The organism is Streptomyces sp. BK79, assembly GCF_044142145.1.
Taxonomy (GTDB): Bacteria; Actinomycetota; Actinomycetes; order Streptomycetales; family Streptomycetaceae; genus Streptomyces.
Genome location: NZ_JBHVOC010000001.1, coordinates 280,664 through 337,491 on the forward strand (window position 1 = coordinate 280,664; position 56,828 = coordinate 337,491).

General features: G+C 73.8%; 49 protein-coding genes (2 of these 49 running past the window's edge). 23 read left to right on the forward strand and 26 right to left on the reverse strand.

The window, feature by feature from the left end; all coding sequences use genetic code 11:
* Positions 1-683: the 5' portion of a GntR family transcriptional regulator gene (locus ACFIF2_RS01280; RefSeq protein ID WP_395570699.1), read on the reverse strand. Its footprint begins 163 nt before the window's first position; only the first 683 of its 846 coding nucleotides appear in the window; it begins with the start codon at positions 681-683; its stop codon lies off the left edge, out of view.
* A gap of 242 nt (positions 684-925) precedes the next feature.
* Here ACFIF2_RS01280 and ACFIF2_RS01285 point away from each other — a divergent pair, with 242 nt between their 5' ends.
* From ACFIF2_RS01285 to ACFIF2_RS01305, 5 genes are all read left to right on the forward strand, one after another.
* Complete coding sequence (locus ACFIF2_RS01285) at positions 926-2,194, forward strand: extracellular solute-binding protein (RefSeq protein ID WP_395570543.1); 1,269 nt, start codon at positions 926-928, stop codon at positions 2,192-2,194.
* 43 nt (positions 2,195-2,237) lie between these two features.
* Positions 2,238-3,170, forward strand: coding sequence for a carbohydrate ABC transporter permease (locus ACFIF2_RS01290; RefSeq protein ID WP_395570544.1), 933 nt, complete (start codon positions 2,238-2,240; stop codon positions 3,168-3,170).
* Positions 3,167-4,018, forward strand: coding sequence for a carbohydrate ABC transporter permease (locus ACFIF2_RS01295; protein ID WP_395570545.1), 852 nt, complete (start codon positions 3,167-3,169; stop codon positions 4,016-4,018). Before ACFIF2_RS01290 ends, ACFIF2_RS01295 begins: the two co-directional genes overlap by 4 nt.
* 61 nt (positions 4,019-4,079) lie before the next feature.
* Positions 4,080-5,657 (forward strand): beta-N-acetylhexosaminidase, encoded by a 1,578-nt coding sequence (locus ACFIF2_RS01300; RefSeq protein WP_395570546.1) that lies wholly within the window; start codon positions 4,080-4,082, stop codon positions 5,655-5,657.
* A 63-nt stretch (positions 5,658-5,720) separates the two neighbouring features.
* On the forward strand, positions 5,721-7,142 hold the full coding sequence (locus ACFIF2_RS01305; RefSeq protein ID WP_395570547.1) for a cellulose binding domain-containing protein: 1,422 nt from the start codon (positions 5,721-5,723) through the stop codon (positions 7,140-7,142).
* A gap of 30 nt (positions 7,143-7,172) precedes the next feature.
* On the opposite strand, the gene ACFIF2_RS01310 is transcribed toward ACFIF2_RS01305, so the two are convergent.
* The 5 genes from ACFIF2_RS01310 to ACFIF2_RS01330 form a co-directional block, all read right to left on the reverse strand.
* Complete coding sequence (locus ACFIF2_RS01310; protein WP_395570548.1) at positions 7,173-7,397, reverse strand: hypothetical protein; 225 nt, start codon at positions 7,395-7,397, stop codon at positions 7,173-7,175.
* 308 nt (positions 7,398-7,705) lie between these two features.
* Positions 7,706-8,542, reverse strand: a complete 837-nt coding sequence (locus ACFIF2_RS01315; RefSeq protein WP_395570549.1) for a nucleotidyltransferase domain-containing protein — start codon at positions 8,540-8,542, stop codon at positions 7,706-7,708.
* Positions 8,543-8,654: 112 nt separating this feature from the next.
* Positions 8,655-10,562 (reverse strand): alkyl/aryl-sulfatase, encoded by a 1,908-nt coding sequence (locus ACFIF2_RS01320; RefSeq protein WP_395570550.1) that lies wholly within the window; start codon positions 10,560-10,562, stop codon positions 8,655-8,657.
* Positions 10,563-10,609: 47 nt separating this feature from the next.
* Entirely contained in the window at positions 10,610-11,785 is a 1,176-nt protein-coding gene (locus tag ACFIF2_RS01325; protein WP_395570551.1) for an acyl-CoA dehydrogenase family protein, read from the reverse strand.
* Positions 11,786-11,812: 27 nt separating this feature from the next.
* Positions 11,813-13,387, reverse strand: a complete 1,575-nt coding sequence (locus ACFIF2_RS01330) for a class I adenylate-forming enzyme family protein (protein WP_395570552.1) — start codon at positions 13,385-13,387, stop codon at positions 11,813-11,815.
* Between the two features lie 183 nt (positions 13,388-13,570).
* On the opposite strand from ACFIF2_RS01330, the gene ACFIF2_RS01335 reads away from it, so the two are divergent.
* Complete coding sequence (locus ACFIF2_RS01335) at positions 13,571-14,167, forward strand: TetR/AcrR family transcriptional regulator (protein WP_395570553.1); 597 nt, start codon at positions 13,571-13,573, stop codon at positions 14,165-14,167.
* A 35-nt stretch (positions 14,168-14,202) separates the two neighbouring features.
* Here the strand turns inward: ACFIF2_RS01335 and ACFIF2_RS01340 are convergent, their stop codons facing one another.
* The gene (locus ACFIF2_RS01340; protein ID WP_395570554.1) at positions 14,203-15,666 is read right to left on the reverse strand and encodes an MFS transporter; all 1,464 of its coding nucleotides are present in this window, start codon (positions 15,664-15,666) and stop codon (positions 14,203-14,205) included.
* 348 nt (positions 15,667-16,014) lie between these two features.
* On the opposite strand from ACFIF2_RS01340, the gene ACFIF2_RS01345 reads away from it, so the two are divergent.
* Together ACFIF2_RS01345 and ACFIF2_RS01350 are read left to right on the forward strand one after the other, a co-directional pair.
* Positions 16,015-17,133, forward strand: coding sequence for a M23 family metallopeptidase (locus tag ACFIF2_RS01345; protein ID WP_395570555.1), 1,119 nt, complete (start codon positions 16,015-16,017; stop codon positions 17,131-17,133).
* Positions 17,134-17,309: 176 nt separating this feature from the next.
* Positions 17,310-18,842: a CHAD domain-containing protein gene (locus tag ACFIF2_RS01350; RefSeq protein ID WP_395570556.1), complete on the forward strand. Its 1,533-nt coding sequence runs from the start codon at positions 17,310-17,312 to the stop codon at positions 18,840-18,842.
* 57 nt (positions 18,843-18,899) lie between these two features.
* On the opposite strand, the gene ppk2 is transcribed toward ACFIF2_RS01350, so the two are convergent.
* From ppk2 to ACFIF2_RS01365, 3 genes are all read right to left on the reverse strand, one after another.
* Positions 18,900-19,880, reverse strand: a complete 981-nt coding sequence (gene ppk2 / locus ACFIF2_RS01355; protein ID WP_395570557.1) for a polyphosphate kinase 2 — start codon at positions 19,878-19,880, stop codon at positions 18,900-18,902.
* Positions 19,881-19,924: 44 nt separating this feature from the next.
* Positions 19,925-20,326, reverse strand: coding sequence for a hypothetical protein (locus ACFIF2_RS01360; protein ID WP_395570558.1), 402 nt, complete (start codon positions 20,324-20,326; stop codon positions 19,925-19,927).
* A gap of 123 nt (positions 20,327-20,449) precedes the next feature.
* Positions 20,450-21,505, reverse strand: coding sequence for an aldo/keto reductase (locus ACFIF2_RS01365; protein WP_395570559.1), 1,056 nt, complete (start codon positions 21,503-21,505; stop codon positions 20,450-20,452).
* Positions 21,506-21,640: 135 nt separating this feature from the next.
* On the opposite strand from ACFIF2_RS01365, the gene ACFIF2_RS01370 reads away from it, so the two are divergent.
* From ACFIF2_RS01370 to ACFIF2_RS01420, 11 genes are all read left to right on the forward strand, one after another.
* Entirely contained in the window at positions 21,641-22,261 is a 621-nt protein-coding gene (locus tag ACFIF2_RS01370) for a TetR/AcrR family transcriptional regulator C-terminal ligand-binding domain-containing protein (RefSeq protein ID WP_395570560.1), read from the forward strand.
* A 398-nt stretch (positions 22,262-22,659) separates the two neighbouring features.
* A complete protein-coding gene (locus tag ACFIF2_RS01375) occupies positions 22,660-23,187 on the forward strand; it encodes a hypothetical protein (protein WP_395570561.1) in 528 nt (175 codons plus the stop codon).
* 452 nt (positions 23,188-23,639) lie between these two features.
* Entirely contained in the window at positions 23,640-25,775 is a 2,136-nt protein-coding gene (locus tag ACFIF2_RS01380; RefSeq protein WP_395570562.1) for a hypothetical protein, read from the forward strand.
* Between the two features lie 70 nt (positions 25,776-25,845).
* The gene (gene pelF / locus ACFIF2_RS01385; protein WP_395570563.1) at positions 25,846-27,378 is read left to right on the forward strand and encodes a GT4 family glycosyltransferase PelF; all 1,533 of its coding nucleotides are present in this window, start codon (positions 25,846-25,848) and stop codon (positions 27,376-27,378) included.
* On the forward strand, positions 27,375-28,787 hold the full coding sequence (locus tag ACFIF2_RS01390; RefSeq protein ID WP_395570564.1) for a hypothetical protein: 1,413 nt from the start codon (positions 27,375-27,377) through the stop codon (positions 28,785-28,787). Before pelF ends, ACFIF2_RS01390 begins: the two co-directional genes overlap by 4 nt.
* A gap of 122 nt (positions 28,788-28,909) precedes the next feature.
* On the forward strand, positions 28,910-29,911 hold the full coding sequence (locus ACFIF2_RS01395) for an SDR family NAD(P)-dependent oxidoreductase (RefSeq protein ID WP_395570565.1): 1,002 nt from the start codon (positions 28,910-28,912) through the stop codon (positions 29,909-29,911).
* A 34-nt stretch (positions 29,912-29,945) separates the two neighbouring features.
* Positions 29,946-30,659: an NDP-sugar synthase gene (locus ACFIF2_RS01400; RefSeq protein ID WP_395570566.1), complete on the forward strand. Its 714-nt coding sequence runs from the start codon at positions 29,946-29,948 to the stop codon at positions 30,657-30,659.
* A 7-nt stretch (positions 30,660-30,666) separates the two neighbouring features.
* A complete protein-coding gene (locus tag ACFIF2_RS01405; RefSeq protein ID WP_395570567.1) occupies positions 30,667-31,593 on the forward strand; it encodes an NAD-dependent epimerase/dehydratase family protein in 927 nt (308 codons plus the stop codon).
* A complete protein-coding gene (locus ACFIF2_RS01410) occupies positions 31,590-32,252 on the forward strand; it encodes a spherulation-specific family 4 protein (protein WP_395570568.1) in 663 nt (220 codons plus the stop codon). Before ACFIF2_RS01405 ends, ACFIF2_RS01410 begins: the two co-directional genes overlap by 4 nt.
* Complete coding sequence (locus tag ACFIF2_RS01415; RefSeq protein ID WP_395570569.1) at positions 32,249-33,079, forward strand: endo alpha-1,4 polygalactosaminidase; 831 nt, start codon at positions 32,249-32,251, stop codon at positions 33,077-33,079. The genes ACFIF2_RS01410 and ACFIF2_RS01415 overlap by 4 nt, the downstream gene beginning before the upstream one ends.
* A 25-nt stretch (positions 33,080-33,104) precedes the next feature.
* The gene (locus ACFIF2_RS01420; protein WP_395570570.1) at positions 33,105-33,434 is read left to right on the forward strand and encodes an antibiotic biosynthesis monooxygenase family protein; all 330 of its coding nucleotides are present in this window, start codon (positions 33,105-33,107) and stop codon (positions 33,432-33,434) included.
* A gap of 39 nt (positions 33,435-33,473) precedes the next feature.
* Here the strand turns inward: ACFIF2_RS01420 and ACFIF2_RS01425 are convergent, their stop codons facing one another.
* The 5 genes from ACFIF2_RS01425 to ACFIF2_RS01445 form a co-directional block, all read right to left on the reverse strand.
* Positions 33,474-36,848, reverse strand: coding sequence for a pyruvate carboxylase (locus ACFIF2_RS01425; RefSeq protein WP_395570571.1), 3,375 nt, complete (start codon positions 36,846-36,848; stop codon positions 33,474-33,476).
* A 136-nt stretch (positions 36,849-36,984) separates the two neighbouring features.
* Entirely contained in the window at positions 36,985-37,302 is a 318-nt protein-coding gene (locus ACFIF2_RS01430; RefSeq protein WP_395570572.1) for a hypothetical protein, read from the reverse strand.
* Between the two features lie 28 nt (positions 37,303-37,330).
* Positions 37,331-38,374: an ACP S-malonyltransferase gene (locus ACFIF2_RS01435; protein WP_395570573.1), complete on the reverse strand. Its 1,044-nt coding sequence runs from the start codon at positions 38,372-38,374 to the stop codon at positions 37,331-37,333.
* Complete coding sequence (locus tag ACFIF2_RS01440; RefSeq protein WP_395570574.1) at positions 38,374-39,681, reverse strand: beta-ketoacyl-[acyl-carrier-protein] synthase family protein; 1,308 nt, start codon at positions 39,679-39,681, stop codon at positions 38,374-38,376. The genes ACFIF2_RS01435 and ACFIF2_RS01440 overlap by 1 nt, the downstream gene beginning before the upstream one ends.
* Positions 39,678-39,986 carry an acyl carrier protein gene (locus ACFIF2_RS01445; protein WP_395570575.1) on the reverse strand — a complete coding sequence of 103 codons (309 nt, stop codon included), beginning with the start codon at positions 39,984-39,986 and terminating at the stop codon, positions 39,678-39,680. Before ACFIF2_RS01445 ends, ACFIF2_RS01440 begins: the two co-directional genes overlap by 4 nt.
* A 521-nt stretch (positions 39,987-40,507) precedes the next feature.
* On the opposite strand from ACFIF2_RS01445, the gene ACFIF2_RS01450 reads away from it, so the two are divergent.
* Complete coding sequence (locus ACFIF2_RS01450) at positions 40,508-41,398, forward strand: CAP domain-containing protein (protein ID WP_395570576.1); 891 nt, start codon at positions 40,508-40,510, stop codon at positions 41,396-41,398.
* Positions 41,399-41,464: 66 nt separating this feature from the next.
* On the opposite strand, the gene ACFIF2_RS01455 is transcribed toward ACFIF2_RS01450, so the two are convergent.
* The 5 genes from ACFIF2_RS01455 to ACFIF2_RS01475 all read right to left on the reverse strand — a co-directional run bounded on the left by ACFIF2_RS01455 (position 41,465) and on the right by ACFIF2_RS01475 (position 47,820).
* Positions 41,465-42,823, reverse strand: coding sequence for an ATP-binding protein (locus ACFIF2_RS01455; RefSeq protein WP_395570577.1), 1,359 nt, complete (start codon positions 42,821-42,823; stop codon positions 41,465-41,467).
* The gene (locus ACFIF2_RS01460; protein WP_395570578.1) at positions 42,820-43,509 is read right to left on the reverse strand and encodes a response regulator transcription factor; all 690 of its coding nucleotides are present in this window, start codon (positions 43,507-43,509) and stop codon (positions 42,820-42,822) included. The genes ACFIF2_RS01455 and ACFIF2_RS01460 overlap by 4 nt, the downstream gene beginning before the upstream one ends.
* 53 nt (positions 43,510-43,562) lie before the next feature.
* On the reverse strand, positions 43,563-44,072 hold the full coding sequence (locus ACFIF2_RS01465; protein ID WP_395570579.1) for a hypothetical protein: 510 nt from the start codon (positions 44,070-44,072) through the stop codon (positions 43,563-43,565).
* Positions 44,073-44,193: 121 nt separating this feature from the next.
* The gene (locus ACFIF2_RS01470) at positions 44,194-45,813 is read right to left on the reverse strand and encodes a cellulase family glycosylhydrolase (RefSeq protein ID WP_395570700.1); all 1,620 of its coding nucleotides are present in this window, start codon (positions 45,811-45,813) and stop codon (positions 44,194-44,196) included.
* A gap of 477 nt (positions 45,814-46,290) precedes the next feature.
* Entirely contained in the window at positions 46,291-47,820 is a 1,530-nt protein-coding gene (locus ACFIF2_RS01475; RefSeq protein WP_395570580.1) for an alpha/beta fold hydrolase, read from the reverse strand.
* 85 nt (positions 47,821-47,905) lie between these two features.
* Between ACFIF2_RS01475 and ACFIF2_RS01480 the strand changes: the two genes are divergently transcribed.
* A complete protein-coding gene (locus ACFIF2_RS01480) occupies positions 47,906-49,063 on the forward strand; it encodes a MerR family transcriptional regulator (protein WP_395570581.1) in 1,158 nt (385 codons plus the stop codon).
* Here the strand turns inward: ACFIF2_RS01480 and ACFIF2_RS01485 are convergent.
* From ACFIF2_RS01485 to ACFIF2_RS01500, 4 genes are all read right to left on the reverse strand, one after another.
* Positions 48,982-49,248, reverse strand: a complete 267-nt coding sequence (locus ACFIF2_RS01485) for a hypothetical protein (RefSeq protein ID WP_395570582.1) — start codon at positions 49,246-49,248, stop codon at positions 48,982-48,984. The two genes, ACFIF2_RS01480 and ACFIF2_RS01485, sit on opposite strands and share 82 nt — an antisense overlap.
* Positions 49,249-49,297: 49 nt before the next feature.
* Positions 49,298-50,302, reverse strand: a complete 1,005-nt coding sequence (locus ACFIF2_RS01490; protein ID WP_395570583.1) for a phosphotransferase — start codon at positions 50,300-50,302, stop codon at positions 49,298-49,300.
* Between the two features lie 114 nt (positions 50,303-50,416).
* Positions 50,417-52,639 (reverse strand): catalase/peroxidase HPI, encoded by a 2,223-nt coding sequence (gene katG, locus ACFIF2_RS01495; protein ID WP_395570584.1) that lies wholly within the window; start codon positions 52,637-52,639, stop codon positions 50,417-50,419.
* A gap of 24 nt (positions 52,640-52,663) precedes the next feature.
* The gene (locus ACFIF2_RS01500) at positions 52,664-53,110 is read right to left on the reverse strand and encodes a Fur family transcriptional regulator (protein WP_395570585.1); all 447 of its coding nucleotides are present in this window, start codon (positions 53,108-53,110) and stop codon (positions 52,664-52,666) included.
* A 199-nt stretch (positions 53,111-53,309) separates the two neighbouring features.
* Between ACFIF2_RS01500 and ACFIF2_RS01505 the strand changes: the two genes are divergently transcribed.
* Entirely contained in the window at positions 53,310-54,410 is a 1,101-nt protein-coding gene (locus ACFIF2_RS01505) for a DUF475 domain-containing protein (RefSeq protein WP_395570586.1), read from the forward strand.
* A 128-nt stretch (positions 54,411-54,538) separates the two neighbouring features.
* A complete protein-coding gene (locus tag ACFIF2_RS01510) occupies positions 54,539-54,961 on the forward strand; it encodes a DUF350 domain-containing protein (RefSeq protein ID WP_395570587.1) in 423 nt (140 codons plus the stop codon).
* A 38-nt stretch (positions 54,962-54,999) separates the two neighbouring features.
* Here the strand turns inward: ACFIF2_RS01510 and ACFIF2_RS01515 are convergent, their stop codons facing one another.
* On the reverse strand, positions 55,000-56,160 hold the full coding sequence (locus ACFIF2_RS01515; RefSeq protein ID WP_395570588.1) for an oxygenase MpaB family protein: 1,161 nt from the start codon (positions 56,158-56,160) through the stop codon (positions 55,000-55,002).
* A gap of 13 nt (positions 56,161-56,173) precedes the next feature.
* Positions 56,174-56,828, reverse strand: partial view of a polyprenyl synthetase family protein gene (locus ACFIF2_RS01520; RefSeq protein ID WP_395570589.1) — the 3' portion only. The gene runs 404 nt beyond the window's last position; the window shows 655 of its 1,059 coding nt (coding positions 405-1,059); its start codon lies beyond the right edge, outside the window; its stop codon occupies positions 56,174-56,176.

Below are 56,828 nucleotides of genomic sequence, written 5' to 3' on the forward strand. Positions count from 1 at the left end.
TAGAGGGAGTGCACGTACTCGACGGGGCGCCCGCGTGTGTCGGTGGTCAGACGCTCGAAGAGCAGCGCCGGGGAGAGTTCCGGCACGTCGAGCAGGTCGGCCTCGGCGCGGGTCACCACCGTGGGCTCGATCGACTGCACCGCCTCGCTGACCCGGACCGCGTGCCGCTCGCTCAGGTGCTCGTACAGGTCGCCCTGCTCCAGTTCCTCACTGGTCAGGTCCGACACCAGATCGGCCGGCACGTGCAGGTACTCGATGGCCATCGGCGAGCCGTCGACCAGCCGCAACCGGGCCACATAGTGGATCCGCGCCGCCGGGGACATGCGCAGCCTGCGGCCCACCCGGGCGCCCGCGGGCAGCGTACGGACCTCCAGGAGCCTGCTGGTCCAGGCCCCCGCGGCCTGGGGAAGGCTGAAGGCCCGCCGGTCCGAGACCAGTTCCTGGGTGATCTTCTCGTCGGCGACGAACATGCCCCGTCCGTGCTCGCGCACCAGCAGTCCCGCGACCACCAGTTCGTCGACCGCGGCACGCAGTGTGGGGCGGGACACCCCCAGTCGGGCGCAGAGCGTGCGTTCGGACGGGATCGCGTCGCCCGGGCGCCGTTCCTCGATGAGTCCCCTGATCGCTTCGCGGACACGCTCGCGCTTGAGCACCGCACCGGAGGCGGCGGCGTCGATCTCCATGCGGTACTCCCGTGACTGGTCCACTGGTCAACCGAGCTTACCTGTCGAGACCGGCGGCGAACCAGCCATCCGTCCCACCGCGCGGCCGAAATCCCTTGCTTACGCGAGGGGTTGACGGCCTCATTGGTCCATGCCACCTTCGATCCACACCAACTGGTAAGCCCTTGGCGCCTCTACTGGACAAGTGCGGGTACGTCGCTCTCTCCCAGCTCTCCCGGATCCAGCCCTCCCCGAGGTGAACCGTGAAACATCGCTCGCTCGCCCTGGTCTCCGCGCTGGTGCTCAGCGCCGGGCTCGCCGCCTGCTCCTCGTCCGGCGACTCCTCGGACGGTGCCGACGGCGGCAGGACCGCCCTCGACGTGTGGCTCATGCGCGACAGCGTGTCGGCCGACTTCCAGAAGGAGTTCGAGACGGGCTTCGAGAAGTCCCATCCCCGGATCGACCTGAAGATCCAGATCCAGGAGTGGGAGGGCATCGGCGAGAAGGTCACCGCCGCGCTGGCGAGCAATGACGCCCCCGACGTCATCGAGGTCGGCAACACCCAGGTCGCGCAGTACGCCCAGAGCGGCGGCCTCACGGACTTCTCGGACCGGGTGGACGAACTGGGCGGGGACCACTGGCTCAAGGGCCTGGCCGAGCCGGGGTCGTACGACGGCAAGCAGTACGGCATCCCGTACTACGCCGCCAACCGCGTCGTGATCCACCGCACCGACCTGTTCGCGAAGGCGGGCGTGGACGCCGCCGGCATCAGGACGCGGGAGCAGTGGATCGCGGCCACCGAGAAGCTGAACAAGGCCGGCGTCCAGGGGATCTACCTCCCCGGCCAGAACTGGTACGTCCTCGCCGGCTTCGTCTGGGACGAGGGCGGCGACCTCGCCGTGGAGTCGGGCGGCGAGTGGAAGGGCGGCCTCGACAGCCCCGAGGCTCTGCGGGCCATGGACTTCTACCGGCGACTCCAGGCCCTGGGCAAGGGGCCCAAGGACTCGGACGAGGCCCAGCCCCCGCAGGCGGAGGTCATGGCCAAGGGGCAGGTCGCCCAGATCATCGCCGTCCCCGGCGGGGCCAAGGTCATCGAGGAGAAGAACCCGGAACTCAAGGGCAAGCTGGGGTTCTTCCCGATCCCCGGCAAGACCGCCGACCGGCCGGGCGCCGTCTTCACCGGGGGTTCCGACCTGGTCGTCCCGGCCGTCGCCGCCCACCAGGAGGAGGCGTTCACCTTCCTCCGGGAGCTGACCGGGGACACCTGGCAGAAGAAGCTCGCGGTCGCCATGAGTTACGTTCCGAACAAGACCACCCTCGCGGGCGCCGTCTCCGCCGACCCCGGGACCGCCGCCATGGCGGCCGGAGCGGCGAACGGACGCGCCACCCCCAACACCCCCCAGTGGGCCGCGGTCGAGGCGAAGAACCCGGTCAAGGAATACATGACGGCCGTCCTCACCGGCCGGGACCCCGAGTCGGAGGCCGCCGAGGCGTCCCGGACGATCACCGACACCCTCAACGGCGGCTCCTGACCGCGGCCGGCACCCCCGACGACTCCGAGGAGCAGGAGGCACCGTGTCGACCGTCCGTGAGCGGAGCGTGCCGCGCAGGACCGGCCGGGGAACCGCCCTGTGGCCGTACCTGCTGATCGCGCCCGCCGTGCTGGGCATGCTCTACCTGCTGGTCTATCCACTGGCCCGCGCCGTGCTCATCTCCTTCCAGGACTTCCGGCTGCGGCAACTGATCCTCGGCGACGCCGACTTCGTCGGTCTGCGCAACTACCGGACACTGCTGAACGACCCCCAGTTCTGGGAGGTCGTGCGCCGCACCTTCGTGTTCATGGCCGTCAACGTGGTCGCGATCATGGTGCTGGCCACGCTGGTCGCGCTGATGACGGAACGGCTCGGCAAGGTGGGCCGGGCGGTGGTCCTCGGTTCGCTGGTCATGGTCTGGGCGGTGCCCGTGGTGGCCGCGACCACCGTCTTCCAGTGGCTGTTCCACTCCGAGTTCGGCATCGTCAACGAGACCCTCACCGGCCTCGGCCTCGACTCGTACGAGGGCTACCCCTGGTTCGCCCACGGCGGCGCCGCCTTCGCCATCGTCGTGGTCCTGATCGTCTGGCAGTCCGTGCCGTTCGCCGCGATCACGCTCTACTCGGCCCTGGTCACGGTTCCGGCCGAGCTGTACGAGTCGGCGCGGATGGACGGCGCGGGCGGCGTGCGCCTGTTCCGGTCCGTGACGTTCCCGCTGATCCGGCCCCTGTTCATGCTGGTGCTGTGCCTCGAAGTGATCTGGACGTTCAAGGCGTTCGTGCAGATCTGGGTGATGACCCGCGGCGGGCCGGGCGAGGCCACCACCATCCTGCCGGTGTACGCCGTGCAGAAGGCGCTGGCCGGCCAGCGCTACGACCTGGGGTCCGCCGCCTCGATGCTGACCGTCCTGCTGATGAGCGGGGTGCTCGTCCTCTACTTCCGCCAGTTGTTCCGTCAGGAGGGTGAGCGACTGTGAGCACCCCGCGCCCCTCGGCCCGCCGCGCGCTGCGCCGCCTCCCGTTGCACGCCGCCGCCACGCTCACCGTGGCCGTCTGCCTGTTCCCCGTGTACTGGATGGTGACCACGGCCCTCAAACCGTCACCGGACATCCAGTCGTACGACCCCCGGCTGATCCCCGGGTCCTGGACCCTCGACCACTTCCGCGACGCGGTCGGTGCCGACGGTTTCGCGTTGTTCTGGCGCAACAGCGTCCTGGTCACCCTGAGCGCGGTGGCGCTCTCCCTGCTGGTCGCCCTGGGTGCCGCCTACGCCGTGGCCCGCATGCGCTGGCGCGGACGCCGGCAGTTCGTGCTGGCGGTCTTCATCGCGCAGATGGCGCCCTGGGAATCGCTGGTCATCCCGGTGTACATCATCTCCCGCGACACCGGCATGCTCGACCGGCTCCCGACGCTCACCCTGATCTACTTCATGATCACGCTGCCCTTCACGGTGATCGTGCTGCGCGGCTTCATCGCCGCCGTCCCGCCCGAACTGGAGGAGGCGGCGCAGGTCGACGGCTGCACCCGGGCCGGTGCCTTCCGCAAGGTGGCGTTCCCGCTGCTGGCACCCGGCCTCATGGCCACCTCGCTGTTCGGCTTCATCACGGCCTGGAACGAGTTCACGTACGCCAACTTCCTCATCATCAAGCAGCAGGACAGCCGCACGCTGCCGGTGTGGCTCTCCTCGTTCCAGTCGACGTTCGGGACGGACTGGGGGGCCACCATGGCCGCCTCCACCCTCTTCGCCCTGCCCGCACTGGTCGTCTTCCTCGCCCTGCAACGCCACGTGACCGCTGGGCTGGCCTCGGGAGGCGTCAAGGGCTGACCGCGTACGCCACCGCCCCGCCCGTCGCCCGCCGTGCACCGCCGACCACCGGAGCCGCCCCGTGGACCTGCCACGCCCCGAGCTGGCCCTCGTGCCCCGCCCCCGCCGCCTGTCCACCCGTTCCGGACATCTCCGCCTCGACGACACCACCCGACTGCGGGTCACCCCCGGCGCCGAGCCGGCCGCGGCCCTGCTGCGCACGCTCCTGGCCCCGGCCACCGGGCTGCCGCTGGAGACCGCCGCCGACGGCACCTTCGTCCTCGCGCTCGACCCCGCCCTGACCGGCCTCGGCGACGAGGGGTACGGCCTGACCGTGAGCCCCAAGGGGGCCCTCCTGCGCGCCGCCCGCCCGGCCGGGCTGCTGCGCGGCGTCCAGACGGTGCGGCAACTCCTGCCCCACGAGGCCCTGTCGGGCCGGCCGGTGCGCGGCGTGCCGTGGGACCTGCCCGCCGTGGAGATCACCGACGTGCCCCGCCACTCCTGGCGCGGCTCCATGCTCGACGTGGCCCGGCACTTCCAGCCGGTGTCGTACCTGCGGCGCCACGTCGACCTGATGGCGCTGCACAAGCTGAACGTCTTCCACCTCCACCTCACGGACGACCAGGGCTGGCGGATGCCGGTGGCCGCGTACCCCCGGCTCACCGAAGTCGGCGGCCGGCGGGCGGAGTCGATGGCGGGCCCGGCCGGCGGCGACCGGTTCGACGGCGTGCCGCACGCGGGGTCGTACACCCGCGCCGAGCTGCGGGGGCTGGTCGCCTACGCGGCCGAGCGCGGGGTGACCGTGCTCCCGGAGACCGGCGTGCCCGGTCATGTGCGCGCCGCCCTGGCCGCCCACCCCGAGCTGGGCACCGAACCGGGGCGCCGCCTGGGCGTGTGGACGCGCTGGGGGGTGTGCGAGAACGTCCTCGGCACCGACGACCACGTCCTGGACTTCTTCCGCACCGTCCTGGACGAGGTGATGGACGTCTTCCCCTCGCCGTACGTCCACATCGGCGGCGACGAGTGTCCCACCGTCGAGTGGGAGCGCAGCCCGGCGGCCCGGGCGCGGGCGGCGCGGGAGGGGCTGCCGGGGCCGCGTGCGCTGCATCCGTGGTTCCTCACCCGCATGGCGGGGCATCTGGTGCGCGCGGGGCGGCGGCCCGTCGTCTGGGCCGAGACCGGCGTCGCCCTCCCCCGGGAGTGCACGGTGATGAGCTGGCGCGAACCGGGACACGCCCGTGCCGCGGCACGGCGCGGGCACCAGGTCGTCCAGGCCGACCACCACGCCACCTACTTCGACTACGCGCGCGGCCCCGGCCCGCAGGAACCGCCCGCCCAGCCCGGAGCCGTCGTCGACCTGCGCGCGGTGTACGACGTGGACCTCGCGCCGCCGGCGGCGGACCCGGGGGCGGCGTCCCGTGTGCTCGGCGCACAGGGCCAGTTGTGGACGGAGTTCGTCACGACGCCCGAGCACATCGAGTACCTGACCTACCCGCGGCTGTGCGCCCTCGCCGAGCGGGTCTGGGACGGCACGGCGGGCTGGGAGGACTTCACCACCCGGCTGGCCGGGCACCTGGCCCGCCTCGACGCGCTGGGCGTCCCGCACGCCGTACCGCCCGCCCGCCCGCCCGTACCGCCACGCGTGGGCGGCGTGCGCTGAACACCGGCTCCGCACCACCACCGACGCTTCCGCATCGCCGGGAGCCCGACGAAAGGAACCCGGATGAGAAACCGACCCCCCGTCAGCCGCGCGCGCCTGGCGCTCGCCCTGGCCGCTCTCCTCGGCGGCGGCGCGCTGACCGCCCTGCCCGCGCAGGCCGCCCCCGAGGCCACCGGCCTCACCGTCCAGTACCGCACCAGTGCGAGCGGGGCCACCGCCGACCAGACGGAGCCCTGGCTCAAGGTGCGCAACACCGGCACGTCCCCGGTGCAGCTCAGCCAGGTGAAGGTCCGCTACTACTTCAAGGCGGACTCACCGAGCGCCACCTACCGCTTCGCCTGCTCCTGGGCGGTGAAGGGCTGCTCGGTCGTCACCGGCACGTTCGGGACCCTGAGCAGTCCCACCGCGACCGCCGACCGCTACCTGGAGATCGGCTTCACCTCCGCGGCCGGGACGCTGGCGCCCGGCGCGGACACCGGTGACCTGCAACTGCGCTTCCACCAGACCAACTGGCAGACGCTCCGGCAGAGCGACGACTACTCGTTCAACGGCACGCAGACCTCGTACGCGAACTGGGACAAGGTCACGGCGCAGCTCGCCGGGGCCACGGTGTGGGGGACGGCGCCCGAGGGCACGGGCCCGACCGACCCGCCCGACCCGACGGACCCGCCCGGCGGCGGGCAGGCCCTGTTCGACGACTTCGACTACGGCTCCCACACCGACCCCGCCATCTCCGCGCACGGCTGGAGCGTCCGCTCCAACTCCGGCGGGCCGGGCGTCCCCGGCGCCACCTGGGACCCGTCCAAGGTGACCTTCGTGTCCTCGGGCGGCAACTCGGTAATGAACCTGGAGACGTCCACGGCGGGCACCGGCGCGTCCACGACGCACACCGAGGTCCTCACCAAGGCCATGAAGTTCAGGAACGGCACCTACGCGGCCCGAGTGAGGTTCTCCGACGCGCCCAGGTCGGGCCCCGACGGGGACCACCTGGTGCAGACGTTCTTCACCATCAACGACCTCAAGGCCCCGATGGCCGACGACTACGCCGAGTACGACTTCGAGTACCTGCCGAACGGAGGGTGGGGCGAGCCGGCGAACATCCTGTACACGACCTCCTGGGAGACGTACAACCCCGATCCCTGGCAGGCGGTCAACCAGCACTCGGAGCAGCGCGTGAGCTACGCGGGCTGGCACGACCTCGTCGTCACCATCGACGACAGCGCCATCACGTACTACGTGGACGGGCAGCACTTCGGCACCCATGACGCGCGGTACCTGCCCGAGCGGCCGATGTCGATCAACTTCAACCAGTGGCTGATCGATCTGAACGGCCAGACGTCGACGACCCCGCGCGCCTACGACCAGCAGGTCGACTACGTCCTGCACGTCAAGGACCAGGTCCTGACCCCCGCGCAGGTCGCCGCGAAGGTCTCCGGGTACCGGGCGGCGGGTACGGAGTTCGTCGACGAGGTGCCCTCGTCCTGATTCCGCCGGTTGCCTCCCGGGCGGGGGCGGTCAGAAGAGGCGCTCCTGGGCGGGCGCGGGCCGTCCCCGCCGACCGCGGCGCGCGCCGCCGCGTGCGGGCGCGGTGTCCTCCCCGAACAGGGGTGCGGTGCCGTACTCGTCCGGCTCGGCCGGGACGGTGGCGGGTCCGGTGCCCACGTTGAGGACCAGCGGGGCCTCCCGGTCGAAGTCGCCCGGCGTCATCGCCACCCACTCACGGTCCTGCCGCTCACCCACGCACCGACACCTCTCTCGCCGCCCACCGCGACCACGCGACGCTACCAGCCCGGCGGCGGCCCGCCGATCACGGCTCCCGCCCGGTTCGCTTCCCTGGTTCCCTGGTTCCCGGGTGCCCGCCGGTCGACGCATGTCGCGGGAGGATCGCGGGTGCCGGCCGGGCTCGTGCCGCCCGGCCGGACGGAACGGCCCCGGCGTCGCAGACCGGTGCGGCCCCGCGTACGGGGGAGAACGCGGGGCCGCGCGAGCAAGCTGTCGGAGGAATCCCCCGCCTGCCAGGCCCGTCCCGGTCAGCCCGGTCAGTCCGGTCAGTTCGGCCGGTTCGCCGCGAGGAGTTCCGCGATCTGGTCGTGCAGTCGTCGCGGCACCCGGATCCCCCACCGGTCGGCCGCCTCGGCACTCAGCTCCCGGCTCCACCGCCAGCTGTTGAGCGCCGCAGTGCGCACCTCGCCCGCCCGGGCGGCGGACGTGGTGGTGGTGTAGCGGTCGACGTCGGCGGCGGGCAGGTCCCGTTCAAGGGCCCGGCTCGGGGTGAGCCAGTGCGCGGTGCTCTCGCGCAGGAGACGGCAGAGCTGGAGCTGCTGCGGCGCGACGACGGCGTGCAACAGGTTGTGGCCACGGGCGACTTCGCCGCGGGCCAGGACATGGGCCAGCATCAGCGTCCAGTTGGCCAGTTCGTCGGTGAGCTGCTGGGCGGTGGCGGCCGGCTCGGGCGGGCGGAACGCGGCCAGGCGCCGGGCGGCGCGGGTGAGGCGTCCGGTGCGGTCCAGCAGGACGGCGTCCTCGGGGCGGGGCAGGTGGACCATGCCCTCCCAGGCCGGGACCTCCTCGATGCCGGGACCGGCCGGCGTGAGGTGGAACTCGCCGCGCATCAGGTCGTCGAAGACGACGGCGAGGATGCCGTACATGTTGGTGTACGCCAGCTGGAGCGGGGCGAGCCGTCCGAGGAAGGCCCGGGCGTCGAAGGCGTCGAGGTGCTCGTCCCGGACGTAGAGGTATGCCTCGATGTCGGAGTGGGCGTCGGCCTCGCCGACCGTCCAGGAGCCGTAGAGGAGGACGCCCTCCAGGAGAGGTTCGTCGTGGGCGAGCCGGCGGAGCCGGGCGATGCGAGCGTCCAGGGCGGGGCTGTGGGAGGGAACGGGCATGGGTGCTGTCTCCTGAGGGGGTGCGCGGGCGCGCGTGACCGGCGCCCGGCGGCTGCCGGGCGGATGGCTGGGGACCGTGCGGTCGATTCAGGAGACGCCCATGCCGGGGAGTCTAGACGACACCGGTGGACCGGGGCGTGACGATCGGGAAGCGGGGGTCGGGGCGTTCCATGAGGGCGCCGAGGGTGGTCAGGGCCATGAGGTCGCCGGCCGTGGTGACGGCTCCGGCGGCGATGGCGTCGGCGAACGTGGTCGCCCGGCCGACGACCGCGTGCAGCGTGGTGCGGGCAAGGCGCAGCGTGAGGTGCGGCCGCTCGCCGCGCGGGGCGTCGCCAGGCATCGGGGTAAGCGCTCCGTTGGACAGCAGCAGCGTCCAGATGTCGGCGGAGGTGTCGCGCGGACCGTCTGTGATCTCCCAGCGGAGGAGGAGACGCCCGGCCTCGGCGGCACGGAGGCCGTCGATCCGTACGGCCATGGACTGGAAGACCTGCTCGGCGGTGAGCGCGCCGACGATGCCCGACGCTCCGCGGCCCGGGGCGGCCAGGACGCCGCCGCGCAGCTCGGCCGCGCCGGTGAGGTAGAAGTTGCGCCACGGGCCGCACTCGGAGCCGTGTCCGAGGCGTTCGAAGGTCTCGGCCTGCAGCGCCCTGGCCCCGGTGTGGCCGGGGTCGGTGAACAGGACGTGGTGCAGTACCTCGGCGACCCAGCGCAGGTCGCCCCGTTCGAAGGAGGCGCGGGCCTTGTCGACCACGGCGTCGGCGCCGCCCATGAACTCGGTGTAGCGCGCGGCGGCCTCACGCGGCGGGTGCTGCCACAGGTGGGCGGGGTTGCCGTCGAACCAGCCCATGTAACGCTGGTACACGGCCTTGGCGTTGTGGCTGAGGGAGCCGTAGTGGCCGCCGATGTGCGGGCGTTGCTCCAGCGCGGGCGGGAAGCGCAGTTCTTCCGCGATCTCGGCGCCGGTGTACCCGGCGTTGATGAGGCGCACGCACTGGTCGTGGAGGTAGGCGTAGGCGTCGCGCTGCTCCTCCAGGAAGCGCACGGCGCGGTCCTGGCCCCAGGTGGGCCAGTGGTGGGAGGCGAAGACCACGTCGGTGGCGTCGGCGAACAGGCCGAGGGTCTCGGTGAGGTAGCGGGCCCAGGCGCTGGGGTCGCGGACCAGGGCGCCGCGCAGGGTGAGGACGTTGTGGAGGGTGTGGCAGGCGTTCTCGGCGACGCACAGCAGGCGCAGTTCGGGGAAGTGGACGTTCATCTCGGCGGGGGCCTCGGTGCCCGGGGTGAGCTGGAAGACCATGCGGACGCCGTCGACGGTCTCGGTCTGGCCGGTGGCGCGGACGTCGAGGTTGGGCGCGATGAGGCCGACGCCGCCGAGGGACGTGGTCTGGCCGAGGCCGCAGCCGATCTGTCCGTCGGGCGCCTTGGGCAGGGCCGCGCCGTACATGTAGACGGAGCGGCGGGCCATCGCGGGGCCGGTGATGACGTTCTCGCCGGCCGCGTGTGCGAGGAAGCCGGCGGGCGCGATCACGGGGAGCCGTCCGGCGGCGGCGTCCTCGGGGTCGGCGACGCCGTGGACGCCCCCGAAGTGGTCGACGTGCGAGTGGGTGTAGAGGACGGCGGTCACCGGGCGGTGGCCGCGGTGCTCCCGGTACAGGGCCAGGGCGGCGGCGGCCACCTCGGCGCTGATCAGCGGGTCGATGACGAGGACGCCCCGGTCGCCCTCGACGAAGGTGACGTTGGACAGGTCGAGCCCGCGGACCTGGTAGACGCCCGGCACCACCTCGTACAGGCCCTGCCGGGCGGTGAGGCGGCTCTGCCGCCACAGGGACGGGTGGGCCGTCGGCGGGCAGTCCTCGTCCAGGAAGGCGTAGGCGTCGGAGTCCCAGACGGTGCGTCCCGACGCGTCGCGCACCACGCCCGGCGTGAGCCGGGCGACGAATCCGCGGTCGGCGTCGGCGACGTCCTGGTCGTGCTGGTCGTCCCGCGGGGCGTACGTGTCAGCGGTGGGGTTGGTGCCGGGCATGGCGGGTCGTCCTCGGGTCGGCGTGGGCGCGGTGGTCGGGCCGGTGGTCAGGTCAGGGTGGCGAGGCCCTTGGCGATGCCGTTGCGCTGGATCTCCGACGTGCCGGTCAGCACCCGGAACATGCGCATCTTCCGGAACAGGTACTCGATCTCGTGGCCCTGGGTCAGACCTTCCTTGCCGTGGATCTGCACGGCCTCGTCGAGGAGCCGGAAGGCGGACTCGGCGACGAAGAGCTTGCACATGAACGCCTCGGTGCGCACGTCCTCGCCCCGGTCGAGGGCGGCCAGCGCCGCGTACGTCATGGAGCGCGCGGCGTAGAGGTCGGCGGCCATGTCGGCGAGTTTGTGCTGGATGGCCTGGAGGGCGAGGAGGGGCTTTCCGTTCACGGTGCGGGTGAGGGCGCGGTCGCGGCTGAGCCGGAGGGCACGGCGGGCGGCGCCGAGGGCCGAGGGGCAGTGCAGGAGGCGGTTGACGGTCACGCGGCCCAGGGCGATGCGCAGGCCCTTGCCCTCCTCGCCCAGCAGGTTGGCGGCCGGGACCCGGCAGTCGTCGAGGACGATGTCGCTCTCGATGTGCTCGCCGGACATGGGGGTGGCGCCGTCGGTGACGCGGCAGCCGGGGCTGTCGAGGTCGACGAGGAAGGCGGAGTAGGACTCCTCGGCGTCCGCCATCCGGGCCACGACGATGGCGAAGTCGGCGAACGGCCCGGCGGAGCTGAACACCTTGTGCCCGGTGAGCCGGTAGCCGTCGCCGTCCCGTTCGGCGGTGGTGCGCATCGCCCGTACGTCGGAGCCCGCGTCCGTCTCGGTGAGCGAGAAGCAGCAGGCGCGCTCGCCGCGGACCAGCGGCAGCAGGTAGGTGTCGAGTTGGTGGGGGGTGGCGTGGCGGAGGATGTCGCCGGCGCGCAGCGGGCCGCCCATGTCGCCGAGGACGCTGTGGCCGAGCACCCGGCCGCTGGCCGCGACCTCCTCCTTGAGGACGGCCAGTTCGGTGTACGTCAGGGCCTGGCCGCCGTACTCCTCGGGGAGGTGGATGCCGTAGAAGCCGAGTTCGCGGCAGCGTTTCCAGACCGGTTCGAGGTCGGCGCGGGTGAGGCGGGAGGTGTGGGTGATGCCGTTGTCGAGTTCGTACCGGGCGAGTTCGCCGTCCAGGTAGGCGCGGAGGCGGTCGACGAGGCCGGCGAGGCGGGGTTCGTCCGGCACGGGGTGGAAGGTGAAGGTCATGTGCGGTGCTCCGGGTGTTCGGTCGGTTCAGTGCACGCGGCGGGTGGCGCCGGCCCAGTACGGCTCGCGGACGGCCTTGCGGTCGAGCTTGCCGTTGCGGTTATGGGGCAGTTCGCCGACGAACTCGACCGAGCGCGGTTTCTTGAAGCGGTCCAGGCGCAGGGCGCAGAAGTCGGCCAGTTCGTCGGCGGTGACCGGGGTGCCCGGCCGGGTGACGACGACGGCCTTGACCGCCTCGCCCCACTTCTCGTCCGGGACGCCGATCACGCAGGCCTCCTGCACGGCGGGGTGCTCGTACAGGACGGTCTCGACCTCGGTGCTGTAGATGTTGAAGCCACCGGAGATGATCATGTCCTTCTTGCGGTCGACGAGGAACAGGTAGCCGTCCTCGCGCATCCACGCGAGGTCGCCGGTGTGCACCCAGCCGTCGCGGAAGGTCTGGGCGGTCAGTTCCGGGGCCCGCCAGTAGCGGTCGACGCAGTCGGGTCCGCGCACGATGATCTCGCCGACCTCGCGGGGCGGGAGCGGGTCGCCCCGCTCGTCGACGATCCTGACCTCCGTGTCGTAGGCGGCCCGGCCGCAGGACTGGAGGAGTTCGGGGTCGTCGGTGACGGCGCGGGCGATGTCGGCGCCGGACAGGCCGGCCACCACGCTGGTGGTCTCCGCGAGTCCGTAGCCCTGGGCGACCACGGGGCCGAACAGGGCGACGGCGTCGCGCAGTCGCTGGGGCGAGACGGGCGCCCCGCCGACGCGGACGCTGGTGAGGGAGGACAGGTCGCGGTCGGCGGCGCCCGGGTGGGCGAGCACCGCGTTGAGCATCGCCGGGACCAGGAAGGTCGCGGTGATGCGCTCGCGCTCCACGGTGTCCAGGAACGCCTGGGGGTTCCACGTCGGCAGCACGTGCGTGGTGGAACCGCCGAAGACGCCGGCCAGCAGGACCATGCCGGTGGCGTGCGTGATGGGGCCGCAGGCGAGGTAGCGGGTGTCGGGGCGGGGGCGCGACTCGTCGTTCATCAGGGTCTTGCGCATGTTGGCCAGCCGGTTGCCGAAGGTCTGCACCGCCGCCTTCAGCGAACCCGTGGAACCCGAGGTGAAGTTGAGCACCGCCGGCGCGTCCTCGGCGGTCTCCACGGCCACCGGTTCCGCGTCGCCCTCGGCGAGCAGGGCGTCGTACGGCAGGGGTCCGCCCTCGGTGGGGCCGGTGGAGGCCGGGGCGTCCAGCACGACGGGGAGGCAGTCGGTGCCCGCCGCCGCGAGGGCGGCCAGGGCGTCGTCGCGGTGCGCCTCGTCGAAGACGAGGACACGGACGGGGGCGTCGCGCAGGATGTGCTCGATCTCGCCGCGGCCCAGCCTGGCGTTGACCGGCACCCGGATCAGTCCGGCCTTGTAGAGGGCGAACTCCACCTCGACCAGCTCGCCGCGGTTCCAGCCGAGACAGGCCACCGCGTCGTCGGGTCCCAGTCCCCGCCGGACGAGCGCGGAGGCCAGCCGGTTGGCGCGCTCCTCCAGGCGGGCGTACGTCCACGTCCGGTCGGCGCAGACCAGGGCGGGATGCCCGGGCCAGTGACGGGCGCTGCGCGTGAGGTAGATGCCGAGGTTCAACGTCGGACTCCAGTGCGGGAGGGGCGGTTGGCGGTGCGTCGAAGACGCTCTGAACTTGTTGAATGTTTCCAGACAGATTGTTCGGTAACGCATCGCCTGTCAAGACTCCGTACACTGACTGCCGCTCGGGCGGACGCGTATCGCCGGGCCGTGAGGGACCGGACAGGGAGACGGAAGACGGGGATGGCCGAAGACCGACGCATCCGCAAGACGCGCACGGCGCTGCGCGGCGCACTCGTGGGACTCGTGCTGGAAAGGGGCTTCACGGCGCTGAGCGTCGAGGACATCACCCAGCGCGCCGACGTCGCGCGGGCCACGTTCTACAGCCACTTCCGCGACAAGGACGAGCTGTTCGCCCGGGTCACCCGGGACCTGCTCGACGAGCTCGACGAACGGCTGCGCCCGGTGATGGCGGAGACCGCGGTCGGCTTCACCGGCAGGCCGGTGCTGGAGATGCTGCGTCATGCCCGCGAGGAGCGCGACCTGTACCGGATCGTGCTGCGGGGCGAGGGAGACGGCAAGCCGCTGCGGATGTTCACCGAGGCGTGCGCCCGGGTCGCCGCCGAGGAGTTCCGGGGCCGCTCGGAGCGCAACGACGTCGAACCGCGCATCGACGCCGACCTGCTGGCCCGGGTGTGGGTGGGCGAGCAGGTGTCGGTGCTCCAGTGGTGGGTCGAGCACGAGACGCCGCCGATGCCGGCCGAGGAGGTGGTCCGCATGCTGCTCGACCTCGCCGTGCGCGGCCGTTACTGGGCCACGGGGTTCGACCGGCCGGCCTGACCGGGCCCGGGCCGCCACCCGAGCGGCGCGCGCCGTCAGCCCTCGCCGCCGAGCGCCCGTGCGTCGCGCTGCGGCCGGATCGCCAGCATGGCCACCGCGCCGCACACGGCCATCACCGCCGCGGACAGCAGGAACGCGATCGAGTAGCCCGTGGCCTCGGAGGCCGCGCCGTCCACCAGCCGGCCGGTGAGGTACGGCACGAACATGCCCGGCAGGGTGCCGGTCGCCGCGACCACACCGAAGACCGCGCCGCGCCGGGCGGCGGGCACCACGGCCGCCGTGGTGACGTAGTGCAGGGGCAGGGCGACGGCGTGGCAGGCGAAGGCCAGGGCGACCAGGACCAGTTGGAGCGGGCGCTGCTCGACGAAGGGCAGCAGGGCGAGCGCCGCGCCCGACACCAGGACCGCGAGTCCCTGGACGTGACCGTCGGCGTTCCCGCCCGGCCCGGTGCGGCGCTTGCGCCGGTCGACGAGGGCCGGGACGGTCAGCAGGAGGACCAGACTGAGCCCGGAGACGGCGCTGATGGCGGCCGACGCGCCGGTCGCGCCCAGGTCGAGCTGGGTCTGGAGGTAGACGGGCAGCCAGGCGCTGGACATCGCCAGCGCCCAGTGCGACCCGAAGGCGCTGAGGACTCCGCCGACCACCGTGCCGCTGAGCAGCAGACGGGGCAGTGACGGCGGCGGTGCCGCGCCGGCGGTCCGGGTCGCTTCGAGCGTCCCGCCCTCGCTCCCGCCCTCGCGGCCCGGCGACCGGGCCGCTCCCGCGCCGCCCGCCGAACCCTCGGCGATCCCCGCGCCGCGCGGTACCGCCCCGGCCGGTGCGCCCTCGGCGCCCACCGCCCCATGCGCGCTCCGGACGCCCGTCGCGGCCACGGCTCCGGTCGGACCGGCCACGCCCTTCGCGTCCGCAGCGACCGGCGAACGCTCCGCGTCGCGCGGGCCCGCCGCTCCGTGCGCGCCGGCCGAGCCGCCGTACGGGCCGTCCTTGCCGACGGCGTACCACACGACGCACCACGCCGCGCTGGTGATCGCCAGGGCGATGAAGGCCGAGCGCCAGCCGAGGTGCACGATGAGCCAGGTCAGCAGCGGGGCCGAGACGGCGGTCCCGAGGGCCGCGCCGCCGATCTGCAGGGCCGAGGGCATTCCGCGCCGGCCCGGCGGGAACCAGGCGTAGAGGGCGTGCATGGACATGGACGCGGCGGGCCCCTCGGCGGCCCCCAGCAGCAGGCGGCCCGCGATGAGGGCGGGCACGGACGCCACCAGCGCGGGCAGTTGGGCGACGGCCCACAGCGCGGCCATCACCAGCAGCAGGGTGCGCGTCGACCAGCGGGCCGACAGCAGCCCGACGACCAGGCCGGTGACGCTGAACAGCGCGTAGAACGCGCTGGAGACGAGTCCGTAGGTGCTCTTGCCGATGCCGAGCTCGTCCATGAGCGGCACCGCGGCGAGGCCCAGCACGGACTTGTCCGCGTAGTTGATCATCATGAAGGCGACGATCATCGCGAGGATCAGCCAGGCCCGCCTCCGGTCGTACGGGGGCTGGCCCGGCGCCGGCGGGGCCGGGGGGCGTCGGGACGGGAGGAGGCGAACGACCACAGCGGCTCCAGGCTCATTGCTCGTTGTTACTGAACTAGCTGTCCATTAACTTTCGTTCCGTTCGGCAAAGTAGCCCTCTGTCTCCTCCGGGGTCAACGGTCCGGACACGACCTTCGTGCGGGCCCTCGGGGGCCGCGGGTCTCCGCCGGCCCTGCCCCTTCGGGCATCCCCTTGTGCCTCGCGGGCCCCTGACGCCGACGTGGCACGGCGTTACGTTCCCTTCGTGAGCAACAGGTCCCGGCGAGCGTCCCGGTGAACGACGAACGGCCGGCCCTCGCCGAGGCGGAAGCGGAGACGCGGGCACCCGCAGAGGCGGGCGAGCGGCCCGGGAAGCGGAGGCGCCGCGGTCCCGGGCCCTTCACACTGCTGCTGTCGCCGGCGCTGGTGACCGTCACGGGCGTGGCGGCCTACCTCGTGCTCACGGGCGGTCTGCCGTCCCCGTGGCCCGAGGAGGCCGACGCCGACGGGACCGCGGCCGTCGACATCGACCCCTCGTACGTCCCGTGGCTGCGTGAGGCGTCCTCGCGGTGCACGGTGCTCGCGCCGTCCGTGCTCGCCGCCCAGATCGACCAGCTCTCCGGCTGGAGCGACGACACGGACGCGTTCTCGGGCCAGAAGGGCATCGCCGCCTTCACCGACACCGACTGGCGTGCCTGGGGCAGGGACGACGACGGCAACGGACGCTCCTCACCGCACGATCCGGCCGACGCGATCATGGCGCTCGGCCGCCAGGACTGCGCGCTGGCCGAGCAGGTGACCCAGCTGCGCACCGAGGGGCGGGTCAACGGCGACCTCGTCGACCTGACCCTCGCCGCGTACGCCTCGGGTCTGGAGGCCGTACGGAAGGCCGGGCGCGTCCCCCCTGCCGCGAAGACCTACCTCTCCGAGGTCGAGGCCCTGCTCTCCCGCTACGAGGCGCTCGACCGGGCGGACCCCGTCGGCGGCGCGAGCGGGGCGGCCGGCGCGCTCCTCGCCGCCCCGGTGCGTACGCTGACCGTCACCTCGCCCTACGGGTCGCGGGAGCATCCGCTGACCGGAGTGACCAAGCTGCACACCGGCGTGGACTTCGCCGCGCCCCAGGGGACGCCGGTGGCCGCCGCCCGGCGGGGCCGCGTCGTGTTCGCCGCGCCGACCACCGCGTACGGCAACCGCGTCGTGATCGATCACGGGACCATCGAGGGCAAGCGCCTGGAGACGACCTACAGCCACCTGTCGTCGCTGGAGGCCGCCGTGGGCCAGGCGGTGCAGGCCGGCACCCCGGTCGGACGGGTCGGCTCCACGGGCCTGTCCACCGGGCCCCACCTCCATTTCGAGGTCGTCCTGGACGGGTACTACGCCGATCCGGGGCCCTGGCTCGGCGCGGGCGGATAGCGCCTGCCGGCACGGGCCCGGACCTGTGGGTGGGTCATACGGCCGGACGGCCATGGCACGGTCGTCCGGCGCCGCGCAGACTGGAGTCGGCCGCCGGAGCCGCCGGCGGAGCCCGCGAGCGGCATCGTTCCCGGCGAACGGGGTTTGATCCCGCCCTCAGCGACCAGGGACACATCATGACCCAGTCGAAGCGTGAGACAGAGCGGAAGTACGAGCCGTCCTCCCCCGGTGCCGTCGGCGTGCCGGACCTCACCGGTACGGGCCCCGTCGCCTCGGTCACCCGGGCCGGCCCCGAGGAACTGGACGCGGTGTACCACGACACCGCCGACCTGCGACTGGCCGGCGCGTCGGTCACGCTGCGCCGCCGCACGGGCGGGCCGGACGCCGGCTGGCACCTGAAGCTGCCGCTGAGCACCGACAGCCGGGAGGAGGTGCGGGCCGAGCTGTCGGACGAGGTGCCCCGGGAGCTGCGCGAGCTGGTCCTGTCCCGCACCCGGGGCGCGGAACTGCGTCCGGTCGTACGGATACGGTCCACCCGTGCCGTGCGGCACCTCCGTGACGCCGATGGCAGGGTGCTCGCCGAGCTGAGCGTCGACGAGGTCCGCGCGAAGGCGCTGCCGGCGGGCGGCGGGCGCGCCGAGTGGACCGAGCTGGAGGTCGAACTCGCCGACGGGGCGCCCGCCGGGCTGCTGGACGCCGTCGAGAAGAAGCTCCGCAAGAAGGGGTTCACCCGGTCCGGCAGCCCGTCCAAGCTCGCCCGGGCCCTGCGGGAGACCGGGGGCCGGGCCGAGGAGGCACGGCGGTCGCCTCCCGAGGTGGTCCCCGGCTCCGCGGGCGCGTACCTGCACACGTACCTCCGTGAGCAGGTGGACGCCCTGGTGGCGTGGGACCCGGCGGTGCGCCGCGACGTGCCGGACGCGGTGCACCGGATGCGGGTCACCTGCCGACGGCTGCGCGGTTGCCTGCGCTCGTACCGGTCGGTTCTCGACCGGCGGGTCACCGATCCCGTGCGCGCGGAACTGCGGTGGCTGGCGGGCGAGCTGGGGGTCGAACGGGACCAGGAGGTGCTGCGCGAACGCATCGGCGCCGCGCTGGAGGACCTGCCCGGCGACCTGGTACTGGGGCCGGTCGCCGCCCGCCTGCGGGTGTGGGACGTCTCCCGGGCCGACGAGACGCGGACGCGGACGCGTCAGGCTCTGGCCTCGTCGCGTTACCTGCGGCTCCTGGACGCGCTGGACGGCCTGGCCGCCCGGCCGCCGCTGCGCGCCAAGGCCGCGAAGAAGCCGGCCCGGGTCATGGCCAAGGCGGTGCTCAAGGAGTACGACCGCCTCGCCGGGCGCATGGACCACGCGCTGGAGCAGCCGCCCGGCCAGTCCCGGGACGCGGCCCTGCACCAGGCGCGCAAGGCCGCCAAGAAGGTCCGCTACGCGACGGAGGCCGCGCGTCCCGCGCTCGGCAAGCCCGTCGCCCGCCTCGGCAAGCGCGCCAAGGGCGTGCAGAAGGTGCTCGGCGACCACCAGGACGCCGTCGTCGCCCAGGACGCGCTGCGGGGGCTGGGGGTCGCGGCGCACGGGGCCGGGGAGTCGGCGTTCACCTGGGGCCTGCTGCACGGCCGGGAACGGGCGAGGGCCGACGAACGGCAGCGGGAGCTGCCGGAGGCGTGGCGGGCCGCGTCGGATCCCGCGCTCCGGGCGCCGCTGGAGCACTGATCCCCGCCGCGGACCCCGGACGCGCGCCACCGTCGGCGGGCGTCCGGGGGGCCGGGGTCAGTCCGTCTGATCCGGGTGCGTTCCCGGGCTGCCGCCCTGCCCGGCCAGGGGTGTCGGCGAGAGGTCGGCGGACTCCTCGCCGGGTTCGAGCAGGGTGTCGGCGGCGCCCACGATCAGCGGGTCGGGCCGGCCCACGGCCTCGTGGTCCTTGGACGGATAGTCGCAGCGGTCCAGCAGGCTGCGCATGGCCTCCAGGCGGCCTCGGCGCTTGTCGTTGTTCTTGACCACCGTCCACGGCGCGTGGGAGGTGTCGGTGGCACGGAACATGTCGACCTTGGCCGCGGTGTAGTCGTCCCAGCGGTCCAGCGAGGAGAGGTCCGTCGGCGACAGCTTCCAGCGGCGCACGGGGTCGACCTGGCGGATCGCGAAGCGCGTACGCTGCTCGGCCCGGGAGACGGAGAACCAGAACTTCACCAGCAGGATGCCGTCGTCGGTGAGCATGCGCTCGAAGAGCGGCGCCTGCTGGAGGAACTGCTGGTACTCGGCCTCCGTGCAGAAGCCCATCACGCGCTCGACACCGGCGCGGTTGTACCAGGAGCGGTCGAAGAAGACGATCTCCCCGCGGGCGGGCAGGTGGGCCACGTACCGCTGGAAGTACCACTGCCCCGCCTCCCGCTCGGTCGGCTTGTCCAGCGCGACCACGCGGGCACCGCGGGGGTTGAGGCGTTCGATGAAGCGCTGGATGGTGCCGCCCTTGCCGGCCGCGTCGCGGCCCTCGCAGACGACGACGATCCGCTGCCCGGTGTCCTTGGCCCAGCGCTGCATCTTGAGCAGCTCGATCTGCAGGACCCGCTTCTGCCTCTCGTACTCGGACCTGCGCACCTTGCGGTCGTACGGATGGTTCTCCCGCCAGGTGTCGATGGGGCTGCCCTCCGCGTCGAGCAGGATGGGCTTCTCCGGCCTGCGTTCGTCGACCCGCAGCCCTTTCAGGAGGTCGTCCTCCGTGCGCTCGGCGCCGGCGTCCTGTTCCTCGGTCATCCCCGTCTCCTCACCCTTTTCCATCGGACTCTCCCGCTCCCGGCTCACGCCGCGTACGCCCGGTCCCGCAGGGGGCGCACGGGGCGCACGGCACGCGCCGGGGCGGCCGGGGGCGTACGGACGGCCGTGACCCGGTAGGTGGTCCTGGCCGGGTCGGTCACCGGTTCGCCGAGGGTGATCCGGCCGGCGGCGTGCAGCGCGTCGCACTCGGCGGTGGGCAGCGCCGCGTAGCAGCCGCCCCTGCCGGTGGTGGAGTCCAGGGGCCGCCAGTAGCTGTACCTGCGCCCGCCGCCCTCGCGCACGGTGACGAACACGGGCGTGCGCGCGTCGGCGACGATCCGCAGGACGGCGGCCTCGGCCGGGCTGAGCGGGCGACCGGGGCGGTGCCCGCGTCGGCCGGTCGCACGGGCTTCGGCGGTCGGTGCAGGGACGGCGGCAAGCGGCATCTGCTGGAGCCTTTCCGGGACAGGGGACTCGAGACCGCCTACCCGCTCCGGCCGGTGTTGATCTCGCTTTTCCCACATTCTTGTCCATGGCACTGACAGTGCCGCTCCGCCGGACCCGCCGGATCAGCCTCGCGGCGCCCCCGCGCGCAGGGGGTGGGGGTTGAGACGGGCGAAGCCCTCCTGGCGCTCGTAGGGGAAGTACGGGTAGGGGGCCGTGGTGGCGCTCGCGGCGTCGAGCCTCGCCACCTGGTCCTCGGTCAGGGTCCATCCGACGGCGCCGAGGTTCTGCCGCAACTGTTCCTCGTTGCGGGCCCCGATGAGGACCGAGGAGACGGTGGGACGCCGCAGCAGCCAGTTGATGGCGATCTGCGGGACGCTCCGGCCCGTCTCCTCGGCGACGGCGTCGAGGGCGTCGACCACGCGGAACAGCAGCTCGTCCGCCACGGGCGGGCCGTAGTCGGCCGTGGCGTGCAGCCGGCTGCCGGCCGGGAGGGGCTGGCCGCGGCGGATCCGGCCGGTGAGCCGTCCCCACCCGAGCGGGCTCCACACGACGGCTCCGACGCCCTGGTCGAGGGCGAGTGGCATCAGCTCCCACTCGTAGTCCCGGCCGACGAGGGAGTAGTGGACCTGGTGGGCCGCGTAGCGCCGGTGTCCGTGCGCGTCCGCGTCGGCCAGGGACTTCATCAGCTGCCATCCGCTGAAGTTCGAGACCCCGGTGTAGCGGATCTTGCCCGCCCGGACGAGGTCGTCGAGCGTGGAGAGCACCTCCTCGACCGGGGTCCCGGCGTCGAAGGCGTGCAGCTGGAAGAGGTCGATGTAGTCCGTGCCCAGCCGGCGCAGGGCCTGTTCCACGGCCTTGATCAGACGCGCCCGCGAGGTTCCCGCCTCCATCGGCCCGTCGCCCGTCGGCAGGCCGGCCTTGGTGGAGATGATCACCTCGTCGCGCCGGCCCTTCACGGCGGCGCCCAGCACCTCCTCCGAGGCTCCGCCGGAGTAGACGTCGGCGGTGTCGAACATGGTCACCCCCGCCTCCAGGCAGATGTCGACCAGGCGGCGCGCCTCGGACTCGTCCGTGGTGCCCCAGGCGCCGAAGAGCTCTCCGCGCCCGCCGAACGTGCCCGCGCCGAAGCTGAGTGCCGGGACCATGAGCCCGGACGCTCCCAGTCTCCTGTATTCCATGACCGCTTCCCCTCCTCCGGCCGTCCGCCCCGGTGGTGTGCGGCGCGCGACGGCAACGATTAACGGGACTTCCGTTCCGTTAAGATGGCTCCAGAGTAACAGCAACCCCCTCCTTAATGGAACCGGAGTACCGTTATGACGTCCGAAGACATCGGGCCGGGCACCGTCCGTCCGGGCGGGAGGACCGCGCGCGTGCGATCCGCCGTCCTGCGGGCGGCCGGAGACGCCCTGGCCGAACACGGCCTGGCCGGCCTCGACCTCGCCGACGTGGCCCGGCGCGCCGAGGTCGGGAGGACCACGGTGTACCGGCGCTGGGGAACCCCGGCCACCCTGGTCGCGGACCTGCTCGCGGACATGGCCGAGCAGTCACTGCCCCGCACGGAGTCCGGCACCCTCCTCGACGACCTGCGCGCGAACGCCCGGCTGGTCGCGCGCACCCTGGCCGACCCGCGCCAAGGAGCGCTCTTCAAGGCGGTGATCGCCGCCGCGACCTGTGACGCGCAGACGGCCGCCGCGCTCCACCGCTTCTACGACGTCCGCGTCACGGAGTGGGAGCCCTGCGCCCGTCAGGCCGTCGAGCGCGGCGAACTGCCCGCCGGCACCGACACGCGCGAGGTGATCCGCGCGGTCTCCGCCCCTCTGTACTACCGCCTGCTCACCACCGGCGAGCCCCTGGACGAGGCGGCCGCGGACCGGGCCGCCGACGCCGCGGCGGCGGCGGCGCGAGCAGGAGCCTTCCGCTCCACCCGTGCCTGATGTGACTCCCGAGCACCCGAGGGCGGCGGCACGACCCGCCGGACGCGTTGCCGTCGGCGGCGGACGCGGCGCCGCCCGAGGGGACCCGGCCCGTGACCTGCGGCCGGTCGTGGGGCGGCGCGGGCCGCGCGGGTGTCACGCCGGCCCGCGCACCCTCTCGACGGGCGCCCGGAATCCGCCATTGCCGTCGGGACGCGCGGGCCCCGGACAGCACCCCGGGCGATCGGGCAACGCCCCGGGCACACCCGGGCGTTGTCGTGCGCGAACGCCGGCCGGGCACCGTATGTGACGGCACCCTCACGCATCCTTCACGGTACGCACACTTCCGGCCGAGCCGTGTTCACGCCGTTCCGCACGGTACAGACGGTGCGCCGGAGCCGTGCCTAGTCTCCCGGGCCATGCGATCCACACGAACGAGACGCTTCGGCCTCGCCACGATCATCGCCCTCGCCCTCGCCCTGTTCGGCCTGGCGCCCTCCGCGAGCGCCGCCGACCCCGCCCCGGCGGAGCTGACGTTCGCCACCGACACGGCGACCACCACGCCCGGCGGCACGGTGAACCTGTCGATGACGATCAAGAACAACCGGACGTACGACATCTGGTTCGTCTACCAGACGATCGACCCGACCTGGCTGACCACCCAGCGGCCCGACCTCAAGTACAGCTTCACCGGGTGCAGCCTGGCGTCGGAGGCCGGCGCCGTCCCGTGCGACGGCACCGGGCCCGCCAACCTCGGCACCAACTACGGCGCCACCATCCCGCCCGGCCAGAGCCGCACCGTCACCCTCACCCTGCAGGTCGGCGCCGACTCGGGCTGCAACGGCAACATCGGGTTCTACTCGTACTACTACGCCGAGTTCAGCGACAGCACGAGCGTGAACGGCGGCCCGGTCTACACGCCCCAGACCCGCGTCCTGTGCGCCTGACCACCCCCACTCCCGCGCCCTGAGCACCGACGCCGTCCGGCCCCCACGGGCCGGACGGCGTCCGCGCGACGGAAGCCTGGGGTGACCTGATCTCGCTCCGGCCCCGGCCGGCGCCCTGGTCGAGACCATTGACGGCGATGCGCCGCGGAGGCCGTGGTTCCACGTTCGCCTCCGCCCGTTCCCGCAGTACACGGGCACGCCGGCGCGGCACGCCCGGCCACGTCCGGCACGCGCCGACGGCTCACGGCGACGCCCGTTCCGGGTGAACGGACACATGCGCTTTTCCGTCAAGTTCCGCAGCAGGCACACAAAAGCTCCACACGCGCCTCACTATGTGACGCGACGGAAACGTCGACGACCGGCGTCTCAGGGGGGCGACGGCGTGGTCACGGGGAGGGGCCGGCTCCGGCAGGAGCCCGACCACCCCTGCCCGGGGGAGGAAATCTCACCGCATGAAGCGGACCATTCGCACTACGGCGCTCGCAGTGGGCGCGCTGACGGCGTCACTCTGCCTGTCGGCCGGTCCGGCCGAGGCCGACGCCCCGGCCCCGCGCATCGACCTGCGCGTGCTGGTCGTGAGCGACGGGGGGCCGGCCACCGACGCCATCGCCGCCGAACTGGAGACCGCGGGCACGCCGTACACGGAGGTCGACCTCCAGGACGCCGGCCGCCCCGTGATCGACGCCGGGTTCCTGGCCGACACGGTGGACGGACGGCCGCGCGCCAGGTTCCAGGCCGTCGTCCTGCCCAACGACAACCCCTTCCCGGCGAACTCCGCCGAGATGACCGCCCTCACCGCCTACGAGCGGACCTACGCGATACCCCAGGTGGACGCCTACACCTACGCGCGCCCCGAGGTCGGACTCCAGTACGCGGTCGGGGCGGGGTACGCGGGGAGCGTCGACGGCGTGCGTGCGGAGGTGACGCGGGCCGGGCTGGCCGGGCCCTTCGGGTACCTGGACGGGGCAGTCCCGTTCGAGGACAACTCCCCCACCGTCGGTGAGTCCTACGCCTACCTGTCGGCGCCCGCGCCGGGGGCCGACTTCGTGCCGTACGTCCAGGCGGCGATACCCGGGCGCGCGACCAAGGGCTCCCTGGTGGGCGAGTACCGGCACGACGGACGGCGGGAACTCGTCGTCACCTTCGTCTACAACCAGCACCAGCAGCAGTTCCGCCTGCTCGCCCGGGGCATCGTGGAGTGGATGACCAGCGGGGTCCACCTCGGCGCCGACCGCAACTACTTCGCCGTGCACGTCGACGACGTGTTCGCGGCCGACGACCGCTGGGACACCGAGCTGAACTGCACCCCCGGCGACGTGGACTGCCCGCCGGGCGAGGGCACACCCGACCCGATCCGCATGGTCCCGGCCGACGTCGACCACGCCACCGCCTGGCAGGACCGCCGGAACTTCACCCTCGACATGGCCTACAACGGCTCCGGCAGCGTCGACCACCGCCAGGACAACGACGGCGCCGACCCGCTCGCCGACAAGCTGATCGCCGCCCGGAACGACTTCCGCTGGGTCAACCACACCTACACGCACGCCTTCCTGGGCTGCGTCCAGGACGTCAGCGTGGTCCCGTGGAAGTGCGCGACCGGTCCCGACGGCAGCACCCGGTGGGTGAGCCGGAACGAGATCGCCGACGAGATCGCCACCAACCGCGTCTGGGGCGAGACGGCCGGACTGCCGCTGGAGCAGGACGAGTTGGTGACCGGTGAGCACTCCGGCCTGAAGGTCACCCCGCAACAGCCCGTGGACAATCCGAATCTGGGCCCCGCCCTCGCGGACAACGGCATCGCCTGGCTCGCCTCGGACAACTCCCGGGACCCCGTGCAGCGGCAGGTCGGCAGCGCCACCACCGTCTCCCGCTACCCGATGAACGTCTTCTACAACGCCGGCCGGGCGGCCGAGCAGGTCGACGAGTACAACTGGATCTACACCAGCCGCGCCCAGGGCGGCAGCGGCATCTGCGAGGACAACCCGGCCACCTCCACCTGCCTGCCCGCACCGCTGGACACCGCGACGGGCTACGCCGGGCACATCGTGCCGCTGGAGACGCGCATCGCACTCGGGCACGTGCTCTCCAACGACCCCAAGCCGCACTTCATCCACCAGTCCAACCTCGCCGAGGACCGCATCGCCTACCCGGTCCTCGACGGCGTCCTGGGCGGCTACGAGGACCTGTTCGCCGACAGCACGCCGGTGGTGAACCTCCGCATGGAGGACATCGGCGTCGAGATGCGGCGCCGCGCCGCCTGGCGGAGCGCGGTCGACGCCGGCCAGGTCACCGCGTACCGCGTCGGCGACGCCGTGACCGTCCAGGCCCCGGCGGGCGTGGCCGTGACGGCGACGATGCCCGCGGGCACCCTGCGCGGCGACGCGGCCTTCGGCGACGCCTACGCCGGCGCGCTCTCCGGTTGGACCGCCACCGCCGGCGGCACGCTCGGCCTCACCCTGCCGTCCACGGCCGAAGCGCCCTCCCCGGCGGCCGAGCCCGGCGCCCCGGCCGCCGCGCCCTCCACCGCGCCCCGCACCCGGGTACCGGCCGGGGTGAGCGATCCGGTGCCGTACGGCGCCGAGCGCTGAGCGCCACCTCACCACCGCAGGTCCGCTCACCCCGCACGATCAGCCCACACCTCGGCCGTGGAGCACATCCATGCACGTTTCCCACGGCGCGCGACGCTCCGGCGCGTCGCGCGTCACCCTGCTCACCGAAGGCACCTACCCGCACAGTCACGGCGGCGTGAGCGTCTGGTGCGACCAACTCGTCACCGGCATGCCCGACCTCGACTTCCACGTCACGGCCGTCACCGGCACGGGGCGCGAACCGCTCGTCTGGGACATCCCCGCACACGTCTCCCGGGTCGTCTCCGTCCCCATGTGGGGCCCGGCCCCCGAGGGACGCCCGCCTCACGGACGTGAGCGCAACCGGCTCGCCTCCGCCTACGAGCGCTTCGTGACCGCGCTGCTCGACCCGCGCGCCGAGGACGGCTTCGGCCCCGCCCTGTACCGGCTGGCACGGGCCGCGGCCGACGGCCGGCTCAGCCCGTTCCTGCGCGGGGACCGGGCGATCGCCATCCTGACCGCGGTCTGGAACCGGCCGGGCCTGGCCGTGCGCGAGGCCCGGCCCACCCTGCACGACGCGGTGACCGCGACCGCGCTGCTCGAGCACGCCCTGCGGCCGCTGGCCGCGCCGTACCCGGAGCAGGGCGTGGCGCACGCGGTCAGCGGCGGCGTGGCGGTGCTGCCCGGACTGGCGGGGCTGGAGCGCGACGGCGTGCCGCTGCTGCTCACCGAGCACGGCGTCTACCTGCGCGAGCGCTACCTCGGCTACCGCACCGCCCCCTACCGCTGGCCGGTGAAGGCGCTGCTGCTGGGCTTCTTCCGGCTGCTGGCCGAGGAGACCTACCGCCGGGCCGCCCTGATCACCCCGGGCAACCGCTACAACCGGCTGTGGGAGGAGCAGGGCGGCGCCGCCCCGGAGTCCATACGGACGGTGTACAACGGCGTCGACCCGGCCGCGTTCCCGCCCGCCGGGCCCGAACCGGCCGAGCCCGTGCTCAGCTGGGCCGGACGCGTCGACCCGATCAAGGACCTGGAGACCCTGATCCGCGCCTTCGCCCTGGTGCGGGCCGAACTGCCCGCCGCCCGGCTGCGGTTGTTCGGCGGCACCCCGCGCGGCGGCGAGGCCTACCGGGAGCGCTGCGAGGCGCTGGCGGCGCGGCTCGGCCATGGTGACGCGGTGACCTTCGAGGGGCGGGTCGAGGACATCAAGGACGCGTACGCCGCCGGCAACGTCGTGATGCTCTCCAGCATCAGCGAAGGCTTCCCCTTCACCCTGATCGAGGCCATGTCGTGCGGCCGGGCGACCGTGTCCACGGACGTCGGCGGGGTCCGGGAGGCCGTCGGCGACACCGGCCTGGTCGTGCCGCCGCGCGATCCGGCCGCCATGGCCGCCGCGGCGCTGGAACTGCTGCGCGACGCGCGGCGGCGCCGGGCCATGGGCGAGGCCGCCCGGCTCCGCGTGATCGAGCAGTTCACCCTCCGCCAGACCATCGACACCTTCCGCTCCGTCTACCTGGAGCTGTCCGCGTTCGGCGGTACGGCGGCACCCGCGAGCGCCGTCGCGCGGGACCCCCTCGCGTCGGCGGGCGCGGCACCGACGCCGGTGAGGAGTGCGACCGGATGAGCGGGCCCATGGCGCTGGAACCGGGCGGCGCGGAGCAGGACACACTGGCGCTGCGCCTCGCCGGCCCACGCTCCGCCGTTTCCGGGTTCCCTGCCGACCAGCACACGCTCGCCCTGGTCCGCCCCGGTCACGGCGCCCGGGGCGACGCGGTCGACCGGCTGGCCGCCGAACTGGCCGACCGGATCGCGCCCGCCGTCCATCCCTATGAGGTGGCCGCACTGCTGGAGTCCGAGGGGCTGACCGGCGAGGTGATCCGGGAACGGTACGGGCACTCCGATCTCTTCTCCCTGGCCACAGCCCTCTACGAACGCGTACCGCGCACCTTCCCGGACCCGCCGCGCCCGGCCGACCCCTGGCGGCCCGACCACGTGCGGTGCGCGCTGCGCGGGGCGTTGTTCGCGCTGCCGGGGCTCGCCTACGCGCTGGCGGGCCGGCTGCTGGACCAGCACGGCGTGGTGCGGGCGCTGGTGGTGGCGGGGCTCCTGTCCTGGGCCTGGAACCAGGCGCTGGGACACCGCGCGTACCTGCGCCTGGCCACCGGCCGTCGGGAGGCGGGCCGCACCCTCCTCAAGGGAGCGACCGCGGGCGCGCTCGCGGCGACCGCGGCCGGGGTGCCGCTCGCCGGGTCCGGGCCGGCCGCGGTGGCCGTGACCGCCCAGTCGGGATACCTCGCGGCGGCCGGTGTGCTCCTCGTGCTGGGCCGGGAGCGGCTGCTGCTGGCCGCCCTCGGGCCGGTGATCGCCGGTGCGGCGACGCTGCCGTGGTGGGAGCCCGGCACCGTGCTGCGGGCGGGCCTGCCGCTGCTGTCGTTGCTGGGCACGCTCGCCGCGGCGGGCTGGGCACTGCGCGCCACCCGCACGGTCCCGCCCGTGGCGGACGCCGCCCGACCGCCGCTGGTCCGCTCGCTGCCGTACGGCCTGTTCGGGCTGGCCGCCGGATCGCTGGTGTTCCTGGCGGGCCGTCAGCATCCGTGGGCGGTGATCGTGCTCACCCTGAGCATGGGCCCGGCGGAGTGGCTGCTGTACCGCTACCGGGGGCTGTCGGTGGCGGCGTTGCGGGCCACCGCCACCCCGGCCGGCTTCCGTCGGCGCTCGGCCGCCGTCCTCGCCGGCTGCCTGCTGGCGTACCTCGGTCCGCTGGTGCCCGCGGCGCTGCTGGTGGACGCCGAACCCGTCACGCTGCTGCCGCTCGCGGCGGCCCTGTGGACCTCCCTGCTCCTCCAGGCGTTCGGCGTGGCCTGGCCACCGGCCGCCCTGTGCCTCGCCGCGGCCGCGGGCGCCGGCGCGGTCGCCCTGGCCGGGCTGCCACCGGGCGCCGCGACCGCCCTGCCGCTGTGCTGCGGCGCGGCGGCCCTCTGCCTCACCGTGTGCGCGCTGCGAATGCTGGGCCGGCCGGCGGCCCATGCCTGACGCCGCGGCGGAACCGGCCCGCCACCGGCCCGGCCGGCCGCCTCCCGCTCCCGGCCGTCGTCCACCGCCCCACCGAACACCACCTCACCGACCCCACCACCCACCGACCGGAAGGACCCCGCGTGACCGCCTCACCGCTTGCCGCCGTCACCGGAGCCGAGGGATTCATCGGCTCCCACCTCACCGAGGCGCTCGTCGCCTCCGGACACCGGGTGAGGGCCATGGCGCAGTACAACTCCTTCTCGTCGTACGGCTGGCTGGAGACCCTCGCCCCGGAGGTCCTCGACCAGGTCGAGATCGTCCTCGGCGACGTCCGTGACCCGGGCTCGGTGCGCGGCCTCGTCGAGGGCGCCGACTGCGTCTACCACCTGGCCGCGCTCATCGCCATCCCGTACTCCTACCAGGCGCCGCACAGCTACGTGGACACCAATGTCACCGGCACGCTGAACGTCCTGGAGGCGGTCCGCGCCCAGGGCACGCCCCGGCTCGTGCACACCTCCACCAGCGAGACCTACGGCACCGCGCGCACCGTGCCGATCACGGAGGACCACCCGATCCAGACCCAGTCGCCGTACGCCGCGTCCAAGGCGGGCGGGGACCGGCTGGCGGACAGCTACCACGCCAGTTTCGACACGCCGGTGGTGACCCTGCGGCCCTTCAACACCTACGGTCCCCGGCAGTCCATGCGCGCGGTGATCCCCACCGTCATCGGCCAGGTCGCGGCCGGCGAACGCACGATCACCCTCGGCGACCTGCGCCCCACCCGGGACTTCACCTTCGTCGAGGACACCGCGCGGGCGTTCCTCGCGGTGGGCACGGCGCCCGCCGAGCGGGTGGTGGGCCGCACGTTCAACGCCGGTACCGGCGGCGAGATCTCCGTCGGCGACCTGGTGGCGCTCATCGGCAAGGTGATGGACACCGCCCTGGACGTACGGGAGGACGAGCGGCGGCTGCGGCCCGCGAACTCCGAGGTGATGCGGCTGGTCGCGGACGCGACCCGGCTGCGGGAGGCCACCGGCTGGAGCCCGGGGCACGACCTGGAGCGGGGCCTGGCGCGCACGGTGGAGTTCTTCCGCGACCCGGCCAACCTGGCCCGCTACAAGACCGGCATCTACAACATCTGACCACGACCGGCACGTGAACCGAGGGGGGAACCTCATGCACGCAGTGATCCTGGCCGGAGGCAAGGGCGTCCGGCTGCGGCCCTACACCACGGCCCTGCCCAAACCGCTCGTGCCCATCGGCGACCAGCACGCCATCCTCGAGATCGTGCTGCGCCAGCTCGCCGCGGCCGGGTTCACCGGCTGCACCATCGCCATAGGACACCTCGGCGAGATCATCCGCGCCTACGTCGGCGACGGCTCCCAGTGGGGCCTGACCGTCGACTACTCCACCGAGGAGAGCCCGCTGGGCACCATGGGGCCGCTGCTCACGATGCGCGAGCGGCTGCCGGAGCACTTCCTGGTCATGAACGGCGACATCCTCACCGACCTCGACTACGCCGACGTACTGCGCCGGCACGGCGACTCCGGTGCCGCCCTGACCATCGCCACCTACGCCAGGAAGGTGCACATCGACTTCGGCGTCCTGACCACCGACGCGAGCAGGGTCGTCGCCTTCACCGAGAAGCCCAGCATCGACTACCGCGTCTCCATGGGCGTGTACGGCCTGTCCCGGTCGACGCTGGAGGGTTATACGGCCGGACTGCCCCTGGGCTTCGACGAGTTGGTGCTCGACCTGCTCAAGTCCGGCAACGCCCCGCACGCCTACGAGTTCGACGGTTACTGGCTCGACATCGGCCGTCCGGACGACTACGACCGGGCCAACGCGGAGTTCACCAGCCGCAAGTCCCTGCTGCTCAAGGGAGCCTGAGCACCGCATGCGCATCCTCGTTGTGGGTTTCACCGGCTACCTGGGCGGCCATGTCGCCGAGCGGCTGCGCGCCCTGCCCGGCGCGCACGTCCTCGGCGGCGGACGCTCCCCGGGCGCCGACGTGCCCGTCGACCTGGCCACCGACCCGGCCGACCGGCTCGCGGGGGCACTGGTGTCGGCGGCCGTCGACACCGTCGTCAACTGCGCGGGTGCCACCGGCGGCGACCCGGTCACCCTCGCCGAAGCCAACGCCCGCGGCCCGGCCGTGCTGTGCGCGGCGCTGCGCCTGGCACACCCCGGGGCCCGTCTGGTCCATCTCGGTTCGGCCGCCGAGTACGGGCCGGGCGCCCAGCGGGTCCGCGTGGCGGAGTCGGCGGCCACCCGGCCCCAGACGGCCTACGGTGCCACCAAGCTGGCCGGCACCGTCACCGTGGCCGCGTCCGGACTGGACGCGGTGGTCCTGCGGGTCGGCAACCCGGTGGGGCCCGGCGCGCCCGCCTCCGGGCTGCCCGGCCGGGTCGGCGCCCTGCTGCGCGAGGCGGGCACGGACCCCGACGCCGTGCTCCGGCTGGGCGACCTCTCGGCCCACCGGGACTTCGTGGACGTACGCGACGTCGCGCGGGCGGTCGAGCGCGCGGTCACCGCGCCCGGCCCGCTGCCGAGGCTGCTGAACGTCGGCGGCGGTGACGCGGTCCCGGTGCGGCGCGTGGTGCGGACGCTGGCGGACACCGCCGGTTTCCGCGGCCGGATCGAGGAGGAGGGCGCCGGGTCCGCCCGTTCGGGGCGGGTCTCCTGGCAGTGCTCCGACATCTCCGCCGCCCGGTCGGCCCTCGGCTGGCGGCCGTCGTACTCGCTGGACGAGTCGCTGGCCGCGCTGTGGTCGGCCGGTGCCCGTCCACCGTCCCCCGTCCGGGAAGGCGGCCGCCCGACGTGAGCCTGCTGATCCCGCTGTACGTCCACCCCGCCGAGGACCCGGGCTCCTGGCACCGGCTCATCACGGCGGCCGACCGCACCTACGGGGTCGTCATCAACCCGGCGAACGGGCCGGGCGGTTCACCCGACCCCGCCTTCGTCTCGGCGGCGGGCGCGCTGCGGGCGGCCGGTGCCCGTCTGCTCGGCTACGTCGACACGGACTACGGCACCCGTCCGGCGGACGAGGTCGCCGAGGACGCCCTGCGGCACCGGGAGTGGTACGGGGCCGACGGGTGTTTCCTGGACCGGGTGAGTTCGGCGGCGACGGAACTGCCCGCCTACCGGGCGCTGGTGCGCGGGCTGCGCCGGCGCGGCGCGGCCCCCGTCGTGCTGAACCCGGGGGTGCATCCGGCGCCGGGGTACGCGCGCCTCGCCGACCTCGTCGTCACCTTCGAGGGCTCCTGGTCCGTCTACGTGGCGGCGTTCAGCAGGCCCGACTGGACCCTGCGGCTGCCGCCCGAGCGGTTCTGCCACCTGGTGTACGGGGTGCCCGAGGCGCTCGCCCCGCTCGCCGTGCGCACCGCGCGCGAGCGCGGCGCCGCGGTCTCCGGTCCGGTCACGGGCGGGCCGCCCAACCCGTGGGCCGGCCTGACGCCCGTACTGACCGGAGCGGAGCCGTGAGCGCCGGGGTCCGGGCGTGCGCCGCGTCGCTGACCGCGCTGGCCGTCGTGGTGCTGGCCGGGTGTTCCGGGACGGGCGGTGCGGGCCCACCCGACCCGTCCGGTACCCCACCCGGCCCGTCCGGCACCGCGCGGTGGCAGCCGCGTCCCGGGCTGGCCTGGCAGTGGCAGCTCGACGGCAGGGTCGACCCGTCGGCGGACGTCCCGGTGTACGACATCGACGGCTTCGAGAACGGCGCCGCCGACGTGGCCCGGCTGCACCGCGCCGGCCGCAAGGTGATCTGTTACGTCAACGTCGGTGCCTGGGAGGACTTCCGGCCCGACCGGGACGCGTTCCCCCGTGCGGTGCTCGGCGGGCCCAACGGCTGGCGGGGGGAGCGCTGGCTCGACATCCGCCGCCTGTCCGTGCTGCGGCCGATCATGGAGCGACGGTTCGACATGTGCCGCGACAAGGGGTTCGACGCGGTGGAGCCCGACCTGGTGGAGGGGTACACCGAGGAGACGGGTTTCCCGCTCACCGCCGACGACCAGCTGGCGTACAACCGCATGATCGCGGACATCGCCCACGCGCGCGGTCTGGCGGTGGGCCTGAAGAACGACCTGCCGCAGATCCCGCGGCTGGTCGACGACTTCGACTTCGCCGTCAACGAGCAGTGCGCGCAGTACGGCGAGTGCGCGCGGCTCACACCGTTCGTCGCGGCCGGCAAGGCGGTCTTCCACGTGGAGTACGGCGAACCGGCCCGCGCCTTCTGCCCCGAGTCCCGCAGGCTCGGTCTGTCGTCGATGCGCAAGACGCCGGAGCTGGGGGTCTGGCGCGAGCCGTGCTGAGGGCCGTATGCGGCAGGATGGGGGCATGAGCGTAGTCAAGATCAACGTACTGACCGTCCCCGCCGAGCAGCGCGAGACGCTGGAGAAGCGCTTCGCCTCGCGGGCCCATGCCGTGGAGAGCTCCGAAGGGTTCGAGTGGTTCGAGCTGCTGCGGCCGGTGGAGGGCACCGACGACTACCTCGTCTACACCCGGTGGCGTGACGAGGAGTCCTTCCAGGCGTGGATGGAGGGGCCGATGAAGGCGGCGCACCAGGGCGGTGGCGCCGAGGGCGGCGAACGGCCGAAGCCCGCGGCGAGCGGGTCCACGGTGTGGTCCTTCGAGGTGGTGCAGCAGGCGGCTCCGAAGGAGGCGTGAGGCGACGGTGGCGGCCCCGGTGCGGGGCCGCCACCGTGGTCAGCCGAGCTGCACGAGGAGATCGCCGCCCTCGACCTGCTGGATGCGGTTGATGGCGAGCCTGCTCACCCTCCCGGACCGCGGGGCGGTGATGGTGGCCTCCATCTTCATCGCCTCGATGGTGGCCACGGTGGCGCCGGCCTCGACCTCGTCGCCCTCGGCGACGGCGAGGGTCACCACGCCGGCGAACGGGGCGGCGACCTGGCCCGGGTCCGACCGGTCGGCCTTCTCCGTGACCGGGACGTCCGAGGCCGCCGACCGGTCGCGGACCTGGATCGGGCGGAGCTGGCCGTTGAGCGAGGACATCACGGTGCGCATGCCGCGTTCGTCGGCGTCGCCGACCGCCTGGAGCTCGATGAGCAGCCGGACGCCCGGGTCGAGGTCGACCGTGTACTCCGTGCCGGGACGCAGCCCGTAGAAGAAGTCCTTGCTGTCCAGGACGCTGGTGTCGCCGAACGAGGCGCGGTGCGTGTCGAACTCGCGCGCCGGTCCGGGGAACAGCAGCCGGTTCAGGGTCGCCCGGCGGTCCTTGGCCAGCCCCGTGCGGTCCTCCGCGGTCAGCTCCGCCACCGGCCGGGCCTCGCCGCGGCCGCGCAGCGCCTTGGTGCGGAAGGGCTCGGGCCAGCCGCCGGGCGGGGTGCCCAGCTCGCCGCGCAGGAAGCCGATGACGGAGTCGGGGATGTCGAACCGGTCCGGTTGTGCCTCGAAGTCCGCCGGGGAGACACCGGCGCCCACCAGGTGGAGGGCGAGGTCGCCGACCACCTTCGAGGACGGCGTGACCTTCACCAGGCGGCCCAGCATCCGGTCGGCGGCGGCGTACATCGCCTCGATGTCCTCGAAGCGGTCGCCGAGTCCGAGCGCGATGGCCTGGGTGCGCAGGTTGGAGAGCTGGCCGCCGGGGATCTCGTGGTGGTAGACACGGCCGGTGGGTGAGGCGAGGCCCGCCTCGAAGGGGGCGTAGACCTTGCGGACGCTCTCCCAGTACGGCTCCAGGTCGCCGACGGCCTGGAGGTCGAGGCCGGTGGGCCGCTCGGTGTGGTCGGTGGCGGCGACGATCGCCGACAGGGACGGCTGCGAGGTCGTCCCGGCCATCGAGGCCACCGCCCCGTCCACGGCGTCCGCGCCGGCCTGGATCGCGGCGAGGTAGGTGGCGAGCTGACCGCCGGTGGTGTCGTGGGTGTGCAGGTGCACCGGCAGGTCGAACTCGCGGCGCAGCGCGGAGACCAGCGTCGCGGCGGCCGGGGCGCGCAGCAGGCCGGCCATGTCCTTGACCGCCAGGACGTGGGCGCCGGCGGCCACGATCTTCTCGGCGAGCCGCAGGTAGTAGTCGAGGGTATAGAGCCGCTCGGCGGGGTCGGACAGGTCGGCGGTGTAGCACAGGGCCACCTCCGCGACGGAGGTGCCGGTCTGCCGTACGGCGTCGATGGCGGGCCGCATCTGGTCGACGTCGTTGAGGGCGTCGAAGATGCGGAAGACGTCGATGCCGGTGGCCGCCGCCTCCTGCACGAAGGCGTCGGTCACCTCGGTCGGGTAGGGGGTGTAGCCGACGGTGTTGCGGCCGCGCAGCAGCATTTGCAGGCAGATGTTGGGCACGGCCTCGCGCAGCGCGGCCAGCCGCTCCCACGGATCCTCGGCGAGGAAGCGCAGCGCCACGTCGTAGGTGGCGCCGCCCCAGCACTCCAGCGACAGGAGCTGGGGCAGGGTGTGGGCGACGACCGGGGCGACGGCGAGCATGTCCTTGGTGCGGACCCGGGTGGCCAGCAGCGACTGGTGGGCGTCGCGGAACGTGGTGTCGGTGACGCCGATGACGGAGGACTCGCGCAGCCGGCGGGCGAAACCCTCGGGGCCCAGTTCGGCGAGCAGTTGCCGGGAGCCGGCCGGGGGCTCGCCGGCGGGCAGCGGCGGCAGCTTGGTGAGCGGATCGGCGAGTTCGGGGCGTTCGCCGTGCGGCTTGTTGACCGTGACGTCGGCGAGGTAGGTGAGCAGCTTCGTGCCGCGGTCGGCGGAGTGGCGGGCGGTGAGCAGGTGCGGGCGCTGCTCGATGAACGAGGTGGTGACCCGGCCGGCCTGGAAGTCCGGGTCGTCGAGGACCGCCTGGAGGAAGGGGATGTTGGTGGCGACGCCCCGGATGCGGAACTCGGCCACGGCGCGCCGGGCGCGGCCCACGGCGGTGGCGAAGTCCCGGCCCCGGCAGGAGAGTTTGACCAGCATCGAGTCGAAGTGCGCGCTGATCTCCGTACCGGCGTGGGTGGTGCCGCCGTCGAGGCGGATGCCCGAACCGCCGGGTGAACGGTAGGCACTGATCGTGCCGGTGTCCGGGCGGAATCCGTTGGCGGGGTCCTCGGTGGTGATGCGGCACTGGAGGGCCGCGCCGCGCAGGGTGATGTTGTCCTGGGCGAGACCGAGGTCGGCCAGCGTCTCGCCGGCGGCGATGCGCAGCTGCGACTGGACGAGGTCGACGTCGGTGACCTCCTCGGTGACCGTGTGCTCGACCTGGATGCGCGGGTTCATCTCGATGAAGACGTGGTTGCCGTCGCGGTCGACGAGGAACTCCACGGTGCCGGCGTTGCGGTAGCCGATCTGCCGGGCGAAGTTCACGGCGTCGGCGCAGATCCGCGCCCGCAGGGCCGGGTCCAGGTTCGGGGCGGGGGCGAGTTCGACGACCTTCTGGTGGCGGCGCTGCACCGAGCAGTCCCGCTCGAAGAGGTGGATCACGTCGCCCTCGCCGTCCGCGAGGATCTGCACCTCGATGTGGCGGGGTTCGACGACGGCCTTCTCCAGGAAGACGGTCGGGTCGCCGAAGGCGGACGCGGCCTCCCGGGACGCCGCCTCGATGGCCTCGCGCAGCTGCGCGGGTTCCTCCACGCGGCGCATGCCGCGGCCGCCGCCCCCGGCGACCGCCTTGACGAACACGGGGAAGCCGACGTCGTCGGCGGCGCGGACCAGTTCGTCCACGTCGTTCGAGGGCGCGGACGATCCGAGGACCGGCACACCGGCCTCGCGGGCGGCGGCGACGGCACGGGCCTTGTTGCCGGTCAGTTCGAGGATCCGGGCGCTCGGTCCGACGAACGTGATGCCGGCCTCTTCGCAGGCGCGGGCCAGGTCGGGGTTCTCGGACAGGAATCCGTAACCCGGGTAGACGGCGTCGGCCCCCGCACGGCGCGCGGCGGCGACGATCTCCTCCACGGAGAGGTACGCGCGCACCGGGTGCCCCGGCTCCCCGATCTCGTAGGCCTCGTCGGCCTTCAGCCGGTGCAGCGAGTTGCGGTCCTCGTGCGGGAAGACGGCGACGGTGCGCGCGCCGAGTTCGTAGCCCGCGCGGAACGCCCGGATCGCGATCTCCCCGCGGTTGGCGACCAGCACCTTGCGGAACATTGTTGATCCCTTCAGCCTGCCGGGTGACGAGACCATGGTGTCGGCGCCGCCTCCCGTACGCCATGTGAGCCGGGCCACTCATGGCTTCGGCGCGGCGCCCGTGCCGGCGCGCCCGTGCCGGCGCGGCCGGGCCGGGTCAGACGTCGGAGTCGATGCCGGTGACCACCGACGGGCCCAGCGGTGCGATGTCCCGGTCCAGGCCCGCCGCGCGCAGGGCGGAGTCCGCCACCTCCTGGGCGCGGCCCTCCGCGGCGGCGGCGGTGTCCGCCTCGACGGTGAGGCGCATGGTGAAGGTGCCGTCGTCGTTGACCGACAGGGCGTCGAGGTCCTCCTCGTCCCCCAGGTGGGTGCGGTGCGGGTCCGCGGGGCGCAGGGCCCGGGCGAGCTCGTCCTTCGTGACGTCCTGGACGGTACCGGTGAACGTCCCCGGCACCGAGATGACGTACGTCGTCATGTCGCTCCTCCTTCGTGATCCCCTCCGCCTACCCCGATCCGGCCGCGGAACCCGCGGCCGGGAGGGGCGCGCATCGCAGGGCGGCGGTGAGGCGGTGGCGGACGCGGTCGACGCCGGCGGGGGTGCGCAGGGGGGCGGCGGCGGTGCAGCCGGGCAGGGCGGCCCTGGCCAGGGCGCTCAGCAGGGCCCGGGGGCCGCTGTCGAGGAAGGTGGTGAAGCCCTCCTGGCGCAGCGCCCGCAGCGTGCGGTGGAAGGCCACGGGCTCGGTGAGGTGGGCGGCGGCCACGCCGCGCAGCTCGGCCGGGGTCCGGGCGGGCCGGGCCGTGGCGGCCGAGTACACGGCGGGTGCGGGACGGGCGACGGGCTGCGACCGCAGGTGGCGGCGGAAGGCTGTGCGCACCTCGGTGAGCAGGGGGTGGTGGTAGGCGGTGCGGCTGGTCAGCGGGGTCGCACGCTGCCCGAGCGCCCGCACGGCCCGCTGGGCGGCGTCCAGTTGGCCGTCGGGTCCGGCCAGGACGGTCTGGGCGGGAGCGTTGCACGCCGCGATCCGTACCTGCGGCAGTCCGGCGGTACGCAGGAGGTCCGCCGCGCGCTCGGCGCTCAGGTCGGTGGCCAGCAGGCCGGCGGGGGGCGGGGCGGCGTCCCGCAGCAGCCGGTCGCGGACGTGCAGCAGCCCGACGCCCTGTTCCGGGGTGATGGTCCCGGCCACGGTGAGCGCCGCGAGGTCGCCGATGCTGTGCCCGAGCACCGCGTGCACGGGCGACGCGGCGAGGTCGAGCAGGACGGTCGCGGAGGCGACCACCGCCGCGTACGTCGCCACGTCGAAGGCCAGGGGGTCGGCCCGGAGGAGCTGGTCGGGGCCGGGGGCGTCGGCGTCGGTGAGGAGAGCGGCGACGGGCGTGGCGGTGCCGCCGAGCGCGGCGGCGTGTGCGTCCACCCGCCGCAGCAGTTCCCCGACGGAGGGAACGTCGCGCAGGTGGCGCAGCGCTCCGGGGAGGTAGGCCCCCTGGCCGGGGCACATCAGCACGGTGAGCGGTGTGCCGTCGGCGAGGGCCCGGACTCCGTGTCCCATCAGACGCCGGCGGGGACGTCGGCGGGGGCGTCGGCGAAGGTGAGGGCGACGTTGTGCCCGCCGAAGCCCATGCTCGTGGTGACGGCCGCGAGGGGTCCCGGGGGCAGGGGCGCCGGAACGGGGCCCACGACGTTCAGGCCGATGCCGGGGCCGACCCGTTCGAGGCTGCACGCGGGCGGTGCGGTCCGCTCCCGCAGGGCGAGCACGGTGAGGACGGCCTCGATGGCCCCGGCGGCGCCCAGGGTGTGCCCGAAGGCGGCCTTGGTCGCGCTGACCACCACGTCGTCCACTCCCTTGGCGAACACCCTGTGCAGCGCCTGGGCCTCGCCGAGGTCGCCGAGCGGCGTCGAGGTGGCGTGCGCGTTGACGTGCTGGACCTGCTCCGCGAGGAGCCCGGCGTCGCGCAGGGCGGCGTCGACGGCGGCGGCGCAGCCCGTCCCGCCGGGCGCGGGCTGGGCCACGTGGTGGCTGTCGTTGGTGACGGCCGCGCCGGTCAGCCGGCCGTGGACCCGGGCGCCGCGGGCGGCGGCGTGCCCGGCGCTCTCGACGACGAGCATGCCGGCGCCCTCGCCCATCACGAAGCCGTCCCGGTCGGCGTCGAAGGGCCTGGACGCCCCCTTGGGGTCGTCGAGACGCCGGGAGAGGGCCTTCAGGCGCGCGAACCCGGCCAGGGTGAGCGGGTGCAGCGCGGCCTCGGCGCCGCCCGCGACCACGATGTCGGCGCGGCCGTCCCGGATCAGGCCGAGGGCCTGGGCCAGGGCCTCGGCCCCTGAGGCGCAGGCACTGACCGGGGCGTGGACCCCGGCCTTGGCACCCACCATCAGCCCCACCTCGGCGGCCGGATGGTTGGGCAGCATGAGCGGGATGGTGCGCGGGCTCACCCGTCCCGCGCCCTGGGTCTCCAGGCGCCGGTTCTGCTCCAGGACGCTGGTGAGCCCGCCCAGCCCCACCCCGACGACGACGGCCACTCGCGAGCCGGTCGCGGCGAGGTCGGACGGCTCGGGGAAGCCGGCGTCGCGCACGGCCTCCCGGGCGGCGACGAGGGCGAACCGCGCCGACCGGTCGCAGTGCGCCGCCTTCGCGGACGGCAGGACCGTCGCGGGGTCGACCGCCGCCGGGGCCGCGAGATAGCTCTGCGCGGGGCCGTCCGGCGGACCGAAGTCGACGCGTTCGACGCCGCACGCGCCGCCGAGCAGGGCGCGCCACGTGGAAGGGACGTCGCCGCCCAGCGCGGTCGTCAGGCCCAGCCCGGTGACGACGGCGGCCCGCTCCCCGGGCGCCGGGTGGGCCGCGTGCCGTGGGCTCACGCGGTCCCGCCCGCGGGGGCGGCGACGGCCTCGGCGAGGTGCGCGGCGATCTGCCGCACGGTCGTGAGCCGGTCGGCCTCCTCCTGCGGCACCTCGATCTGCCAGCGGTCCTCGATCGCGGCGACCACCTCCAGCATGGCCAGCGAGTCGACGCCCAGGTCGTCCTTCAGGGAGGAGTCCGGTCCGACTTCCTCCACGGACAGGTCCTCGACCGTCGCGGCCAGCAGTTCCCGCAGTTCGTCGAGCAGCTGTCGTTCGCCGGCGGTGGGTTCGTCAGCGGTGCGTTCGTCAGCGGTGGACGGCATGTCCGTTCCTCCTTGCCCGTGTGCGGCGCACCCGGAGACGGTGGGCGGGAGGTCCCGGTCTCCTCGGGTGCGCCGACGGTGTGCCGGCGCTCTGCCGGATGCACGCCGACAGACTGTCCGGGCGCCCGCGGCGGTAAGCGCCACGGGCAGGGGGACGGCGGGGCATCGGGTGCACGCGAGGGGCTCCTGCGGACGGCCGCGTCCTTTCTTCACGTTGAAGCGCCCCGGGGCGGACCGAGGGTGGCGGACGTCGAGCGCGTAACGGGCCGGGCGCCCAGGGCTCCGTCCCGGCGCCCTCCTCCGTCTTGCGGCCACCCCCTGGCGGGGCCGGCACGCCTTCTGTCTTCCTCAGCGGACTTTGGCGGCTCTTTTAAGGCTTTCTGAAGTTGACCTTCCCACGGCCCATGGGCGCCGGACGCGTCCTAGGCTCTCGGACACCCCCCACAGTCCCGGTGGGCGCGTTCGCGTCCACCGGGTACGGGGCTCCGTCAGCCGCCAGACAAGCCGAGGTGTCCTGCCGCATGGGTTCCCGTCGAGCCGCCCGTCCGTCCCGCTCCCACGCCCGTCCACGCGGCGGGCTCACGGCACGCGGCACCGCGCTGGTCCTCGGCGCCGTCACCGTGACGGCGGGCGTCGGCATCACCCTGGCCGTCGCCGACGGCGAGGACGGCAACGCCTCGGACCGGGTCGCGTCGAACGCCGCCGCGCGGACGCCGGGCGACGAGACCGCGGCGGGCGGCGCGACCGCGCTCGCGTCCCCCTCGACGAGCCCGAGCGTCTCGCCGAGCGGCTCGCCCAGCCGGAGCGCGGAGCCGAGGAAGAAGCCGACGAGGACGGCGAGCCCGACGGCTGCCGCCCCGAAGACGGCCGCGTCCGCGTCCAGCGCTCCCGCGCGGGCGACCGCGAAGAGCGGCGGCGACCGTTCGACGGACGGCGGGAGCGGCGGGGGCGGCGGCGCGGACACCGGAACGGGTTCAGGCTCGGGCTCGGGCTCGGGTTCCGGGTCAGGCTCCGGTTCCGGCGGGACCGGCGGGCCCGAGACGCAGGTCCTCGCGCTCGTGAACGAGGAGCGGGCCGCCGCGGGCTGCTCACCGGTCACGTCGAACGCCCGGCTGACCCGGGCCGCCGACGACTACAGCGACACCATGGCGAGCAGCGGCGTGATGTCCCACACGGGGCCCGACGGTTCCACCATGGCGAGCCGGGTGGAGGCCGCCGGTTACCAGTGGTCCGCGCTGGGCGAGAACATAGCGCGGGGGCAGGCGGACGCCTCCTCCGTGATGGAGTCGTGGATGAACAGCCCCGGCCACCGCGCGAACATACTCAACTGCTCCTTCAAGGAGCTGGGCGTCGGCGTCCACTTCGGAGACGGCGGCCCCTGGTGGACCCAGAACTTCGGCACGAGTCGCTGAGGCCCGGCCGGCACCCGGGACGGTGCCGGGCGGCACCCGGCCGGCACCCCGGCGTTCCGCCGGTCGTCACCGCCCGCCGCTCCCCCGCCCGCTCCGGCCCGGGCCACTCCCGCTCCGGCCCGGGCCGCCCGCGCCCGCGAGCACGAACGACACCCGCACCCGCGCTCCCCCCAGCGGCGCGCGGGAGATCGTCAGTTCGCCGTCCGCCGCGCGGGCGGCGCGGGCCACGATGTCCAGGCCGAGCCCGGTGGAGCCGCCGACGCTGACGCCCCGGGTGAGCGCCGCCTCGGGATCGGCCACCCCCGGGCCGGCGTCGTCGACCGTGAGGAACACGTACCGCTCGGCCCGTTCCACGCGGACGCTGAAGGCGGTGCCCTGTGGGGTGTGCCGGAAGACATTGCCGATCAGGGCGTCGACGACGGCCGCCACGTCGTCCTCGGGGAAGGCGACCGGCGTCGGGCGCGGCGTGAAGGAACGCTCGCACAACCGTTCCTGCTGGGTGGCGAGGACCGACCAGAAGTCCAGGCGCGCGGCGACCACCTCGGCGACGTCGCACGGTTTCGCCGGCCCCGCCCCGCCGAGCCGGCCAGCCCCCAGGGGCGTACGGGCCGCCGCGATGATCGAGTCCAGCTCGCTCTCGAGCTGTCCGGCCGCTTCCGTGACCCGACGGGCGCTCGGGGTGGCCCCCATCCGGTCGGCCTCCAGGTAGAGGGCGGTCAGGGGGGTGCGCAGCCGGTGGGAGAGGTCGGCGACCAGCTCGCGTTCGACGGCGAGCAGGTCCACGACCCGGTCGGCCATCGTGTTGAACGCCACACCGGCTTCCTGCAGCTCGGGCGGCCCGTCAGGCTCCACCCGTACGTCCAGGTCGCCGGAGCCGAGGGCGAGCGAGGCGCGCTTGAGGCCGCGGGAGGAACGGACGACGCGGGCGCCGAGCCGGTCGGCGACCAGCACCGAGCCACCGACCAGGCCCAGCGCGAGCAGCGCCATCACGCCCCAGGACGCGGCCACGCCCCGGGTGAGGTCCGCGGCGGGCACGAACGCCTCGACGACCGCCACCCGGTCGCCCCGCAGGACGACGGGCTGGAGGTAGACCCAGCCGTCCGCCGTGTCCACGGCGAGCGTCTCGCGCCCCCGCACGGCCCGGTCGAGCGCGTCCTCGGGCGCGTGCGGGGTCCCGACGAAGCCGCCGTCGGGCAGGCGTACGACGAGCTGGTCGGCGGAGCCCAGCTCGGCGACGGCCTGCTGGACGTCGGCGCGCCGGGTGGTGAGGGCGAGCACCGGGGAGAGGGCCGAGGCACGCTGCTCGGCGGCGGTGGTGACCCGGTCCCGGGCCTGTTCGCGCACGAGGAGGGCGAGCGGGATGAGGAAGGACAGCGCCACCATCGAGGTGACGGCCAGGGCGATCCCGGCGAGGGCACGTCTCATGGCGAACTGACCAACTTGATGCCGATACCGCGCACGGTGTGGAGATAGCGGGGCTTTCGCGCCTTCTCCCCCATTTTGCGGCGCAGCGCGGAGAGATGGACGTCCACCGTCTGGTCCTCCACGTACGGCTGCTGCCACACCTCGGCGAGGATCCGCTGCCTGGAGACGACCTGGTCGGCATGGGCGGCCAGGTAGGCGAGCAGGTCGAACTCGCGGCGAGTGAGGGACAGTTCGCGCCCGGCGAGGTGCGCGGTGCGCGCGGTCGGGTCGATCCGCAGGTCGGCGACCTGGAGGACGGGCCGCCGCGCCGCCCGGACGTCGGCGGGCACGGAGCGACGCAGCACCGCGGCGAGCCGGGCCGCGAGCTGCCCGCCGGAGAACGGCTTGACCAGGTAGTCGTCGGCGCCGGCGTTGAGCAGCCGGATGATCTCGGTCTCGTCGTCGCGGGCGGTGGCGACCAGCACCGGTACGCGGGAGATGCCCCGGATCATCCGCAGCACGTCCAGACCGTCGAGGTCGGGCAGTCCGAGGTCGAGCACGACGATGTCCGGCGGGCTCTGGGTGATGTCGCGCAACGCCTCGAAACCCTGGTGGGCGGTCCTGACCGCGTAGCCGTGTCCGGTCAGGACCTCGATCAGCGCGGCCCGGATCACAGGGTCGTCCTCGACGACAAGTACGGAGGCCATGGGCAGGCACGTTAGCCGGTCCGTCACTATGGTGTCGTGTCCCGCCTCCTGCGCTACCTGATCATCTGGCTGTCGTGCACGGCGGCCAGTGTCACGGCCGTCATCATCACGATCCACTTCGTGGTGGGGTCCACCCGGCCGACCGCGCCCGTCGCCCAGTCGGCGCCGAAGGAGCTGCCGCGGTCCCCGCAAACCACGCCGTCGAAGACAGCCACGGCCTCCCCCAGTCCGTCGGCGACCAGCCGGAAGCCGAGCCCGACGCCCTCCCGTACCAGCGAGAGGCCTTCCGAGCCCGCTGTGACGCCGACTCCGACGCCGACCGCCCGGGCCACCGCCCCGCCGTCCCCGGCCGGCGGGGGCGGCGGGGCGGGGTGCGAGCAGGGCGGTGCCGGCGTCCACACGGTGTCGTCCGAGGGCGGCAAGGCGACCGTGCGGTTCGGCGAGGGCGGGGTGTGCCTGGTCTCGGCGGTGCCGGAGCGGGGCTTCACGGCGACCACGAGCCAGAGCGGGCCGCGGACGCTGACGGTGACGTTCTCGGCGAGCCGCCACCGGTCGGAGATCACCGCGACGACCGAGCCGCGGAGCCAGGCGGGCGTCCGCGAGGTGTCGTGGTGACCTCCCTCACGCGACCGCGCCGGTACCGCCCGGCTCAGGCAGGTCGCCGCCGGGCGGTGGTCCGTACGGTCACGTCGTGACGCAGGTGCTCCCGTTGACGCCGAAGGCGGCCGGGGCGGTGTTGGTGGCACCCTTGGCGGCGATGAAGCCGAGGGTGACCGTGCCGCCGGCGGGGATGGTGGCGGTGTAGGAGGCGGGGGTGACGCTCACCTTCCCCGCGCTCTGGACCGCGGTCCCTCCCCACATGTTGGTGACGGTCTGGCCGTCCGCGAAGGCGAAGGCGAGCGTCCACGGAGCGAGGGGCGCGGTGCCCGTGTTGCGGACGGCGATCTCGCCCTGGAAGCCGCCGGGCCACTCGCCCACGACGCGGTACCCCACCGAGCACGCGGCGCCGGGGGTGCCGCCGCCCTCGTCGGTGGTGACGTCCACGGTGGCGGAGCGGGCCGAGCGGTTGCCCGCCGCGTCCCGGGCGTAGACGGCGAAGGTGTGGGCGGTGCCGGCGGTGAGGCCCGTCACGGTGACGCTGTTCGTGGTGGAGGCGGCGACGACGGTCTCCGCGCCGTCGCGGACGCGGACGACGTCGTAGCCGGTGACGCCGACGTCGTCGGTGGCCGCGGCCCAGCCGAGCGTGACCGAGGTGTCCGTGACGGCGGTGGCGGCCGGGGTGCCGGGCGCCGTCGGGGCCCGGGTGTCGCCCGGGGTGCCGCCGAAGACCGTGGCCTCCTTCGCGGTCTCGGCGATGCCGTGGGGGCCGTGGAAGATCCGCTCGCCCCAGGAGCTGAGCCGGCTGGGGTCGAAGTCGGTCGCGAGGTCGAGGACCGGGTCGGTGTTGCCGCTCCAGGACCAGGCCAGGTAGCCGAGGCCGAGCTGTTCGGCGGTGGCCATCATGGTGTCCTCGTCGGGGTCGCCCCACTGGTCGGCGGGCCCGCCGAACTCACCGATGAGGAGGGGCAGACCGGCGTCGACGAAGGCGTTCAGGTAGTCGGTGATCTCCTGGGCCGTGTCGTAGACGCTGTACATGTGGATCGAGAAGATCAGGTTGCCGGTGGGGTCGGCGTCGTACACGGTCCGGGCCTCGGCCTTCATCACGCCCTGCCAGTCCTGGCCCCAGTTGGGCGCGTCCACCATGAGCGTGTGCTGGAATCCGGCGGCACGCAGCTTCTTCACCGCGGCGACGGTCGGCTCGGTCCACCCGGCGGGATTCGTGTTGCCCCAGGGCTCGTTGCCGATGTTGACGATGACGTAGTCCTCTTCGCCGGCCAGCACGTCCTTGAGGCCGATCCAGTAGTCGGCGGCGTGGTCGAGGGTGCCGGCGGCGGCGTCCTCGCCGTAGCCGGTGGTGTCGTGCACCTCCAGGACGCAGATCAGCCGGTTCGCCTTGCACTGGCCGACGACGGCGGCGACGTCCTCGGGGCCGTTCTCGCTCCAGCGGTGGCCGTCGGACAGGACGACCCGGACGGTGTTGGCGCCCAGCGCCTTGACGTCCGCCAGCGACTGCGTCTCGCCGGGGTACCAGGTGTGGGCGTGGTTGACCCCGCGCATCACGAAGTCGTTGCCGTTGGCCTCCAGCAGCCGGCCGTCGGCGATGTGCAGGCCGGTGGCCTGGACGCCGGACGCCCGGGCCAGGGCGGCGGCCGGGTGGAGGGCGCCGGCGGCGACCAGCCCGATCAGGGCGGCCAGCCCGGCGATCAGACGGGCCAGGTGACGCCTTGGCTGCTTCGGTTGCTTCGCTTGCTTCGGCTGCTTCGGCTGCTTCGGACGGGTCGGGGCTCGGCGTGATGTCGTGCGCACGGCGACTCCAGGGTGAGTGGGGGGCGGACCGTGGGAGCGCTCCCATCAAACGCACAGCGTCGCGTACACGTCAATACTGGGGACGTGGATCGGCATGCACGGAGCCGGCCCGAGCCAGGTCGCGCACCGACACCGACACCGACACCGACGGCGGGTCCGGCGCCTTCCAACTCCTCGGCCGGTCGCGAGGGCGGCCTCTCGCCCGGGCCCCTCGCACACCCTCGACCTCGTCGATGCCGCCCCGCCGGGCCCGGGCGACGCCGACCCCCGTCACCGCGCTCGCCGCGGGCGCCACCTGCCGTGGGGGGGTGAGCAGGCCACCGGAGGGCCACCCGCCAACCGCTCACCCCCGGCACGGGACCACCCGCCGACCGCTCACCGCCCGCCGGGAAGGCCGACGTGGTGCAGGACCGACCGCATCGCGCGGCGCACGGCCTCGCGGGACTCGTCGGTCGGGTCGAGGGTCTCGAAGGAGTGGTGGCCGTGCGGCACGTCGACCACGTCGACGTCCGCCCCGCACTCCTCGGCCGCGGCCAGGAACTTCTCGACGGTGGCGGCGATCTCGGGGACCTCCAGTCCCGCACGGGTGAGGACGACGGGCAGCGGGCCGGCGTTCGCCACCGCGAGCGCCGGGTCGAAGCGGGTGCCGGACATCCCCCAGTTCGGCAGCGGTGCCAGGATCGGGTAGGTGGCCGCCAGGCAGCGCAACCAGGCCGGGGGCGCGTCCAGCCAGTCGGCCGCGATCGGGCCGCCGCCGGAGAAGAACCACAGCGCGATCCGGTCCGCGTCCACCCGGGGGTCGGCGCGGACCAGTTCCACGGCGGCGGCGACGTCGCCGGCGGCCCGCTCGTAGTCGGCCAGGTCGTGCAGGCGGTGGTCGACGACCGCGCCCACCGCTCCGCCCGCCGCAGCGCATCGGGCGTATCCCGTCAGGGTCGGCCAGTCCCTCGGGGTCGGGCGGGCCTCGGCCGGGACCGGGCCGCCGTGCACGAACAGCACCGCGGGCCACGGCTCCTGGGCGTCGGGGAGGTGCAGGTCGACGTTCCCGTGCCGTTCGCGGGGGACTTCGGGCACGTCCAGCAGGAACGGGCGCAGATGCGCGGGCGGTTCGGCGTCCGGGGACGTCAGCCGGTGTCCCTCGCCGGCCGCGGCCCGCAGCAGGACGTCAGTGAGCGCGTCGGGGCAGGACAGCATCGGCCAGTGACCGGTGGGCAGTTCGAAGAACGTCACCCGGGGGTCGACGAGGGCCCGCAGCGCCGGATCACCGAAGCCCACCATCATCTGGACCAGGTCGATGCTCGCGCCGTTCGCCGTGCAGAGCACGCCGGTGGTGGGGACCGAGGTCACCGCGCCGGTGAGGGTCAGCGGCTGGAGCAGGGTGCCGAGCGGCTGCGGTGCCGCGAGGGCGGTGAGCCGGTCGAGCGCCGCGCCGGGAACGCCCGCGGTGCTGCCCCACCGCTGCCACGCGTCGGGGGCCGCCGGGGGCGGCAGTACGCCGTCGGCGCCGTCCCCCGCGCCCGCCCCGGCCAGGCGCTCGCGCAGGGACGGGTCGGGCAGGGCGGCCAGGGCCGGGGCGCCGTCCCGGGGCAGGCCCGAGTCCAGGCAGACGACGCGGTCGACGCGGCCGGCCCTGCGGTCGGCGGCGCCGAGTGCGGGATGGATGCCGTAGTCGTGACCGACCAGCACGATCCTCCGGCCCGCCGCGCCGGCCGAGTCGATCACCGCGACGACGTCCGCGATGTGGGTCTCCAGGTCGACGCGGGCCGCCGGCCCGGTGCGCGGCCCGTCGAGCCCGGTGAGGGCGACGGCGTACGCCTCGGCGCCCTCGGCGGTCAGGCGGGCGACGGTGTCCTGCCAGACGTGTGTGCCGGTGAACATGCCCGACACCAGGATGAACGCGGTCATGGCCCCTCCTCGTGGCTCCGCGGCCGGCCCGATCACCGGTCCGCGCTCGCCGGTACGGTAGGAACTCCCCCTGAGGGAGGTTCAAGTGATCTCGTCGTACGACGGCCTGTGCGGCATAGGTGAACTCGCCGAACGGGCGGGGGTCACCGTGAAGACCGTCCGCTTCTACTCCGACCGCGGACTGCTGCCGGAGGCGTCCCGCAGCTCGGGCGGACACCGGCGGTACGGCCCCGAGGCGCTCGACCGGCTGCGCCTGATCCGCTCCCTGCGTGCTCTGGGCCTGTCGGTTCCCGAGGTGCACCGGATCCTCGACGAGGAGGACGCGACCGACGCGGCCAACGCGGCGCGTGGAGCGGCCGGCACGGGCACGACGGGCGGCACGGGCATGACGGGCGGCACGGGCATGACGGGCGGCGCGCTGGAGGCCGCCGTCGCCGGACGGCTGCGCGAACTCGGCTCGGAGCTGCGGTCGTTGCGCTGGCGGGAGGCGGCGCTGCGGCTGGTGCAGGAGTGTCCGCCCGGGGAGCGGGCGGGCCGGCTGCGGCTGATCGGCGCCGTGCCCGTCCCGCCCAGCACGGCTCCGCTGGTCCGGTTCTGGCGCGGCTGGCTCCCGCCGCGGATGCCGGCCCGGTCGACCGACGCCTTCCTGGAGGTGGCGGTGCCCGCGCCGCCCGACGACCCGTCCCCGGCCCAGGTCCTGGCCTTCGCCCGGCTGAACGCCCTCACCCTCGCCCCCTGCCCGGGCACCCGGCAGCCCCAGCCCGAGGCGCACCGCGCGGGCGGGGCGCGGGCGGCGGCCGTGCTGTACGCGGGGCTGGCGGAGGCGTACGAACTGGCGGGTCCGCACCTGCGCCGGGGGCGGGACCCGCGTCCCGGCGAGGCGCTGGACGGCTTCGTCGGCGCGTACACGAGCGCGTACGGGGTCCGCGACACCCCGGACTTCCGTCGCCGGCTGGCCGGGCAGCTCGCGGCCGACCCGCGGCTCGACCGCTACTGGGAGCTGGTGGCCGAGGTGGTCACCCCGCCGGGCCGCCGGCCGGAACCGACCCCCGGGTCCGCGCACGACTGGCTGCTGGCGGCGCTGGTCACGCAGACGGGCGGGCACCCGTCGACGGCCGCCGTCGCGACGGCGGGCGCCCGCCGTGCCGCGGCGGTGGAACGTCAGGGCACGTCGCCCCGCCAGTCGAAGCGGCGGGGATCGTCCGGCCTCGGGCCGTACGCGGAGCGGCCGCCCGGGCCGTAGCGGCCCACCTCCGTCGCCAGCGTCACGCCCCGGCCGCGCTCCCGCTCCGTCAGGTCCGTGACGTCCAGGAGCAGGCCGTCCAAGGGGCCGCCCACCAGCTGGGCGTAGACGCGTCCGGCGCGCGGCCCGGGGTCGTCGTGGTCGGCGCCGTAGACCCTGCCCCGCATGAACTCCACCTCATCCATGGCCCCGAGCCTCGCATCCGGCACTGACAACGACCGCCGGGCGGCCTCCTCACAGCGGTGGGTCGTCGAGCAGCTCCAGCAGGCAGCGGGCGCCCTCCGCGGCCACCTCGGTGCCGGACGCGGGGAAGAGCCTGCCGTACGCCCCGGCCCGGCTCAGGGCGCTCAGGCGCCAGGCGAGGCGCACGGCGCGCCGCAGTTCCGCGCCGGAGCGGCCGGCGCCCGTCCACTGCTCCAGGTAGGCGTCCCGCAGCCGTGGAAGGACCTGCGGCCCGTACCGCTCGCGGGCGCGGCGGGCGGGGACCGCCAGACCGCAGAAGGGGTGGGAGACGACGGCGTCCCCCCAGTCGAAGAAGGTGAACCTGCCCGGCGCCGGACGGAACGCCTGGCCGTCGTGCAGGTCCGCGTGGTCGAGGGAGTCCGGGACGCCCAGGGCGGCGAGCCGGGCGCACCACTCCAGGAGCCGGGGGCGCAGAAGCCGGAGCCTGCCCCGGTCCTCGGGCCGCAACGGGGTGTCGTCCAGCCGGTCGAGGAAGCCGGGCAGCGCGGTGACCGGTGTGTGGGGGACGCCCAGCCGTGTGATCTCGCGTGCCCGCGGGGCCAGCGCGTGCTGGAGGGCGGCGTACTGACGCACCAGTTCCTCCCAGGCGCCGGGGCCGGCGGCTTCGGGGCCGACGGGGCCCTCGTCGAGTACGTCCCGGAAGAGCGGCCCTCCGTCGGGCAGCAGCGACCAGCCGCGGCCGGCGTGCACCGCCAGCGGCTCCAGGACGTGCTCCGGGACCCAGCGTGCCAGCGCGGCCGTCAGCGGTCCCTCGAAGGCGCTGGCGGGGGGATTCGCCTTGAACCAGACCGCGCCGCGCCCCTCGACGGGCAGCCGCACCAGGACGGACCAGGGCCGCAGCCGCACCCGCCACTCCCCCGTCGGCCGCAGGCCGCGTGCGGTGAGTGCGTCCGTCACCCAGCCCAGGGCCGCGCTCCGCCAGGTCTCGTCCTCCCAGGGAGTCACCGCGTCCGGGAACCGTCCCCGGTCCAGGGGCACGGGCGTCTCACGTCGCATCACGTCATCCCAGCACCCGCGGTCCCGGGCGGCGACCTCTTTTCCGCCCTGCGGCACGGACGGTGCCGCGGGCGTCCGGGCCGGCCGGTGCGGGCCGGCCCGGACGCCGGTGGATCAGGCCAGGTCGAACCGGTCGAGGTTCATCACCTTCACCCAGGCGGCGACGAAGTCGTGCACGAACTTCTCCTTCGCGTCGTCGCTCGCGTAGACCTCGGCGAGCGCACGCAGCTCGGAGTTCGATCCGAAGACCAGGTCGGCGCGGCTGCCGGCCCACTTGACCTCGCCCGTGGCGGCGTCGCGGCCCTCGAACGTGGTCTGGTCCTCGGTCGTCGCCTTCCACGTGATGCCCAGGTCGAGCAGGTTGACGAAGAAGTCGTTGGTCAGGGAGCCGGGCGTCCTGGTGAGGGCACCGAGCTGGGACTGCTGGTAGTTGGCGCCCAGCACCCGCAGGCCACCGACCAGGACGGTCATCTCGGGGGCGCTCAGGGTGAGCAGGTTCGCCCGGTCGAGCAGCAGGTACTCGGCCGGCAGCCGGTTGCCCTTGCCGTGGTAGTTGCGGAACCCGTCGGCGGTCGGCTCCAGCGCCTCGAAGGACTCGGCGTCGGTGTGCTCCTCCGTGGCGTCCACGCGGCCCGCGGCGAAGGGGACCTCCACCTGGTAGCCCGCTTCCTTGGCGGCCTTCTCGACGGCGGCGGAGCCACCGAGGACGATCAGGTCGGCCAGGGAGACCTTCTTCGCGCCGGCGCCGTCGTTGAACTCCTGCTGGACGCCTTCGAGGACGCGCAGCACCTGTGCCAGCTCGTCGGGCTCGTTGACCTCCCAGCCGCGCTGCGGCTCGAGGCGGATGCGGGCGCCGTTGGCGCCGCCGCGCTTGTCGCTGCCTCGGTACGTGGACGCCGAGGCCCATGCGGTGGACACGAGCTGCGCCACGGACAGACCCGACTCGAGGAGCTTGGTCTTGAGGACCGCGACGTCCCCGTCGTCGATGGTCTCGCCCTCGGCCTCGGGCAGCGGGTCCTGCCAGAGCAGGGTCTCCTCGGGGACCTCCGGGCCGAGGTACAGGGACTTCGGTCCCATGTCACGGTGGGTCAGCTTGTACCAGGCGCGCGCGAAGGCGTCCGCGAACTCCTCCGGGTTCTCGTAGAACCGGCGGGAGATCGGCTCGTAGATGGGGTCGAACCGCAGCGACAGGTCGGTGGTGAGCATCTTGGGGCGGTGCTTCTTCGACGGGTCGTGCGCGTCCGGGACGATCTCCGGGGCGTCCTTCGCCACCCACTGGTGGGCGCCGGCCGGGCTCTGCTCCAGCTCGTACTCGAACTCGAAGAGGTTCTTGAAGAACCCGTTGCTCCAGCGGGTCGGGGTGCTGGTCCAGGTGACCTCCAGGCCGGAGGTGATGGCGTCCCCGCCCTTGCCCGTGCCGTGGGTGCTCCTCCAGCCGAGGCCCATCTCCTCCATGGAGGCGGCCTCGGGGTCGGCGCCGACGGCGTCGGCCGGTCCGGCGCCGTGGGTCTTGCCGAAGGTGTGGCCGCCGGCGATCAGCGCGACGGTCTCCTCGTCGTTCATGGCCATCCGGCGGAACGTCTCACGGATGTCGCGGGCGGCGGCGAGCGGGTCCGGGTTGCCGTTGGGGCCCTCCGGGTTGACGTAGATCAGGCCCATCTGGACCGCGCCGAGCGGGTTCTCCAGCTCGCGGTCTCCGGTGTAGCGCTGGTCGTCGAGCCAGGTGGTCTCGGGACCCCAGTAGACGTCCTCCTCGGCCTCCCAGACGTCGGCGCGGCCACCGGCGAAGCCGAAGGTCTCGAAGCCCATCTGCTCCAGGGCGACGTTGCCGGTGAGGACCAGCAGGTCGGCCCAGGAGATGCTCTGGCCGTACTTCTTCTTCACCGGCCACAGCAGGCGGCGGGCCTTGTCCAGGTTGCCGTTGTCCGGCCAGCTGTTGAGCGGGGCGAAGCGCTGCTGGCCGGCACCGGCGCCGCCGCGGCCGTCGCTGATGCGGTAGGTGCCGGCGCTGTGCCAGGCCATGCGGATCATCAGGGGGCCGTAGTGACCGAAGTCGGCGGGCCACCAGTCCTGCGAGGTGGTCAGGACCTCGGCGATGTCCCGCTTCACGGCCGGCAGGTCGAGCGAGGCGAACGCCGCGGCGTAGTCGAACTCCTCACCCAGCGGGTTGGCCACGGCGGGGTTCTTGGCGAGGATCTTCAGATTGAGCCGCTCCGGCCACCACTGACGGTTTCCGCCACCCTGGGTGGGGTGCGGGGCGCGTCCGTGGGCGACCGGGCAGCCACCCGTCTCCTCGGTTTTCGCGTCGGTCACGATGGCGTCGTGGTTCTCGGACATGGGAATCCTTCCGAACGGGGCGGATCAAAGTGCTGGGGAACTGCCGGTGGTGGAGCAGTCGGGACACAGGCCCCGGTAGATGACCTCGGCCTCGTCTATGGAGAAACCGTGGTCGTCGGACGCGGTCAGGCAGGGTGCCTCGCCGACGGCGCAGTCGACGTCGGCGAGGGCGCCGCAGGACCGGCACAGGACGTGGTGGTGGTTGTCCCCCACCCGTCCCTCGAACCGCGCCCGGCCGCCGGGCGGCTGGATGCGGCGCACGAGCCCCGCCGCGGTGAGCGCGTGCAGCGCCTCGTACACCGCCTGGAGGGAGACGTGGCCCACGCGTCCGCGCACCCCGGAGGCGATCGCGTCGACGTCGAGGTGGTCCCCCTGCCGGACGGTCTCGAGCAACGCGACGCGGGCCGCGGTCACGCGCAGGCCGGCGCCGCGCAGTTCCGAGGCGACGGCCGGGTCCCGGGATGCGGTCATGGCGGGAACCTACAGCCGTAAACACGAACGACTCAAGGAAACGAAGCGATCCATTTCGGTGACCGTCGGGTGTCGCCGACGGCGCCGTGCCGGACCTGCCCCGGCGGAGGCTGACGATCGTGGTAGACAACGGGGGTACTGGGCACTGGCAAGGAACGCCCTCCGGGCGCAGCGCGACAGAGGAGTGAGTGAGCAGCCCGTGCTACTGAGGACATTCCGGTGGGCCTTCGCCGTCACCGCCCTGGGCCTGGCCGCGGGGGTGCTGTACGAGGGGTGGACCGCTTTCGGGATCGTGGCCATCCTCGCCGTGCTGGAGATCTCGCTGTCCTTCGACAACGCGGTGATCAACGCCGGGATCCTGAAGAAGATGAGTGCCTTCTGGCAGAAGATCTTCCTCACCGTCGGCATCGTGATCGCCGTCTTCGGCATGCGTCTGGTCTTCCCGGTCGTCATCGTGGCGGTCAGTGCCCGGCTGAGTCCGTGGTCGGCGGTGCATCTGGCGCTCACGGACAAGGAGCGCTACCAGGAGCTGGTGACGGACGCCCATCCGTCGATCGCCGCCTTCGGCGGCATGTTCCTGCTGATGATCTTCCTCGACTTCGTCCTCACTGACCGGGAGATCAAGTGGCTGGGCCCGCTGGAGCGCCCGCTGGCCAAGCTCGGCAGGGTCGACATGCTGTCGGTCTGCGTCGCCCTGATCGTGCTGCTCGTCGCCGCGACGACCGTCGGCGCCCACGCCCACCAGCACGGCGGTGAGCATGTCGACAAGGCGCAGACGGTGCTCCTCGCCGGTGTCGGGGGCCTGATCACGTACATGGTCGTCGGCGGTCTCTCCGGCTTCTTCGAGGGCAGGCTCGAACGGGAGGAGGAGCGCGAGCGCGACGCCGAGGCGGCGGCCGAGCGCTCCGGCGGTCCCCGGTCCGCCGTCACCCTCACCGGCAAGGCCGCGTTCTTCATGTTCCTGTACCTGGAGGTCCTGGACGCGTCGTTCTCCTTCGACGGCGTCATCGGCGCCTTCGCCATCACCAACGACATCGTCCTGATGGCCCTCGGCCTCGGCATCGGCGCCATGTACGTGCGGTCCCTGACCGTCTACCTGGTCCGCCAGGGCACCCTCGACGAATACGTCTACCTGGAGCACGGCGCCCACTACGCCATCGGCGCCCTCGCCGTCATCCTCCTGGTGACCATCCGGTACGAGATCAACGAGATCGTCACCGGCCTGATCGGCGTCGTCCTCATCGGCGCATCCTTCTGGTCCTCGGTGCGCCGCAACAAGCGGCTGGCGGCGGCCGGCTGACACCGTGTCCGGCCGGGCCCCCGGATCGCCCGGCCGCAGGGGCCGGAGGACCGAAGGGGTGCGCTACATTTTGCATCGCCTTGACCGCGATCATTCACGATCCCTCACCCTACGGAGCCGGCAACCCCATGAGCGACATCGTCAACGGACTCGGCCGTGCCTCCGCCTACGGCGGCCTCGGTCTGGTCCTTCTGGTCCTCGGCATCGTCCTGGTCGACGTGCTGACGCCCGGAAAGCTCGGCCGGCAGATCTGGGAGCAGCGCAACCGCAACGCGGCCCTGGTGCTCAGCTCCGCGCTGCTCGGCATCGGCGGGATCGTCTTCACCTCCATCTGGACGACGTACGAGGACTTCGGCAAGGGTCTGGTGTCCACCGCGGCGTTCGGGCTGCTGGGGCTCGTGATGATGGCCCTGGCGTTCCTGGTGGTGGACCTGATCACGCCGGGGCGGCTGGGCGCGACGCTGGTCGAGCCGGAGCCCCACCCGGCGGTGTGGGTGACCGCGTCCTGCAATGTGGCCGTCTCCGCGGTCATATCGGCGTCCATCGCCTGACGCCGCGCCCGCCCCGCCCCGCGTCCGTCGCGGGTCGCTCAGCGGACGGTCGCGGGCGGCGGGGTCCAGCGGCGGGTGCGGGAGGCCGTACCCGCGACGTGGTAGTCCTTCTTCAGCTGTTCGGGGATCGCGTAGTGCATGACGCGTCCGCGGGTGAGGGAGGACAGTTCGAGGGCTGTGGTGAGGTGACCGAGGCGGTCCAGCGCCCACGCTCCGAGGGGTGAGCGGTCCTCGATCGTCTCCAGGACGCCGAGGAGACGGGGAGCGGTCCTGACGACGGTGTCCCAGGTGGTGCGGGGGACCTCCAGCCAGTCGGCGCACGTGTCGCCGACGAGGTAGCGGATGAGCGCGGAGACCACCGGGTCGAAGAGGGTGCCGGGGACGACCTCCTCGTAGAGGTCGATCAGCTGGCGGGTGAGGTGCGCGCCCTCCTCGGAGGGGCCCATGTGGCGCAGCATGTACAGGTCGAGGAACCGCCGCGCCTCGTCGAGGGTGGCGGGGACGGCCGCCTGGTCGACCCCGAGGATGGCGCCGACGACCCGCCAGGCGTAGTAGTAGGCGTCCGCCCCCTCGGCGGACATGTGGACGCCGAGCCGGTGCAGGCTGTCCAGGACGAGCAGCGAGAAGAACATCTGCCCGCCGATCATGTCCTCCTGGCAGATCGGCACGCCGAGCGTCTCGGTGTCCCAGCGGTCCTCCCGCTTCAGGTGGTGGCGGATGGCGGCGTGCAGCAGGCGTACCTTCTGGGCGGCGGGGAGGAAGCGGCCGCCGGCCTCGAAGGCGTCCGGCTGCATGAGGTAGACGGTGAACTGGCCGGTCTCCGCCATCCGTTTGGAGGGGTAGCTCAGTCCGTGGGTGGCCGACAGCAGCCGGGCCACGTGCGGGACGACGTAGCAGGCGGGCATGGACGCGAACGACAGCGCGGTGGAGATGTGCACGTTGTTGTCGATGAAGAACAGCCGCGCCTTCTCCATCTCGGCCCAGTCCACCCAGTCCGGCGGGGTCCCGGTCGTCCGCAGGTACTCGCGGGCCACCCCGGGAAGGCCGTCCGGCAGTTCCTGGCCGGCGGTGGAGACGTAGCGCATCAGGGAGTTGAACTTGCCGACCTCGCCACGCTCGAAGAGGGTGGCGACGACGGCGTCGGCCAGTTCGTCGCCGCTGCGGCGCAGGGCGTCCATGGACGTCTCGGTGTAGGTCATCGCGGTCTCCTCGTCAGTGGATGCGGTCGGTGGCCTGCCGGGCGAGCGCGCGCAGGGCGTGGCGCGCGTGCGGTGAGGTGTCGGCCGTGTCGAGGACGCGGGTGGCGCGCTCCACCCGGGTCGCGATCATCCGCTCGACGCGTTGCGGTGCCTTCAGTTCGGCCATGAGGTCGCGCACCTCGCGCAGGTCGGTCTCGTCCAGGTCGTCCCGGCCCAGCACCCGGCGCAGCCGCTCCCGCTGGGCCGGGTCGGCGGCCCGCCAGGTCTCGGCCAGCAGCGCGGTGGGCCGGTGGGCGCGTACGTCGTCCAGGCTCGCTTTTCCGGTGCGCGCCGGGTCGCCGAACAGGCCGAGCAGGTCGTCGCGCAGCTGGAACGCCTCGCCGAGCGGCAGCCCGTAGGCGGAGTAGGCGTCCCGCAGGGCGGGGCCGGCGCCGGCCAGCAGGCCGCCGATGAGCAGGGGGTGCTCGACGGTGTACTTGGCCGTCTTGTACCGGACCACCTTCAGCGAGGTCCCGGTGTCGGGTCGTCCGCCGGTGTACAGGATCTCCAGGCACTCGCCGGCGACGAGTTCGCGGGCGAGCGCGGCCCACAGGTCCCGGGCGCGGGAGAGGTACGCGGCGGGGAGGCCGCTGGTGGTGAACAGGTGCCCCGCGAGGGCCATCAGGTGG

Coding starts and splice junctions, on each gene's coding strand:
- ACFIF2_RS01335 (WP_395570553.1), top strand. CDS start 13,571: ATGGCCGAAGACCGACGCATCCGCAAGACGCGCACGGCGCTGCGCGGC.
- ACFIF2_RS01315 (WP_395570549.1), bottom strand. CDS start 8,542: ATGCCCGTTCCCTCCCACAGCCCCGCCCTGGACGCTCGCATCGCCCGG.
- ACFIF2_RS01365 (WP_395570559.1), bottom strand. CDS start 21,505: ATGGAATACAGGAGACTGGGAGCGTCCGGGCTCATGGTCCCGGCACTC.
- ACFIF2_RS01320 (WP_395570550.1), bottom strand. CDS start 10,562: ATGCCCGGCACCAACCCCACCGCTGACACGTACGCCCCGCGGGACGAC.
- ACFIF2_RS01510 (WP_395570587.1), top strand. CDS start 54,539: ATGAGCGACATCGTCAACGGACTCGGCCGTGCCTCCGCCTACGGCGGC.
- ACFIF2_RS01460 (WP_395570578.1), bottom strand. CDS start 43,509: ATGGCCTCCGTACTTGTCGTCGAGGACGACCCTGTGATCCGGGCCGCG.
- ACFIF2_RS01500 (WP_395570585.1), bottom strand. CDS start 53,110: ATGACCGCATCCCGGGACCCGGCCGTCGCCTCGGAACTGCGCGGCGCC.
- ACFIF2_RS01390 (WP_395570564.1), top strand. CDS start 27,375: ATGAGCGGGCCCATGGCGCTGGAACCGGGCGGCGCGGAGCAGGACACA.
- katG (WP_395570584.1), bottom strand. CDS start 52,639: ATGTCCGAGAACCACGACGCCATCGTGACCGACGCGAAAACCGAGGAG.
- ACFIF2_RS01430 (WP_395570572.1), bottom strand. CDS start 37,302: ATGACGACGTACGTCATCTCGGTGCCGGGGACGTTCACCGGTACCGTC.
- ACFIF2_RS01360 (WP_395570558.1), bottom strand. CDS start 20,326: ATGCCGCTTGCCGCCGTCCCTGCACCGACCGCCGAAGCCCGTGCGACC.
- ACFIF2_RS01380 (WP_395570562.1), top strand. CDS start 23,640: ATGAAGCGGACCATTCGCACTACGGCGCTCGCAGTGGGCGCGCTGACG.
- ACFIF2_RS01305 (WP_395570547.1), top strand. CDS start 5,721: ATGAGAAACCGACCCCCCGTCAGCCGCGCGCGCCTGGCGCTCGCCCTG.
- ACFIF2_RS01405 (WP_395570567.1), top strand. CDS start 30,667: ATGCGCATCCTCGTTGTGGGTTTCACCGGCTACCTGGGCGGCCATGTC.
- ACFIF2_RS01450 (WP_395570576.1), top strand. CDS start 40,508: ATGGGTTCCCGTCGAGCCGCCCGTCCGTCCCGCTCCCACGCCCGTCCA.
- ACFIF2_RS01485 (WP_395570582.1), bottom strand. CDS start 49,248: ATGGATGAGGTGGAGTTCATGCGGGGCAGGGTCTACGGCGCCGACCAC.
- ACFIF2_RS01435 (WP_395570573.1), bottom strand. CDS start 38,374: ATGGGACACGGAGTCCGGGCCCTCGCCGACGGCACACCGCTCACCGTG.
- ACFIF2_RS01455 (WP_395570577.1), bottom strand. CDS start 42,823: ATGAGACGTGCCCTCGCCGGGATCGCCCTGGCCGTCACCTCGATGGTG.
- ACFIF2_RS01420 (WP_395570570.1), top strand. CDS start 33,105: ATGAGCGTAGTCAAGATCAACGTACTGACCGTCCCCGCCGAGCAGCGC.
- ACFIF2_RS01370 (WP_395570560.1), top strand. CDS start 21,641: ATGACGTCCGAAGACATCGGGCCGGGCACCGTCCGTCCGGGCGGGAGG.
- ACFIF2_RS01340 (WP_395570554.1), bottom strand. CDS start 15,666: ATGATCGTCGCCTTCATGATGATCAACTACGCGGACAAGTCCGTGCTG.
- ACFIF2_RS01400 (WP_395570566.1), top strand. CDS start 29,946: ATGCACGCAGTGATCCTGGCCGGAGGCAAGGGCGTCCGGCTGCGGCCC.
- ACFIF2_RS01475 (WP_395570580.1), bottom strand. CDS start 47,820: ATGACCGCGTTCATCCTGGTGTCGGGCATGTTCACCGGCACACACGTC.
- pelF (WP_395570563.1), top strand. CDS start 25,846: ATGCACGTTTCCCACGGCGCGCGACGCTCCGGCGCGTCGCGCGTCACC.
- ACFIF2_RS01515 (WP_395570588.1), bottom strand. CDS start 56,160: ATGACCTACACCGAGACGTCCATGGACGCCCTGCGCCGCAGCGGCGAC.
- ACFIF2_RS01425 (WP_395570571.1), bottom strand. CDS start 36,848: ATGTTCCGCAAGGTGCTGGTCGCCAACCGCGGGGAGATCGCGATCCGG.
- ppk2 (WP_395570557.1), bottom strand. CDS start 19,880: ATGACCGAGGAACAGGACGCCGGCGCCGAGCGCACGGAGGACGACCTC.
- ACFIF2_RS01350 (WP_395570556.1), top strand. CDS start 17,310: ATGACCCAGTCGAAGCGTGAGACAGAGCGGAAGTACGAGCCGTCCTCC.
- ACFIF2_RS01325 (WP_395570551.1), bottom strand. CDS start 11,785: ATGACCTTCACCTTCCACCCCGTGCCGGACGAACCCCGCCTCGCCGGC.
- ACFIF2_RS01445 (WP_395570575.1), bottom strand. CDS start 39,986: ATGCCGTCCACCGCTGACGAACGCACCGCTGACGAACCCACCGCCGGC.
- ACFIF2_RS01375 (WP_395570561.1), top strand. CDS start 22,660: ATGCGATCCACACGAACGAGACGCTTCGGCCTCGCCACGATCATCGCC.
- ACFIF2_RS01490 (WP_395570583.1), bottom strand. CDS start 50,302: ATGCGACGTGAGACGCCCGTGCCCCTGGACCGGGGACGGTTCCCGGAC.